The sequence below is a fragment of the Tolypothrix sp. VBCCA 56010 genome, from assembly GCF_050875635.1.
Lineage (GTDB): Bacteria > Cyanobacteriota > Cyanobacteriia > Cyanobacteriales > Nostocaceae > Hassallia.
Genome location: NZ_JBPAOH010000043.1, coordinates 1 through 49,593, shown reverse-complemented (window position 1 = coordinate 49,593; position 49,593 = coordinate 1). Strand labels below are relative to the sequence as shown.

48 protein-coding genes and 1 pseudogene are annotated in these 49,593 nt (G+C 42.8%); 11 read left to right on the top strand and 38 right to left on the bottom strand.

The window, feature by feature from the left end:
* Positions 1–97: 97 nt before the first annotated feature.
* The 20 genes and pseudogenes from AABK37_RS16790 to AABK37_RS16695 form a co-directional block, all read right to left on the bottom strand.
* A complete protein-coding gene (locus tag AABK37_RS16790; RefSeq protein ID WP_432552695.1) occupies positions 98–2,620 on the bottom strand; it encodes a sigma 54-interacting transcriptional regulator in 2,523 nt (840 codons plus the stop codon).
* Positions 2,621–2,789: 169 nt separating this feature from the next.
* Positions 2,790–3,044 (bottom strand): ubiquitin carboxyl-terminal hydrolase 14, encoded by a 255-nt coding sequence (locus tag AABK37_RS16785; RefSeq protein WP_432552694.1) that lies wholly within the window; start codon positions 3,042–3,044, stop codon positions 2,790–2,792.
* Between the two features lie 139 nt (positions 3,045–3,183).
* Positions 3,184–4,581, bottom strand: coding sequence for an ATP-binding protein (locus AABK37_RS16780; RefSeq protein ID WP_432552693.1), 1,398 nt, complete (start codon positions 4,579–4,581; stop codon positions 3,184–3,186).
* Between the two features lie 34 nt (positions 4,582–4,615).
* Complete coding sequence (locus tag AABK37_RS16775) at positions 4,616–5,152, bottom strand: GNAT family N-acetyltransferase (RefSeq protein ID WP_432552692.1); 537 nt, start codon at positions 5,150–5,152, stop codon at positions 4,616–4,618.
* 205 nt (positions 5,153–5,357) lie between these two features.
* The gene (locus tag AABK37_RS16770; RefSeq protein WP_432552691.1) at positions 5,358–6,749 is read right to left on the bottom strand and encodes an ATP-binding protein; all 1,392 of its coding nucleotides are present in this window, start codon (positions 6,747–6,749) and stop codon (positions 5,358–5,360) included.
* A 67-nt stretch (positions 6,750–6,816) separates the two neighbouring features.
* Positions 6,817–7,203 (bottom strand): type II toxin-antitoxin system VapC family toxin, encoded by a 387-nt coding sequence (locus tag AABK37_RS16765; protein ID WP_432552690.1) that lies wholly within the window; start codon positions 7,201–7,203, stop codon positions 6,817–6,819.
* Positions 7,203–7,428: pseudogene (locus tag AABK37_RS16760) on the bottom strand (type II toxin-antitoxin system Phd/YefM family antitoxin). Before AABK37_RS16760 ends, AABK37_RS16765 begins: the two are co-directional and overlap by 1 nt.
* 121 nt (positions 7,429–7,549) lie before the next feature.
* Entirely contained in the window at positions 7,550–7,765 is a 216-nt protein-coding gene (locus AABK37_RS16755; RefSeq protein ID WP_432552689.1) for a type II toxin-antitoxin system Phd/YefM family antitoxin, read from the bottom strand.
* 121 nt (positions 7,766–7,886) lie between these two features.
* Positions 7,887–7,985 (bottom strand): DUF2281 domain-containing protein, encoded by a 99-nt coding sequence (locus AABK37_RS16750; RefSeq protein WP_432552688.1) that lies wholly within the window; start codon positions 7,983–7,985, stop codon positions 7,887–7,889.
* Positions 7,957–8,115, bottom strand: coding sequence for a type II toxin-antitoxin system Phd/YefM family antitoxin (locus tag AABK37_RS16745; RefSeq protein ID WP_432552698.1), 159 nt, complete (start codon positions 8,113–8,115; stop codon positions 7,957–7,959). Before AABK37_RS16745 ends, AABK37_RS16750 begins: the two co-directional genes overlap by 29 nt.
* Positions 8,116–8,260: 145 nt before the next feature.
* A complete protein-coding gene (locus AABK37_RS16740) occupies positions 8,261–9,925 on the bottom strand; it encodes an FAD-dependent oxidoreductase (RefSeq protein WP_432552687.1) in 1,665 nt (554 codons plus the stop codon).
* Positions 9,926–9,931: 6 nt separating this feature from the next.
* Positions 9,932–10,063 (bottom strand): hypothetical protein, encoded by a 132-nt coding sequence (locus AABK37_RS16735; protein ID WP_432552686.1) that lies wholly within the window; start codon positions 10,061–10,063, stop codon positions 9,932–9,934.
* 24 nt (positions 10,064–10,087) lie between these two features.
* A complete protein-coding gene (locus AABK37_RS16730) occupies positions 10,088–10,483 on the bottom strand; it encodes a VOC family protein (protein WP_432552685.1) in 396 nt (131 codons plus the stop codon).
* Positions 10,484–10,834: 351 nt separating this feature from the next.
* The gene (locus AABK37_RS16725; protein ID WP_432552684.1) at positions 10,835–12,025 is read right to left on the bottom strand and encodes an MFS transporter; all 1,191 of its coding nucleotides are present in this window, start codon (positions 12,023–12,025) and stop codon (positions 10,835–10,837) included.
* Between the two features lie 93 nt (positions 12,026–12,118).
* Positions 12,119–12,832, bottom strand: a complete 714-nt coding sequence (gene rd / locus AABK37_RS16720) for a rubredoxin (protein WP_432552683.1) — start codon at positions 12,830–12,832, stop codon at positions 12,119–12,121.
* A gap of 381 nt (positions 12,833–13,213) precedes the next feature.
* Entirely contained in the window at positions 13,214–14,308 is a 1,095-nt protein-coding gene (locus tag AABK37_RS16715; protein WP_432552682.1) for an alkene reductase, read from the bottom strand.
* A 124-nt stretch (positions 14,309–14,432) separates the two neighbouring features.
* Entirely contained in the window at positions 14,433–15,074 is a 642-nt protein-coding gene (locus tag AABK37_RS16710) for a PEP-CTERM sorting domain-containing protein (RefSeq protein ID WP_432552681.1), read from the bottom strand.
* Positions 15,075–15,248: 174 nt separating this feature from the next.
* Positions 15,249–15,731, bottom strand: a complete 483-nt coding sequence (locus AABK37_RS16705) for a hypothetical protein (protein WP_432552680.1) — start codon at positions 15,729–15,731, stop codon at positions 15,249–15,251.
* A gap of 134 nt (positions 15,732–15,865) precedes the next feature.
* On the bottom strand, positions 15,866–18,220 hold the full coding sequence (locus AABK37_RS16700) for a response regulator (protein WP_432552679.1): 2,355 nt from the start codon (positions 18,218–18,220) through the stop codon (positions 15,866–15,868).
* 8 nt (positions 18,221–18,228) lie between these two features.
* Positions 18,229–23,526, bottom strand: coding sequence for an AAA family ATPase (locus AABK37_RS16695; RefSeq protein WP_432552678.1), 5,298 nt, complete (start codon positions 23,524–23,526; stop codon positions 18,229–18,231).
* 45 nt (positions 23,527–23,571) lie between these two features.
* Here AABK37_RS16695 and AABK37_RS16690 point away from each other — a divergent pair, with 45 nt between their 5' ends.
* Positions 23,572–23,775 (top strand): hypothetical protein, encoded by a 204-nt coding sequence (locus tag AABK37_RS16690; RefSeq protein ID WP_432552677.1) that lies wholly within the window; start codon positions 23,572–23,574, stop codon positions 23,773–23,775.
* On the opposite strand, the gene hemJ is transcribed toward AABK37_RS16690, so the two are convergent.
* From hemJ to AABK37_RS16665, 5 genes are all read right to left on the bottom strand, one after another.
* The gene (hemJ, locus tag AABK37_RS16685) at positions 23,749–24,333 is read right to left on the bottom strand and encodes a protoporphyrinogen oxidase HemJ (protein ID WP_432552676.1); all 585 of its coding nucleotides are present in this window, start codon (positions 24,331–24,333) and stop codon (positions 23,749–23,751) included. The genes AABK37_RS16690 and hemJ overlap by 27 nt on opposite strands.
* A gap of 105 nt (positions 24,334–24,438) precedes the next feature.
* Positions 24,439–25,296 (bottom strand): alpha/beta fold hydrolase, encoded by an 858-nt coding sequence (locus AABK37_RS16680; RefSeq protein WP_432552675.1) that lies wholly within the window; start codon positions 25,294–25,296, stop codon positions 24,439–24,441.
* Positions 25,297–25,348: 52 nt separating this feature from the next.
* Complete coding sequence (locus AABK37_RS16675) at positions 25,349–26,452, bottom strand: NAD(P)/FAD-dependent oxidoreductase (RefSeq protein WP_432552697.1); 1,104 nt, start codon at positions 26,450–26,452, stop codon at positions 25,349–25,351.
* Between the two features lie 228 nt (positions 26,453–26,680).
* Positions 26,681–27,145 carry a photosystem II protein PsbQ gene (psbQ, locus tag AABK37_RS16670; protein WP_432552674.1) on the bottom strand — a complete coding sequence of 155 codons (465 nt, stop codon included), beginning with the start codon at positions 27,143–27,145 and terminating at the stop codon, positions 26,681–26,683.
* Between the two features lie 46 nt (positions 27,146–27,191).
* Complete coding sequence (locus tag AABK37_RS16665) at positions 27,192–27,320, bottom strand: hypothetical protein (RefSeq protein ID WP_432552673.1); 129 nt, start codon at positions 27,318–27,320, stop codon at positions 27,192–27,194.
* Positions 27,321–27,627: 307 nt separating this feature from the next.
* Between AABK37_RS16665 and AABK37_RS16660 the strand changes: the two genes are divergently transcribed.
* The 4 genes from AABK37_RS16660 to AABK37_RS16645 all read left to right on the top strand — a co-directional run bounded on the left by AABK37_RS16660 (position 27,628) and on the right by AABK37_RS16645 (position 31,503).
* Entirely contained in the window at positions 27,628–27,759 is a 132-nt protein-coding gene (locus AABK37_RS16660; RefSeq protein ID WP_432552672.1) for a hypothetical protein, read from the top strand.
* A 30-nt stretch (positions 27,760–27,789) separates the two neighbouring features.
* Entirely contained in the window at positions 27,790–30,555 is a 2,766-nt protein-coding gene (locus tag AABK37_RS16655) for a M16 family metallopeptidase (RefSeq protein ID WP_432552671.1), read from the top strand.
* A complete protein-coding gene (locus AABK37_RS16650; RefSeq protein WP_432552670.1) occupies positions 30,555–30,713 on the top strand; it encodes a hypothetical protein in 159 nt (52 codons plus the stop codon). The genes AABK37_RS16655 and AABK37_RS16650 overlap by 1 nt, the downstream gene beginning before the upstream one ends.
* A 274-nt stretch (positions 30,714–30,987) precedes the next feature.
* Positions 30,988–31,503 (top strand): peptidoglycan-binding domain-containing protein, encoded by a 516-nt coding sequence (locus AABK37_RS16645; protein ID WP_432552669.1) that lies wholly within the window; start codon positions 30,988–30,990, stop codon positions 31,501–31,503.
* A 43-nt stretch (positions 31,504–31,546) separates the two neighbouring features.
* On the opposite strand, the gene AABK37_RS16640 is transcribed toward AABK37_RS16645, so the two are convergent.
* On the bottom strand, positions 31,547–32,413 hold the full coding sequence (locus AABK37_RS16640) for a thermonuclease family protein (protein WP_432552668.1): 867 nt from the start codon (positions 32,411–32,413) through the stop codon (positions 31,547–31,549).
* Positions 32,414–32,711: 298 nt separating this feature from the next.
* On the opposite strand from AABK37_RS16640, the gene AABK37_RS16635 reads away from it, so the two are divergent.
* The 5 genes from AABK37_RS16635 (at position 32,712) to AABK37_RS16615 (ending at position 36,451) form a co-directional block, all read left to right on the top strand.
* On the top strand, positions 32,712–32,876 hold the full coding sequence (locus AABK37_RS16635) for a hypothetical protein (RefSeq protein WP_432552667.1): 165 nt from the start codon (positions 32,712–32,714) through the stop codon (positions 32,874–32,876).
* Positions 32,873–34,357: an ABC transporter substrate-binding protein/permease gene (locus tag AABK37_RS16630; RefSeq protein WP_432552666.1), complete on the top strand. Its 1,485-nt coding sequence runs from the start codon at positions 32,873–32,875 to the stop codon at positions 34,355–34,357. The genes AABK37_RS16635 and AABK37_RS16630 overlap by 4 nt, the downstream gene beginning before the upstream one ends.
* Before the next feature lie 12 nt (positions 34,358–34,369).
* Positions 34,370–34,597: a hypothetical protein gene (locus tag AABK37_RS16625; protein ID WP_432552665.1), complete on the top strand. Its 228-nt coding sequence runs from the start codon at positions 34,370–34,372 to the stop codon at positions 34,595–34,597.
* Positions 34,594–35,328: an amino acid ABC transporter ATP-binding protein gene (locus AABK37_RS16620; protein WP_432552696.1), complete on the top strand. Its 735-nt coding sequence runs from the start codon at positions 34,594–34,596 to the stop codon at positions 35,326–35,328. The genes AABK37_RS16625 and AABK37_RS16620 overlap by 4 nt, the downstream gene beginning before the upstream one ends.
* A gap of 187 nt (positions 35,329–35,515) precedes the next feature.
* Positions 35,516–36,451, top strand: a complete 936-nt coding sequence (locus AABK37_RS16615) for a lysophospholipid acyltransferase family protein (protein ID WP_432552664.1) — start codon at positions 35,516–35,518, stop codon at positions 36,449–36,451.
* Here AABK37_RS16615 and AABK37_RS16610 read toward each other — a convergent pair.
* The 11 genes from AABK37_RS16610 to AABK37_RS16560 form a co-directional block, all read right to left on the bottom strand.
* The gene (locus AABK37_RS16610; RefSeq protein WP_432552663.1) at positions 36,419–36,688 is read right to left on the bottom strand and encodes a hypothetical protein; all 270 of its coding nucleotides are present in this window, start codon (positions 36,686–36,688) and stop codon (positions 36,419–36,421) included. The genes AABK37_RS16615 and AABK37_RS16610 overlap by 33 nt on opposite strands.
* Before the next feature lie 18 nt (positions 36,689–36,706).
* Entirely contained in the window at positions 36,707–39,379 is a 2,673-nt protein-coding gene (locus tag AABK37_RS16605) for an MGH1-like glycoside hydrolase domain-containing protein (protein ID WP_432552662.1), read from the bottom strand.
* 3 nt (positions 39,380–39,382) lie between these two features.
* Positions 39,383–39,670 (bottom strand): hypothetical protein, encoded by a 288-nt coding sequence (locus AABK37_RS16600; RefSeq protein ID WP_432552661.1) that lies wholly within the window; start codon positions 39,668–39,670, stop codon positions 39,383–39,385.
* A gap of 6 nt (positions 39,671–39,676) precedes the next feature.
* Complete coding sequence (locus AABK37_RS16595; RefSeq protein ID WP_432552660.1) at positions 39,677–40,468, bottom strand: SDR family NAD(P)-dependent oxidoreductase; 792 nt, start codon at positions 40,466–40,468, stop codon at positions 39,677–39,679.
* A gap of 90 nt (positions 40,469–40,558) precedes the next feature.
* Positions 40,559–40,972, bottom strand: a complete 414-nt coding sequence (locus AABK37_RS16590) for a fasciclin domain-containing protein (protein ID WP_432552659.1) — start codon at positions 40,970–40,972, stop codon at positions 40,559–40,561.
* Positions 40,973–41,103: 131 nt separating this feature from the next.
* Complete coding sequence (locus AABK37_RS16585; RefSeq protein ID WP_432552658.1) at positions 41,104–41,838, bottom strand: SDR family oxidoreductase; 735 nt, start codon at positions 41,836–41,838, stop codon at positions 41,104–41,106.
* Positions 41,839–41,841: 3 nt separating this feature from the next.
* Positions 41,842–42,780 carry an NmrA family NAD(P)-binding protein gene (locus AABK37_RS16580; RefSeq protein WP_432552657.1) on the bottom strand — a complete coding sequence of 313 codons (939 nt, stop codon included), beginning with the start codon at positions 42,778–42,780 and terminating at the stop codon, positions 41,842–41,844.
* Between the two features lie 129 nt (positions 42,781–42,909).
* Complete coding sequence (locus tag AABK37_RS16575) at positions 42,910–43,614, bottom strand: SDR family NAD(P)-dependent oxidoreductase (protein ID WP_432552656.1); 705 nt, start codon at positions 43,612–43,614, stop codon at positions 42,910–42,912.
* 557 nt (positions 43,615–44,171) lie between these two features.
* On the bottom strand, positions 44,172–45,563 hold the full coding sequence (locus AABK37_RS16570; protein ID WP_432552655.1) for a UDP-glucose dehydrogenase family protein: 1,392 nt from the start codon (positions 45,561–45,563) through the stop codon (positions 44,172–44,174).
* Between the two features lie 99 nt (positions 45,564–45,662).
* Positions 45,663–46,619 (bottom strand): UDP-glucuronic acid decarboxylase family protein, encoded by a 957-nt coding sequence (locus tag AABK37_RS16565; RefSeq protein ID WP_432552654.1) that lies wholly within the window; start codon positions 46,617–46,619, stop codon positions 45,663–45,665.
* A gap of 186 nt (positions 46,620–46,805) precedes the next feature.
* The gene (locus tag AABK37_RS16560) at positions 46,806–46,973 is read right to left on the bottom strand and encodes a hypothetical protein (protein WP_432552653.1); all 168 of its coding nucleotides are present in this window, start codon (positions 46,971–46,973) and stop codon (positions 46,806–46,808) included.
* 82 nt (positions 46,974–47,055) lie between these two features.
* Between AABK37_RS16560 and AABK37_RS16555 the strand changes: the two genes are divergently transcribed.
* The gene (locus AABK37_RS16555; protein ID WP_432552652.1) at positions 47,056–47,178 is read left to right on the top strand and encodes a hypothetical protein; all 123 of its coding nucleotides are present in this window, start codon (positions 47,056–47,058) and stop codon (positions 47,176–47,178) included.
* On the opposite strand, the gene AABK37_RS16550 is transcribed toward AABK37_RS16555, so the two are convergent.
* The gene (locus tag AABK37_RS16550) at positions 47,138–49,291 is read right to left on the bottom strand and encodes a cation:proton antiporter domain-containing protein (protein WP_432552651.1); all 2,154 of its coding nucleotides are present in this window, start codon (positions 49,289–49,291) and stop codon (positions 47,138–47,140) included. The two genes, AABK37_RS16555 and AABK37_RS16550, sit on opposite strands and share 41 nt — an antisense overlap.
* Positions 49,292–49,593: the final 302 nt, after the last annotated feature.

Below are 49,593 nucleotides of genomic sequence, written 5' to 3'. Positions count from 1 at the left end.
GGCCCTATCGCATTGGGCATTGGCATTCTTTCCCATGCCCCATGCCCCATTCCCCATGCCCGCTCTCATCCCACTCCGTGGCTGGGGTGGGATGAGCTTAAGACACTATAATCGCCCACATACTAGCGCCTAGTGTAATAGCTGCTAAGTGTTGCCAAAAGAGCGATCGCATCGGTTGACGAGCAATTTTTTGGGTTAACACTATCGTCAACAAAACTGAAAAAATCAAGGTAACACCCTGCAAAAAGTCAACTACCGCTGGGTGAGCAACCAATACAGGCAACTGTTCGCCATTTAGACCAAAAGTGGCAAAAGTTACTGGGATAATGCGTCCGCCTTCTTCTAGGCTCAAACGCAGATAGTGCGCTAAGTTACCGCCCAGAACTAATGGTAAATAGCCATAAGCGAGTTCTATAAATGCTTTCGGCTTACGTCCAAAATTTATTATTTTCGTCAAGCCATATGCCGCAAAGGGAATAGCTACAGGGATAATCAAAGCTAGCAGTGATAATCCTAAATGTTGCCAAAATTGCGTTAAATCGAGATGTAATCCTAACCAAGATTGCAATTCTGGTAAACGATGCAAATACACTCCACCTAATAATAAAAACAACAGTGCTACTTCATAAGTGTGGGCTACATGAGTCGTCCACAATTCAACACCGGGGGGACGCAAATTAAACTCAACGGAACGATGGGGACAAGCTTTCAGACAAGTCATGCACAGCACGCAGTCTTTATTATCTTCTAATTGTGCTGGGTGCGAATACAATGGACACCCGTTAGTTTCCATTCCTTCGCCTTTTTCCGGTCCACCTTTGTAACACTGATAAGTAGTGCAAGTGGCGGAACAAATACCTTGCTGCGCTCGAAGTTCGGTCATTGAAAGTTTAGCAAATAAGCCGTTCATCCCGCCGATGGGACAAAGATATCGACACCAAAAACGCCGTTCAAAAATGGCAGAGAAAATCATCGCGCCGGCGGTAATTAACAGCAGCAAACAAGCAGAAAGGTAAGCTGTATTATCTAAGTCCCAAAGTTCTTCCCACAGAAAAATTAGGGCAAATAGTCCAAAGAGAAACCATCCACCCCACTTTTCTGCTAACTCTCGATTCCAGCGTTTGAGTTTTCGAGGAAACAACCATAAAGAGAGTTTTTGGGTAATTTCTCCGTAAATCATGAAGGGACAAACAGCGCACCACACGCGACCGAGAAAGGGAAAGAGAAATAGGAAAAAAGCCCACCACCAAGCCCAAAATAGATTGAGAGCGAAATTACGATCGCGTGTTTGCGGTCCAATAAATAACACTGCGACAATCAAGGCAAAAGCAGCGGCAGTAAAGCCATAATTAATGCGATCGGGCCACCACGCACTGCGGAGAAATTTCCACAAATCTGGATAAACATTCAACAAATTCACCCGAAATCGCTTTTTCTTCGTGTCCGCTGACCAGAAAATTTCTTCTGTTAATTCCCGCGCTTCCCCAGCTTGGACGATCGCTCTTTCTACCAAATTTTGCAACTCTTTCAAGTTGCCAGGAAAATCATAAGATTGCAAACGGCGCAATGCTTCTGGTGCTAATTTTTGTTTATAATTACCCTTAGCCTGAGTGTAAAGACTGATGTAATAATCCACCTGAGCCTTAATATCAGCCTTCCGCACTCGTAGCGGTGGCACTTTGATGTGATGACCGATACAGCGTTCGATTTGCGGCTGATTTTTTTCGGAAATAATCAAAATCCGAGCGCGAGAAGTGCGGGGTGCGGCTGCTTCTTCAGAACGATTTACGGGATTGTACGTAGATTTTTTGATTAAATCTACTATTTGTGGCATTAACTCTGGCGGAGTTTCTTGGATGTTATTAAGGACAAGAGTACCTTCTCCCAACCATTCCAGCAGTCCGGGTTTGCCGCCAGCACGTCCGAATAAATCTGCACCGCTGGTTTGCAGGATACCACAGTTCACTTTGATAATCGGTTCGCGTCGCTGTTTAGAACTAAAGTGAATTAAAGCAGCGATATTGTCTTTTTCTAAGCCTGGTTCACCGAAAATCAAGACAGATTTGCGATCGCTTGCAGCTTCGCGAATTTCCTCGCGCAAACGCACCGCATAGCGACTTGTACCAACAATTCCGCGTCGCGCTTTGGTGACTAAATACGGACGCAAGGCAATAGTACGTTCTTGTTCGTAGGTAAAGGCTGATGTTAAATTCGCCAATTCCTGCGCCAATTGACGGGAAACAGCTTGAAAAATTTCCGGGTATTCACTGACTAAAGCGCGAAATTTTTCGGCAGGCACAACCCAAACATGGCATTCTGTAACAGTGGTGATGGTGCGTTGCGTCGGCTGGTCTAACAGCAATTCTTGCAGGTGAATCACGGCACCGGGAAGAAAGCCGATCGCTAAAGTTGGGTTGGCTTGATTGCTGCTATCGCTTTCGAGTTGACCTTCGACAAGAATGTAAAGTGCTTCTGGGGTAGTGTTTTCTGTAACTAAGTTGGTTTGAGGTGGGATGATTTGTTCTTCGATTTGTTGGGCGATCGCATTTAACACTTCAGCTTCAAGAGTTCCTAAAGCTGTGCGTTCTTGTAGCCATATTACTGTTTCTGGAGATGTCATTATATTCTTCGTAAGCTGCTATATATAAAAGGAATTATCGCTCTTATGCGGATTAATTTGAAATTATGAGTCTATCAGATATCCCTAATCTTTGGGTTCCTTTCGCGCTTTTGAGTTTAATTGTTCTAGCTGCTGTGTTTTTTAGTCGCAGCAGCTAAGAATTTATTTTCTACACGAAAGTTTTATCGATATAACACCAACGCCATTCTTCACCCGGTTCAAAGGATTTGACAATCGGATGATTGGTGGCGTGGAAGTGTTTGGTGGCGTGTTTGTTTTTTGAAGAGTCGCAGCAACCGATGTGTCCGCAAAGAAGACATTGGCGCAAATGCACCCATGTGTCCCCCATTTTTAAACATTCTTCACAACCGTTAGCGCTAGCTGTAACTTCTTGAATTTGATTGAGATGCGTGCATGTACTCATGAAATTCTCCTGATAGTTAAGTAGTAATTTGTAGTAATTTGTAGGGTGCGTTAACGAAGTAACGCACCTTCTTGATCTAATCTGTTTAAGGAGTCGCGGTGCGTTAGCATTGCATAACGCACCCTACCAAGAGTGCTTACTACGAAGATAAATTCGTTGGCAAGCGAATTTGAAATTTTGTTTTTCCTGGTTGAGAAAATAGGCGGATATCACCTAAATGTTGCCCGACAACGACGCGATAAACGGTGTGCAAACCTAAGCCGGTTCCTTGTCCTACACCTTTGGTGGTGAAAAATGGCTCGAAAATGTGGGATTGAATTTCTGGAGGAATTCCCGGACCATTGTCAGCAATTTCTACTAGTAAGAAATCGTTTTCGCAGACGGTGCGAATTTGAATTTCACCTTGCCCGTTCATCGCATCAATGGCATTATCAATTAAGTTAGTCCACACTTGATTTAATTCGCTGCCATAAGCGCTGATACGCGGGGTATGACAGTCATATTCACGCTTGACTACTACACCTTGTTTTAGCTTGTGATTCAAGATTGTAATCGTACTTTCTAACCCTTCATGAATATCTATTTCTTGTAAGGGTGCTTGATCCATGTACGAGTAATCTTTGACTGCCTGTACTAAAGTAGAAATACGGTCAGTGCTATGCTCGATTTCTTCTAACAAATCTAGTTCTTGCAAAGTTACTTCTATCCAAGTGAGGACATCACCCAGCAACAAATCACCTACTTTTTGTTGAACATTCAAAAGCCAGTCGATGTCAATTCCGGCTGTAACGAGATTGGGAGCGAGTTTCCAAGCATTATTGATGTTACGATCTTCTAGCCATTGTGTGATTTCATCTTCGCGATCGCTTTGAGTCAGCGGATCGAGTTTTGTTGTTGTTTTTGCCCGTTGTATTGCATCTTCTTGCAACTCAGATAAAAAGGCTTTTTGGGCACAGTTCATCTGCTGTTGATTCAGCTTAATTGTCAATGGTTGCAATACCTGCACAGTTTGGCGCAATTGTCCAGCGGCTCTGCGACCGGCTGAGGCAGGATTATTCAACTCGTGTGCTAATCCAGCGGCTAAAGTGCCTAATGATACTAGCTTTTCTCGATGTTGTGATATTGATTGCACTGTTTGCAGACGTTTTGCCATATTTTGCAAAATATCTATCATCACACATGTACAACTCGAAAGCAGTTCCCAAAAGGCTTCGTTTGGCAATTCTAAAATATGGCTGCGAGTTACTGCTTTTCCTGTTACCCAGAAGTTTTTCTCACCCATTAAAACAGGTAATTCACCAAATAACGTTTTGGGTTTGAATGTTACTAATAAAACTTCTTGATTGCCTTCTTTTTGCGTAATTCTAATTTCCCCTTCTAACAGTACAAAAACATGATTTGCTGGATCTCCTTCTTGACGATGAATTTCACCAGGTTCTAACCATAATTCTGTAATTTGTTCAAGCAGCCATTGCAAACGTTGTTCCGGTAACTTTGTGAAAAGTGGTACTTGGCGTAAAGTGTTGATATCAAGCATAAAGCGATTTTAGATTTTATATTTTGGACAGATATTAATCAGGAAGTAATTTAAATAATTTGAGTTCGATACCACCATAATATTTATTGGTGCGACCTATAGGAACCATATTCAGCCTTTGGGTAACACTAATTGAAGCATGATTTTCCGGTTTGGTTACAGCATATATTACTGGCAACTTGAGGATATTAAACCCATAATTAATAGCTGCTTGTCCAGCTTCAGTCGCGTAACCTTTACCCCAAGAAGACTTCCGTAAGTGCCAACCTACCTCATAATCTTCGGTTAAGTTATTTTCAGTATCGGGTAATTGTTTCAGCATGACAGCTCCTACAATCTGTCCAGTTTCTTTTTCAACTATTGCCCAGAAACCAGTGCCCTTACTGAGTTTAGCGTAGCGGTCAATAATTTCTTGTAGGCTCGCCCGTTGCGATTCTACACTTTCCTCAATCATGCCGCCAATAAAGCGGGTTACATCTGGATCGCTGTACATTTCAAAGACTGATTCGGCATCTTTTTCGGGTATCCAGTTGCGGATAATCAAGCGATTAGTTTCAAAAAGGGTAGTCATAGCGAGTTTTAAGTAAGTCGGCAAGAAAAATTCAATCTATGTAAATAAATGTCAAATTACTGTAGGGTGCGTTGTCGCATAGCGCAACGCACCAAGCATAATCGTTGGTGCGTTAGCTAAAAGCATAACGCACCCTACAATTTAAGTGCTATTAAATCTAGTGAATTTAAATTTAAAATTATCAAATTTTTCAACTCCTAATTTATCACTCTTTTTTGCATGAATCACTAACTAATTTGATAGGCAAACTTACTCGAAAACGAGTATTACCAGGTTGGGATTCAAAGTGAATATCACCTTTGTGTCTTTTCACAATAATTCTATAAGCAATTTCTAAACCTAACCCAGTGCCTTTGCCCACGCCTTTTGTAGTAAAAAATGGCTCAAAAATTCGAGTTTGAATCGCTGGCGGTATTCCCATTCCGGTATCGGCAATTTCGACTACAATACAGCTATTTTGTCTGTATGTGCGTATCGTCAAATCGCCTTTTCCATCCATCGCATCAATGGCATTATCAATTAGATTTGTCCACACTTGATTGAGTTCGCTAGCATAAGCACAAATCCGTGGCAGAGTCTTATCATATTCGCGATTAACAATAACTCCTTTTTTTAACCGATGATTGAGAATAAGCAAAGTATTTTCAATTCCATCATGCAAATCTATCTCTTGCAATGCAGCTTGATCCATGTAAGAATAGCCTTTAATTGCTTTCACTAAGTCAGAGATGCGGCTGGTACTTTGTTCAATATCGTTGATAAGTCCATGAGAAGCGAGTGCGGCTTCTAACCAAATCAAAACGTTACTAAGACAGTCTTCAGGTATCTTGTCGGCGAGAGTATCTAACTTTTGGGCATCAATGCCGGCGCTAACTAATGTAGGGGCAAGTTTCCAAGCATTACTAACATCATGGTCTTCTAGCCAGTCTGTAACTTCATCTTCTTTATCGCTTTGGGTAAGTGTGTCGAATTTGGTTGTGTGTTGTGTCGCTTGCAGTTGAAAATTGATAATAAAATTTAGTTGTTCTTTATTGAGTGAATTTAACTGCAAAGCGAGATTTTGCAAGTTTTGAAAATTATCGCGCAGTTGCCCTGCTGCGCGTCTTCCGGCTGCGGCGGGATTATTTAATTCGTGTGCTAGCCCAGCTGACATTTTACCTAGCGCTGCTAGCTTTTCTTGTTGCCTAAGTTGTACTTCTACGTCTTTGGTTCGCCCCGCCATTGCGGTTAGAATGACATCAGCTAAAGGCGAACATTCTGCCATGATATGTCTAAAAGTATCAATATCAACTTGCAAAACGCGACTGGGTGATAACGCTTTCGCATTAGCAATTGATGCGGAACCAGTCAACATCGACAATTCACCCATAAATTCACCTCGACGATGCACTGCTAACAGTCTTGTTTCATCACCAACGTGTTTGGTAATCTCAATTTCGCCTGATAAAACAACATGAAAGTTATAGTTTGATTCGCCTTCATTAAATAGGATATCGCCTTTGTTTAGCTTAATTTCTTTGCCAAATTGCTGCATCTCCTGTAATGCTTCATCAGGCAGTTTCGGAAACAGTGTGTTCTGGTTGGGATCGTGCAGCATAACAACTCCGTATCAATATTGATAAACTGTGTGAGGCGATCGCGCAAAACTTCTTCTTTTTCGCTACTTACCACAACTGCTGAATCGGATAAGCATCAAAAGCAGAATCAGCGCTCAAAATTGGTATTTGCTCAATTATTGCTTGTGCAATTAAAAGTCGGTCAAATGGATCGCGATGATGAAGAGGTAGCTTTGCAACTACAATAAGATAATCTATTTTAATCTTCAGCAAATTGAAGTCGTTAAGACTGAGTTGCTGTGTGATGAATTCCTCAAATGGCAGATGAAAACTCAGCTTACCGATGCTTTGTTTAATCGCCATTTCCCATATGCTGGCTGTACTAATTAGCTTTTTGTTATTTTCATCCTCAATTAACACCCGTATTTGATTACTAAGTTGGGTATTGCCCTTAAAAAACCAAATAAAGGTGTGAGTATCTAGCAGTAATCTCATTACATATAATCCTTAAAGTCTTCTAAAGGCTCATCAAAGTCATCAGATATCGTAATCAAATCTTTAGCGCTTCCAAATAGGGGGCGACGTTTCACTGGCGAGACAGGAGTGAGTTTAACTACTGGCTGTTCGTATGATTGTAATCACGATTTCTTCACCATTAATTGCGGCTTCAATTAATTCGGGCAAATGTTGAGATGCTTCAGCGAGAGTTATTTGTTGCATGGTTTTTACCGCTCTATTTTTAGTGGTGTGAAAATTTAATTGTTTTATGCAGAAACCTAGACACTTCAAGGGCTGTCAATGACGAACCAAATGAATGTATGAGTATCTAGCAGCAATTTCATTACATATAATCCTTAAAGTCTTCTAAAGGCTCATCAAAGTCATCTGACATTGTGACTAAACCTTTAGCACTACCAGCACGGCGACCACGCTTAAAAGGCACGAGTTTGGCAATAGGCTGGTTATCTTTGACAATGACAATTTCTTCACCATTAATTGCGGCTTCAATTAATTCGGACAAATGTTGAGATGCTTCGGCGAGAGTTATTTGTTGCATAAACTTTACCTCTCTATGTTTAGTGGTGTGAAAATTTAATTGTTTGATGCAGAAACCTAGACACTTCGAGGGCTATCAATTACAAACCAAATGAATGTATGAGTATCCAGCAGCAACCTCATTACATATAATCCTTAAAGTCTTCTAAAGGCTCGTCAAAATCATCTGATATTGTGACTAAACCTTTAGCACTACCAGCTTTGGCGGGGCGACGTTTCACTGGCGATACAAAAGTTAGTTTCACAACTGGCTGTTCGTATGATTGTAATCACGATTTCTTCACCATTAATTGCGGCTTCAATTAATTCGGACAAGTTTTCAGATGCTTCAGCGAGAGTTATTTGTTGCATGGATTTTACCTCTCTATTTTTATTTCATTGTGACATCAAAAATTCATTGTTTTATGTAAAAACCTAACCCCCTAACCCCCTTCCCTACAAGGGAAGGGGGAAAATTACTCCCTTCCCCTAGTAGGGGAGGGGCTGGGGAGAGGTTTCACACTACGTTGCTGAGATATTGATGCACAAATTGAACGCAAATTGACCCTTCACCGACGCTGGAAGCAACTCGCTTGACTGAACCTTGACGCACGTCACCGACTGCAAAAACACCGGGGATGTTGGTTTCTAATAGATAAGGATCGCGTTCAAGCGTCCATCCTTTCGGGCGGCGTCCGTTAAGTTGTAAATCGGGACCTGTTAAAATAAAGCCGCGATCGCCTTTTTCCACTACACCATCTAACCATTCGGTGCGCGGTTGGGCACCAATAAAGATAAATAGTGATGTCGCCGGCACTGTTTGCGTTTCCCCTGTCAGCGCATTCACAATTGTCAGCGCTTCTAAAGAAGTCTCACCTTTTGCCTCAATCACGCTAGTATGTGTCTTTACTGTGATGTTCGGTGTTTCTCCGATTTGGTCTATTAGGTATTGAGACATGCTCTTAGTTAAAGAGTCGCCACGTACCAACATCGTTACATGCGAGGCGTATTTAGAAAAGTACATCGCAGCTTGTCCGGCTGAATTTGCCCCTCCAATGATATACACTTCTTCCCCTTGGCAACTCATCGCTTCTGTTTGCGCTGCACCGTAGTACACGCCTGCGCCAGTTAGTTTTTCGAGTCCGGGTACGTTCAACCGCCGCCAAGCCACACCCAGCGCCAATATGAGGGCATGGCAACTGATTTCGCTACCGTCGGATAACTGCACAAAACGATACGGATCTTCTACGCGAATTCCCGTAACTTCTTGCGGTGTGAGAATCTCCACCCCGAAGCGTCTTGCTTGAGTCACGGCACGCCGCGCCAAATCGCCGCCACTCAAACCCACGGGAAAGCCGAGGTAATTTTCAATGCGGGAACTGGTGCCGGCTTGTCCGCCTGGAGCCTCGCGTTCTATCATGACGGTGCGTAGCCCTTCTGATGCACCATATACGGCAGCGGCTAAACCACCGGGACCGCCACCAATGATAATCAAGTCATAAAAGGGTTTTTCTGCTTGGGTTTGCAAGCCAATTTTCTCGGCAATTTGCACGTTGCTTGGCTGCATCAAGTTGGTACCGTCGGCGAAGAGGACAAGGGGTAGGTGTAATGTATCACAATCGGCGTATTCAACGAGCTGCTGCGCTTCTGGTGATAATTCGATGTCCATCCACTGATAGGGGATTTGATTTCGGGCGAGAAAGTCTTTGGCTTGATGGGACTGGGGAGACCAGCGGTTGCCTATGACGCGAATGCCTTCAAATGGTGGGTGGAATGTGGCTTGCCAATCGTCAAGCAAATCGTTCAGCACGGGATACAAGCGTTCTTGTGGGGGATCCCACGGCTTCATTAAGTAGTAATCGATTTTTGTGGTGTTGATGGCACGAATTGCTGCATCGGTGTCTGCATAAGCGGTAAGCAGTGCGCGTTTTGCGTCTGGGAACATGGATAGCGCTTGTTCTAAAAACTCGACACCAGACATTTGCGGCATCCGCTGATCGACGAGGAACAGTGCCACTGGCTGGTTGCGGAGTTTTATTTGTTCTAATGCTTCTAAGGCACTGGCACCAGATTCGGCACGCAAGATGCGGAAGCGATCGCCATATTCCTGACGCAAATCCCGCGCCACAGCTTGCAAAACTTCTGGATCGTCATCAACCGTCAGAATTACAGGTTTAGCCATAGCGTTTCAAGAATGGGGAGTGGGGAGTGGGGAGTGGGGGAGTGGGGGAGTGGGGAGTGGGGAGTGGGGAGTAGATAGTGGATAGTGGTTAGTCGATAACTGTTGACTGTCAACCAACAACCAACAACCAACAACCAACAACTAACTACTAACTACTAACAGTTAGACTAACAATTCAAATAGCCCAATTAAAGTTCCGTCAGGATCTCGTAGATAAGCTGTTTTAATTCCGTAGTAGGGATTGTTCATTGGAGCAGTGGTAAACTTAACACCTTGATGGGTTAATTTCTCATATTCTTCTTCTACATCATGCACTGTAAAAATTAAGGCTACATTATCTTGACATTCGGCATGAGGTGGCTTGGCAGTATTGGCAATCATCTTTGCCATTTCTTGTCGCCGAAATAAACTCAGTTTCATGTCTCCAACTTTAAATTCAGCGTATCCATCTTCTAGATTTTCGTTTTTTACTTCAAATCCCATCACATTTTTGTAGAAATCAAAGGAAGTTTTCAAGTCAGAGACTAAGAGTCTTGTGTATGCAGATCCTACTTTCATCGCTAATTCATTAAATAATATTAAGTTCAGTTGACTTTTTCCTAGCAGTGTAGTCTGGGACTAGGGAATGGGGCATTGGGGAGGCAGTGCGTTGGGCGGGGATGCCGACTTGAAGCACCTGCCGTCATTGGGCATTGGGAATTAAAGATGCTCGATTTTTGATGCGCGTTCTAATTAGGATTCTTTCCATGCCCCATGCCCCATGACGCCAGTTGCTTCAAGCCGGGAAACCCGTCCAACGCACTGGCTCCCCCATGCCCCATTCCCTATTACGCAAAACAGATAAAAACAGTATTTAGGTAAAGTTGATATTACACATCTTGCTTACGGTATAAACCAGGGGGTTGCGTATTACAAGCAAGTGCAATATCTAAACACAATCAGGGTAAGAATTGCAAAACCTACACCTGTAAAAAATACGCTATTAATTCCGCCAATACCAAAAACTATTCCCATCAGCAGCGGTCCTAAGGTTTGTCCTATACCGAAAAATGTACCATTCACCGATAGAATTGTAGCCAGATATTCTCTTGGTGCTAACTCTGCTAAAAGTGTTTGGGTACTGGGCAAACCAATACCCAAACCTACGCCAAAAATTGTGGTTGGGATTAATAATAACCAGATACTGGGTAGGAAGGGAACAATGAATAGAGCTAACGCATACAAAACAAAAGATGCTCTAATTAAAGTTGTTGCGGAATATTTTCGGGATATTTTTCCTAACTGTAAAGCTGTGATAGCAAGCGCCACAGAAACACTTGAGAGTATCAATCCAATTGTCCAAGGCGGTTGTTTGAATATATTTTTAATTAATTGTGGTAAGTAAATTACATAAGCACCGTAGAGGAGAAAGAAGTTAGCGGCACTGGCAATGAAAAGTCCAAAAAGTTGGCGATTTTGGAGAACTTTGCCAGCATTTCTCAAATACTCTTTCAAGTTTCGGTTTCCTTTGGGTTCCGGATTTTTTAATTTCAATAACACCAACAAGCCGATAGGAATCGCTACTATCGGCAGCATAAAGGGATAAAACCAGCCAATTGTTGCTAATGCACCGCCAATTGCAGGATAACTTGCTGTGCCGATACTGCTGACACTAGCGTTGTAACCCATTGCAGTAGTGCGTTTGTCTGCTGCATATAAATCGCCAAGTAAGGTGACGCTTAAAGAAGGCAAAGAAGCAGCACCAATTCCTTGCAAGAAACGCAACAATAATAAAAGGTTAAAGTCACGGGCAAAAGCGCAAGCCGTACCAGCGATTCCAAATAAAAACAGTGAGGGAACGATAATTTTCTTTCTGCCCAATCTATCGGCAAGGACACCAATTACAGGACCTAAAACTACAGCCGGAAGGGTGAATACTGTAACCAATAAACCATTATTTTTCGGATTAACTTTCAAGGCTTCAGCTAAATAGGGAAAAGCTGGACCTACGCTGGCTACTCCGAGAACTGCCATTAGAGAAACTGCACAAATTATCTGAAAATTGGTGTCTTGATAAAGTGGTTTTTGGCGTTCAAATTGTTGATTTTCTTCTGAATTCATGATATTATTTTGTAGGCGAATAGGCAAATTGGCGAGGCATCTCTAGAGATACCACGCCAAGGTGCTTAATAAAATACCTAATTTATTGCTATATCAAGCAGCAATTTTCTCCTCAAGCGGTGTAAAACTTTTTTTGCTAGCACCGCATATGGGACAATGCCAATCATCGGGAATTTCTTCAAAAGGTGTACCCGGTGCAATTCCTGAATCGGGATCGCCAGCAATCGGATCGTAAATCATGCTGCATACTTTGCAAATCCATTTGCGAGTTTTTGCATCGTCACCTGCTGCTTTGGGTGCTGCCTTTCCTCCATTCAATACTTCTAAAGCTTCTGCGTAGCGATCGGCGTGGTAATTTTCTACGAATTTCAGCAAGCCAAAACGATGCGCGGCTTCGCGAAATATATTAGCATGATCGGCTGATTCTTTAGCTTGTTTGAGAAATTCTTCTGTAGCCGGATTGTCTCTATCTTTTTGAGCTGCTGCGGCAAATTCTGGATACATTGTACTGTATTCATAGGTTTCACCTTCAACTGCCAAAGATAAACAGCGAGACATAATTTCTCGCTTTTGTTCTTCAGTTAAAGCTGTTGGATCTTCTACAACTAGTTCTGGATGTAGCAAAACAAAATGTGCGAAAGCGTGTTGTGTTTCTTGTTCTGCTGTTTCTCTAAAAAGTTTCGCTAAGTCTGCAAACCCTAGTTTACGTGCCACGTCAGCAAAAAACAAATATTTGCGATTCGCCATCGATTCACCACCAAAGGCAGCTTCTAAGTTTTGGTGAGTGGTAAAGTTTGACAGATCCATAATTTTGTCACCTTTGAAGGTAATGTTTATAGCGAGTCGCTGTTGGATGAATTACAGATTCCTAGTAAGTGTAAACTGGAGAATCTATGTAGTTTATTCAAACATAGAGCCGCTATAGTTGATGGGAACAGTCTTGAAAACGGCTATACGGGACTTACGTAAAGTAATGAGACGAACCGCACCAGGCGCGGAGGACGCAGAGAAAGAAGGATGAGAGAGGATTTTTGCGTAAGTCTCGATATGTTAAGAAATATTTGGGAAAGTATTTCTTATATTTCAGTCGTGCGTTTTGTTAGCTGTTCTGTGAATAATTATAAGGCGGAAAAGATTTTGCGGTTTGTCAGTTATAATGCTTGACTATTTGGAGAAGTTGTGATTTATTTAAGTATTTTGAAGTTCTAGGAATGGGTAATCAGTGTAGCCTTTGGCATCTGGGGCGTAAAATGTTTTTGGATCTGGTGTGTTTAATTGGGCGTTTAGTTGAAAGCGTTTTGGTAAGTCAGGATTGGCGAGAAATAATTTGCCAAAAGATACTAAATCTGCATCGCCACTAGCTAAGATACGATCGCCTTTTAAGTTATCGTAGTCGCCGTTGGTGATTAATGTACCTTGATATATTTGGCGATAGTAAGGTGTGACGGGGTTCATGATGTCGCGGGTTTTCAAATCGACTTCATTCGGTTCCATGAGGTGAAGGTAAGCGAGTTTGAAGGAGTTTAGCGCATTTATCGCATAAGTAAATGTCTCTTTTGAGTTGGAATCATGCATTCCGTAGAAGGTGTTACTCGGTGAAAGCTTGATGCCGACACGGTTTGCACCCCAGACGCTGACGACGGCTTCAACTACTTCTAACATAAATCGGCATCGCTTCTCGATTGACCCGCCATACTCATCTGTGCGTTGATTGGAACCATCTTGCAAAAATTCATCTATCAAATAACCAAAAGCACCGTGGAGTTCCACTCCATCAAAGCCAGCAGCTTTTGCGTTTTCTGCACCGAGGCGAAATTGTGCGACTATTTCCGGTATTTCATCGGTTTCTAAAGCGCGGGGTGTTTCTAAAGATACTTTGCCAGCAGGGGTGTGAAGTTCGCCAACACCAGCGATCGCACTTGGCGCAACTGGCAATTGTCCATCAAGTAAACTGGGGTGCGAAACTCGCCCACAATGCCAAAGTTGCAAGAATATTCGTCCCCCTTTTTCATGCACTGCATCTGTTACCAACCGCCATCCGGCAACTTGTTCGTCTGTGTAGATACCCGGACAGTTCATGTATCCCAGGCTGAGGGGTGAAACCATCGTACATTCGGTGACAATTAACCCCGCACTTACCCGTTGGGTGTAGTAAGTTGCCATTAAGGAATTGGGGATGCTTTCAATTGCCCGCAAACGTGTCATTGGTGCCATTACCATCCGGTTGGGGAGGGTGTAGTCACCAAGTTGGATGGGTGTGAAAAGTAGGGTTAGTGAATTCATGATGTTTGCTGGTTAAATATCAATTAGAGGAATGAGCGCAAAAACTCTGTCACTCCTCTTATTCCTCTGTGTTCTCTGCGTTCTCTGCGGTTCGTTTCTTAGTCCTAAAAGCGTAAGTCTGAAATTACTGTTTTTCCCACTGCTGACGCCGCAAGAAAGCGAGTGCGATCGCTGCTACGCCAAACAGCGCCATACTAGTTGTCGGTTCGGGAATTTTCTGAGAAACTTGGAAGGAACCTTTTAAGAAAGTTTTACCTCTTAACGGACCAGTTGGATCTGCATTTAATGGTTCGCTTTCTGTAAAGTTTAGTGTGCCGATCGCACCCTGAAATCTTCCCGTTCCACCTGTGATATTTACGACACCAGTACCGTCTAAGGTTCCATTTGGAATGTTAAATGAAGCGATCGCGGTACTGTTACCAAATAGTTTATCATTGCCGCTACCGGAAAACTCTTCACCACCAATGGGAAAGCCTTGTAAACCAAACTGTGTCGCGTCTTGAACAAATACGAGATTACCTGTAGCCGGATCAACTCGACTATAATTATTTATGCTTTGAAAGTTAGTTAGACCATAAGGCGCATTGGCATTATAGCCGTAAATAAACGCTTGTGATACATTTGTTGAAGGAATCGGTATCAGCGTAACTTCAATGTCGTAAAATGTGTCAAATGGATAAATCTGGGCGTTGGCTTTTGCAGTGATTCCCATACTGACTAAAGTGACTGGAACTAGCCAGAAACTGTGTTTAGAAGCACGAAGCATGTTAGTTAGACATTGCATTATTTAGAAGCCTCTTGTATGAAAAGATAAGTAAAATACTCTGGCTTGTACGAGTGCTATCTAAGAGTTTTGAAGGCTTTAGCCTTCACTACATTTAGGAACGTTTATTTATGTACTACTTAGATAACTTTCTTTATTCATAGTACCAGATATTTTTTAGACATTATTTGATAAAAAAGGAATATTTTCTGTTAGAGAATCTTTGACAATTATTTTTTGTTCTTTTGCCCAAAATTGACTCAAAAAGTGAATTTGTCTCAAGCCGACAATTAAATTTAAACCTGGTATAAACAGCCACCAAACTACAAGCGGTTCTTTCATTTGCGCTTGGCTGTATAGTTGGTTTACGGTTTTATATAACTTAAATTGAACTATGTAAATCCAAACAATACCTAAGAGCGAAAACCAACCAAACCAACCGGGGACATCTGGATCGAATATCCGCAATGCTTGGGGAACTGCTATTCCCAATAAAAAAGGGGCTAAAGATAGCGTACCTGACCAACCAAAGCCGTTATAATGGCGGAGTTCTTCTTGAATAATCCACTTGTACCAACCGTAATATAGCATACCGCTGATAACAGATAAGAAAAGTACTTGCGATAAGGGACGGGGTTTACCTAAAGGTTTATCTGACATATTTTGTGAAAATTGACTATTTTCAGAACCCTGACTTCTTGTTTTTGACGATTCCTCCTCGGATTACTATATACCATGTCCGCACCGTCGTAGAGACGTTCCATTGGAACGTCTCTACAGTATCTGTGGTTTAATTACTGTTTGATAAGATATGAATTGGTGTTTCTCTGCATTAATGTGGCGATCGCCTGAACTAATTCACCAACTTCAACCGGTTTAGCTAAATGTTGGTGAAAGCCTGCCTCTTTTGCTTGCTGTCGATCTAATTCTCCCGCATATGCGGTAAGCGCGATCGCTTTTATGTCTTTGGCTTGTTGACTAGTCAGCCTGCGTAGTTGCCGCATCAGCATATATCCATCCATACCGGGCATCCCCACATCACTGACGACAATATCAAAAATTGAGCGCTCAACTACTTGCAATGCATCAAATCCTGATGCTGCGGTTGTGACGATCGCCTTTTCTTGTTTTAAGACAAAGTTAAGAAACTCCCGCGAGTCCGCATCGTCATCGACTACTAAAATTTTAATCCCGTTTAAATCAACTTTGAATTCTGGTGATATCTTTGCAGACGGCATCTCATCATATGTTTGCAATAAAGGAATTTGGACTGTAAATGTAGCCCCCTGTCCGACACCTGGACTATCTGCACTCAACGTCCCTCCGTGCAGTTCGACGATTTGACGAGCGATCGCCAGTCCCAATCCCAATCCGCCAAATTTGCGCGTCGTTGCACTATCTTCTTGGCGGAAATATTCAAACACGTAAGGCAGAAAGCTACTATTAATTCCTTTTCCGGAATCTTTTACTTGAATTTGTGCATATTTTCCGACTTTTGTCAAGCTCACTTGAATAATTCCACCTGATTCTGTGAACTTGATCGCGTTGGATAATAAATTCCATATTACTTGCTGCAAACGCGCTTCATCGCCTTTGACTGCGCCAATAAAAGGGGTAATTGCCGTTTCTATTTGCACTTCTTTGGCTTGAGCGGATAATTGCACGGTTTCCAGGGCAGATGATATAACAGTTCCCAAATTGACGGGCATTACAGTTAAGCTGAGTTTGCCGCGTAGAATTCGGGAAATGTCAAGCAAATCGTTAATTAGTTGAGTCTGTAACTTAGCGTTGCGCTCAATCGTTTCTAAAGCGCGTTCTGTGGTTATTGGGTCAAATTTTTTACTGCGTAAAAGTGTTGTCCAACCAAGAATCGGATTGAGTGGGGTACGCAATTCATGAGATAAAACGGCAAGAAACTCATCTTTGATGCGGTTCGCAGTTTCCGCTTGTTCTTGTGCTGCAAGCGATCGCTTGAGCAATTCTTCTCGTTCAACTTCGGCTTCTTTGCGCTGGGTAATATCCATTGACATGCCTACCATTCGCAAAGGATTTCCTACCGAGTCGTAAATACAGCGACCTCGCACCAATACCCAGTGGATAGTGTTATCTGCCCAGATGTTGCGATACTCGACATCGTAATCTGTATGATTGGCGATCGCCTCTTCGATAGCTTTTTGTACCCAAAGGCGATCGTCAGGATGAATGCGACTCATCAATATTTGATGGGAAAAATCAGCGTCCACCGGCAAACCAAAATTAATTTTGCATTGGTCAGAAGTAGACAAAACATTTGTTTGTAAATTCAATTCCCAAGAACCGAGTTTAGCTGTTTTCAGCGCTAACCTCAGTTGTTGTTCGCTTTGTTGCAAAGCTGCTTGGGCTTGTTTGCGATCGGTGATATCGCGAGAAGATGCATGAAACTCGACAATTTTCTGAGTTTGAGGATGGCGAATTGCTTGCAACTTTACTTCTAACCAGATGTAGTGTCCAGCTTGATGACGCGCTCGATGAGTCAGGGTGTAGACATCGGGTAAATTTGCAGTGTCTGTAGGCATAACCGCAAGATCGTCCGGATGAACTAATTGATCGCTACGACGACCAATTAGTTCTTCCGGTCTATATCCGAGTACAGTGTAAGAAGCTGGCGAAATGTAGAGAATAATTTGATCGATGGAGTGATGCGAAATAATATCAGTCGAGTTCTCAGCCAGCAGTCGAAACCGCGCTTCACTTTCTTGCAGAGCGATTTCGGTTTGGCGTTGTTTTTTTCGGATGCGTGCTTCTTTAATCTCCCGCTCGATTGCCGGAACTAAGCGTACCATCCGCTCTTTCAAGACAAAATCAGCAGCTCCAGCTTTTAAAGCAGTGACGGCAGTTTCTTCGGTGATTGAGCCGGAAACAATAATAAAAGGAATATCTAATTTTTTCTCTTTCAGCAAGGACAAGGCTTTGGGAGCGCCAAATCCAGGAATAACATAATCACAAATAATTACATCCCAAGGTTGGCGATCTAAAGCAGCACTCATATCGGCAGATGTTTCTACCTGCAAATAAATTACGTCGTAGTCATTCTGCTCCAATATATGCAGCAGCACCAGCATGTCATCTTCTGAATCTTCGACAATCAGGACATGTAGTGGTTTGCCCATACCTTTGTTTATCCTTCTAAGGTAAAATAAAAAGTTGCTCCTTCCCCAACCTTGCCCTCTGCCCAGATTCGCCCACCATGACGGTGGATAATTCGGGCAACTGTGGCTAAACCAATGCCATTTCCTTCAAATTCTTTGGCAGAATGCAGCCGTTGAAAAGGTTGAAATAGATTGTCTGAGTCATTCATATCGAAACCGACACCGTTATCGCGAATGAAAAAGACATTATTATCAAGTTTTCCAAAAGCAACTTGCGTATATTCACGGTTGCGCGTGTATTTCCAGGCATTGCCCAGCAAGTTTTCCAGTGCTGCCCGCAATAAATTAGCATCGGCAGAAGTGGTTAAATCTGGGGTAATTTGGAACTTTGCTTGTCTTGGTTGGTCTTTTTCTAGGTCTTGGGCGATCGCCTGTACCATTGTACTCAAGTTTACCTGAGTGCGATGCAATTGAGAGCGGCTGATTTGCGATAATCGCAACAAATCCTCAATCAATTGCCGCATGTGTTGCGTTGAGTTTTGAATGCGATTTAGGTAATTTTGACGAGTTGCAGTTAAGGAATCGTTAAGAGATTCTGTGAGCATTTGGGTGAAATAGTCAATTCGTCGCAGAGGCGATCGCAAGTCATGAGAAACTGAAGAAGAAAAACTTTCCAGTTCTTTGTTAATTAAGGTGAGTTGTGCTGTTGTTTGCTCCAAACGAGTATTTTTCTGTTGTAATTCTAAAGTACGTTCTGCTACAGTTGCTTCTAATGTTTGAGTATACTGTTCTAATTGGCTATTGGCAGCTGCTAATTCCGCATTTGTTTGAGCTAGATTTTCATAGAGTTGGGAATTTTCTAAGGAAACGGCAATTTGAGCAGACAGCAATTTTAAGATTTCTAAACGTTCAACGGTAAAGGCTCCCGTGGTTATATAATTTTCTAAATAAAGTAAATTTTTCAGTTGTCCTTGATGGATAATCGGAGTACACAGAACAGACTTCGGCTGATATTCTCTAATATATGGATCGTTAATAAAAATTCCTTCGTGAGTTGCATGATTGAGAACAATACTTTCTTTGGTGCGAACCACATAATTAAGAATTGCTAAAGGAAGTTGTGTTTGATTTGAAGGTGAGATAATTGAATTTTGGTCAATTGTGCCGACAGCGACAATGGTAAATTCACCGGCTTTTTCGGCAATCAAAAATCCTCGTTGTGCGGCAGCATTTTCGATGACGATCGCAATTAATCGATTTAATAAATTCTTAATTCTTAGTTCGCTAGCGATCGCTTGAGAAGCTTTGACTACGGTGGATAAGTCTAACCAGGCAGCAGTAGTTGATGATGTGGTAGAAGTGCTTGCACGAGTATATTGTGGCAACAAGTCCGGGTAACGAGTTAATAAATTCTCTGCTAATGGTTGCGAACCCCAACTGATATAACCTAAATAGGCATCATTCAAATACGCTGCGGCAATTTTCGGTTTGTTAATTCCTAAATAAAACTTTGCGGCTAATTCGTTCGCTAAAGCTTCATCTTGAGGAAATTCGTGATTTTTTGCCGATTGAATGCTGGCATCGTAGGCATTCATTGCAATCAGCGTTTGTCCTGTGACTCTGGCAATTTCTGCTTCGACTAACTCATATTTATGCTGAAAATTCATCGGTGCGTAATCTGCTTTTTGTTTTAAAATCGCTTGGTTTGCTTGTACTTGTGGAAGTACTTCGCGATCGTCATCGCATTGCAGTAAAGTCAGCGAATCGTAGAAAATGTACTCATACATTATCATCATCCCGACAACAGCTTGTGAATGCGCTGCGGTTGATTTTGCGTGGATTGATGCTTGTTCGTAATCACCAAATCGATACGCTAACATCAATTTGAACAGATAAAAGCAGCACAGTAGCGTTTGCCAATTTCCTGCTGCCACACTTGGTAGCATTGTCGCTTCGTTGAAACTCTCACCTGTCAATACCAGCACATCGTCAGCCAAACCGATGAAATTTAAAACGACTTGTCGGGCAATGCGGATGTAGTAAATGCCTAATTCTTGTTTAGCGCGATCGACAAGTTCGACGTAAGGCAGCGCTTTTTGATTGATAATTTCTAAGTTCTCCCCACTAAAGAAGTAGTGCATCACGTACTCGCTCGTACCATAACCGACAAACTCCAGATTGCCTACTTCCATCGCTCGATCTACAGAGACTTGTAAAAATTTCAATGTCGATCGCAAAGAGTTTTTAATGAAGTGAACGTGAGAACCATACACTTTTAACACATGCGGATAAAGCGTTTTATCGTTGAATTGCTCTAACACCTTTAAAGATAACTGTCCAAATTCATATCCGGTATCGATGTTGTCAAATATTGCCGCGCTCATAAACCCAAACAGACAGTAAGCAAACGATGATGGTATCCAGTTGCCATACTCAACGGAAAGCTGAGTCATAGTTAACATCATCGGTATAAATAATTGCGGTCTGGCAATGTAAACAGGACCCGGCATGGTGTTGAGTATTTCTATTGCTGCTTGTTTGTTAGCATCGCTCATCACAGGTAGATTAGCTAGTGCTGCCACATCATTTGGTTGAAACACAAGTTTCTGTTGAAGTTGGGCAATGTAACTTTCAATTTCTGCGTCAACAGTAGGAATGCGGACATCTAATAGCAATAAAGCTTTTAATGCGGTTTCGATTGAGGCAGCCGAATTGCCTTGAGCAATTTCCAGTTTAATTTGTAGTTTGTAGATACGGATGCGGTCTAAAAGTGTTTTCGTATGGGGCAATGCGGAATTTATCAGAGATTGCGATCGCCCAAAATTAGCGTTAATACACTCAACATCAATCGCACCCTCATACAGTGATAATGTTAAATCATACTGCTGTTCCCAGCAGTCATTTGCTAAAAGCTCTAATCCCAAATTAAAATAACGGGCAGACGGTTCGTAAGCGATCGCTGATGAAGCTTTTTGACCGGCGATTAAATTCAGTGCTGCTAACTGATTTATTTGTTCATCGCTAATTAAATCTTTGCCGTCATTTAAGTGATTAACTAACTCAAAAATGTTTTCTTTTTGTTCTGATGGTGATTGACTTTGTAAAAGTCTTTGACCGATTTTTAGATGAGTTGCTTTACGTTCTACTTCGGGAATCAGCGCTTCTGCGGCTTGTTGAACTCGGTCGTGCAAAAATTGATAGTTAATAATATGCTCATCGAGAGCGATCGCGGCAGTTTCTTCCCCAACAAACAAGGGAATTTTGTAAGCATTATTTAAAGGTATAATTAATCCGGCTTGCATCGCTGACCAAATTTCTTGAGCCGTCTGGGATACGGTTTTTTGCGATATAATCGCAAGCGTTTCTAAATCAAAGCGATAACCAATACAAGCAGCAAACTTTAGGAGTGTTTGTGTAGTTTTTGGTAATTTTTCAATTTTCTTAACCATTAACTCAATCACATTATCTGTCACCCCCACAGTTTTAATTTGAGTTAAATTCCACGTCCACCGAGCGGTTGCAAAATCAAATTTAATTAGATTCCTTTGCGCCAGAGATTGCAATAATTGAGTTAAAAAGAAGGGATTACCGTCTGTTTTGTTGTAGAGTAATGTTGCTAACTTGGTTGAGGTTTCTGTTTCTTGTAAGGTATCCGCGACTAATTGTTTAACGCTCTCAAGTGATAGCGGTTTGAGGACAATTTGATTGACTGTTGCCCCTGTCTCTTGCAATTGGGTTATTGTTTGAATTAGAGGATGTGCCGCACTCACTTCATTATCGCGATACGCACCTAATAGCAATAAATAGCCGATATTGGCATCGTTGATTAAGGCTTGAATGAACTTTAAAGACGCAGAATCTGCCCATTGCAAATCATCTAAAAATAATACCAAGGGATGTTCTTTTTGGGCAAAGACGTTAATAAAAGCTTGAAAGACGCGATTAAATCTCGCTTGAGTTTCTGTGGCTCCTAGTGTTGGTACAGGTGGTTGCGATCCAATTAGTAATTCGACTTCCGGAATTACTTCAATTATCACTTGAGCGTTTGTTCCTAAAGCTGACCGCAGTTTCGTTTTCCAGACTTCGAGACTGGCAGCACTTTCAGCTAACAATTGCTGCATCAACATCCGAAATGCTTGAATCAATGAAGCGTAGGGAATATCTCGTTGAAATTGGTCGAATTTACCGACAATAAAATAACCCCGCTGTTGCAGAATTGGTTTGTAAATTTCGTTTACTAAAGAAGATTTACCAATGCCAGAATAGCCACTGACAAGTAACAGTTCAATTTTGGATTTTAGATTTTGGATTTTGGATTGTTTATTTTGAGATAAATTTGAAGGCTGGTTTTCTTCGTATGTGTTATCTGTATTCTCAACTTTTGCTATGCGAGTAAACGCTTGCATCAGTGTGACAACTTCTGCTTCGCGTCCATACAGCTTTTGGGGAATAAGTAAATGTCCGGAAGTATCATGTTGAGCGATCGCAAATTCTTTAATTTCCCCGATTGTAGTTAACTGTGTTAAAGCTGTTTCTAAATCCTTTTTGACTCCAAAAGCACTTTGATAGCGGTCTTCCGCGTTTTTTGCCAGCAACTTCATGATAATATTTGAAATCACAACCGGAATATCTTGCCGCACTTGATGCGGTAGAATCGGTTGTTTGGCAATGTGAGCGTGAATTAGTTCTAAGGGGTCGTCAGATTGAAACGGCAAACGCAGCGTCAGCAACTCGTAAAATGTTACTCCTAAAGCGTACAAATCGCTGCGGTAATCAATTGCTCGATTCATCCGTCCGGTTTGCTCTGGAGAAAGATAGTTTAAGCTACCTTCTAGTAAACTAGGTGGACTCAAAAGCGGATTTTCTTTAGAAAGACGCGAAGCGATACTAAAGTCAATAATTTTAACTTGGCGATGCGAATTAATCAGAATATTTTTTGGTTTAATATCTTTATGAATAATTTGATGTTGATGAATTTCACCTAATATAGATGCAATTTGAATCGCAATTTCTAGCCAATCAGTTAAAGTGATTTTCAAAGGCACAAATGTCTTGATATCGCTGCCAAAATCTTCTAAAATGAGTGCGAATCGTTTTTGATATTGTTCTAATTTATAAGGTTTAATTACACCTTCTAGCGGCAAATTATTGAGGATTTCATATTCAAGCTTGAGTCGAGCGGTTTCTTCGACGGTTGGAAACTCAGCTTTGAGTGTTTTAATCACGACTGTTTTTTGATCGCACTCGCGAATGCTTCGATAAACAAAAGTGCGATCGCCATTGTGAAGAATTGTGCCGACAGTATAACCAGGAAGCGCAGACATCATATTCTGGTTTTTATAGATTGGTTAGTTGTTAGTGGATAGTGGATAGTGGGCATTGGGCATGGGGCATGGGGCATAGGGCATAGGGCATGGAAAAAATCTCTCATTGCCCATTACCCATTGCCCATTAAACAATTGCCCATTACCCATTACCCATTCCCCATTACCAATTACCCATTCTCAATTCCCAATGCCCCATGCCCCATGCCCACTATCCACTATCCACTAACTCTGCTGTTGTGGAACTTGTGAAATTCCCGCCAATTCCTTTTCTTTATCTTGTCTGCGCTTTTTGGCGTAAAGTTGAATAGTAGCTACCATTGCAATAATCATTGCCACAATTACCCAAACAGTAATATCTGTCGGTAGACTATCTTTAAATATAGCCAGTAATACAATCACGACTAACATCAAGCTGGGTGCTTCATTCAAAGCGCGTAACTGTTTGCTACTCCAGCGACACTCATCAACTGCTAACTGCTTCATTAGCCTTTTGCAATAATGATGATAGCCGAGTAAAAGAGCCACAAATCCTAGTTTGACATGCAACCAAGTTTGTTTTAAAACTTCTGGTTCAGTAGTTAATAAACCGATTGCCATTGCTACGGTTAACAACATTCCTGGAGTAGTGATGATGCTGTAAAGCCGTTTTTCCATTATCTGATACTGATTTTTCAGTATCGTGCGTGCTGGTTCTGGTTCTTCGTTGGCTTCGACGTGATAGATAAAAAGACGTACTAGATAAAATAATCCAGCAAACCAGACTACAATGCCGATAATGTGAAACGCTTTAAACCATGAATAAGCCATGAATTTTATTCTCCATTTAGCTTGACAAATCACTGAAAAAAAATACGTAGTCAGCGATGAGAGCGCTTATTTTGAGCACTAAAGTGCTCACTACGAGACTTTCTTCTATTCTGACTTATCATCTGTACGCCGTACAAAAGGCAAAAGGTCTTCTAAAATCGTCTCATGATAATGTTCTTGCGGATAATGCCCAACGTTATTAAGTTTTATTAATTCGGCATTCGCTACAGAATCGGCAAACTTTTGCGCCATATCCACAGACAGCCAAGGGTCAATCATTCCCCATTGAATTAAAATTGGTTTTTGCCATTCTTTAAAGCCAGATTCGATTTCGGTCATGGCTGGCTGAAGTTGTAAATTGCGGATAGTTGATAAAAGTCCTCGTCCAGAAGAGGAACTTTTCAAATATGGCTTTCGATAAACATCTAAATCTTTCTCTTCGATGACGTAACGACAACCACCTTCTAAAGTTCTATCAACTAATAAAGGGTCTTGGGTCATCATTTCACCTGCTAAAGGTAAACCCATTTGTTGAATTTTCCAAGGTAATTTGGCAGCGCTGGTAATTGGGGTATTGATGATAGCTATGTTGGCAATTTGTTCTGGATGTCGCAAAGCATATTGTAAGCCTACAGAACCTAAAAATCCTTGGACAACTAAAGAAAAACGTTGTAGTTCTAAAGCTTGGATAAATTCTGATAAAGCTGTGATAAATGCATCTGGGGTGTAAGCAAAGTCTCTTTTTTCAGGTTTGGATGAAAAACCATAGCCAATCCAATCTGGTGCGATCGCTCTTGTACCCTGTTTCGCTAAAGCTGGTAAAATGTTACGCCAACTGTAACTTTGTGACGGTAAGCCGTGTAGCAATAATACAGGCAATAAGTCTGTTTGACCAATCGGTTCAGCTTCGCGGTAAAACCATTCAAGGGAATTTACGGTTATTTTATGTTCTTGTATTGACATGAGAAAAAGTCTCACGCAAAGGCGCGAAGACGCAAAGTAGTTTTTATTAAGATTAGGGATCGTTGGAAATAATCATCTCACGAATTGCGTGTGCTGTTGCGGGTGCTAATAAAACGCCGTTGCGATAGTGTCCGGTGGCGAGGAGAATGTTATTAAAGCCTGGTAGTTTGCCTATGATTGGTGCGGGTCGTTTTTCGGGACGGGGACGCAATCCCGACCAGGTGCGGTTAATTGTGGCTGATGTTAATTCGGGACAAAAGGCGATCGCACCAGTTAAAACTTGCTTCAATAGTTCTTCGTCAGGTGGTATTTCATGGGTATCATTGGGAAATTCTACCGTTGCGCCTATCCAATAATCGCCGTTACGTACAGGGACAATGTGAATATCATCGCCTGTAATTACTGGTTGAAAGTCGCGATCGCCTAAAGGATGTTTTAAGCTTACTTGCAAAGCTTGTCCCAACACAGGGCGAATATCAATCATTTGGTTTAATTGTGCTGTCAAAAGTGACGAACCCAATCCAGCGGCAATTACAAACCAATCAGCGGTAATTTTACCTTCTGTCGTCTCAAGTTGATTGCATGAATTCGCGGCGGTTCGCGCGGAAGTTGAAGTTCCGTTGACAGTAACGCCAAATTTAAAAGTAACGCCGTTGCGTTGAGATGCATCAACTAAAGCTAAAGTTAAAGCTGTTGGGTCAAGTTGGCGGTCTTGGGGAGAATAAACAGCACCAGTAATATTATCGTTATTTACCTGCGGACAGACTAACTTTAATTTTGCCACGTCCCAAACTTCTAATTTCCAGTTTTGAGAAGAGCGAATTTCCGCTAGCTTTTGCCAAGCGGCTTTATTATCTTCTTGCAAACAAAGACTGAGAATTCCTTGACGATTAAAAGGGATTTTGCGATTTGTGATCGCTTCTAGTTCCGGAATTAAAGTTTCATAACGTTGAATACTAGAAGAGCGCATTCGCCAAGCATTACCCTTAATTTTATGGCTAATCGCACCCATCAAAACGCCTAATGCTGCCCCTGTCGAGGCTTGGGCGGGTGGTTGTTTGTCGATGACAGTGATTTTGAGGTCTTGAACTTGACTGAGTTCATAGGCGATCGCCGCCCCAACAATACCACAACCGATAATGACTGCATGACTCATTGCTTTTTGGGGAGATGGGGAGTGGGGAGTGGGGAGTGGGGAGTGAGGAGTGGGGGGGATGGGGGGATGGGGAGAGGGGGGGATGGGGGGATGGGGAGACAAGGAAGACAAGGGAGACAAAAAGACAAACTCCCCTGCAAAGTGCCCCCTGCAAAGTGCCCCCTGCACTCCTGCACTCCCCCACTTTCCCACTCCTCCACTCCTGCACTCCCCCACTCCTCCTTAAGCCTAACTTTCTTGTGGCTTGTTGCTTTGCGGTAACAATTGTAAGAAATTGTCAATGTCAGCAAAAGCGGCTTTATTGTTGCTTAAAGCTAGTTGAGAGTTGCGATCGGCTGCGGCTCGATCTATTTTTAGCAGGTGGTTAAATAAATCTCGCGTTATCTGACGTGCTTGGGGTTGGTCTTTAGGTAGCAGGTTGGAAGTAATGTAACTCATGTTCAGCTTCGCGGATGTCATCGGACCGTGGATAAAATTACCCACATCGATCCAATCATTTCTTCGGATCAGCTTTTGCAGTTCAGCTGAGCGATCGCGTACAGAAAGAATATCAGGAACATATTCCTGAATTTTCTCTAACTGAGCCGTAGTATAGGTTGGAGGTGCAGTAGCGACAGTCGGACCGCCACAACTAATCAGGAATGTTGCCAAAATTACCAGAATCAATGACAATATCGAGCGTTGACGCGCCATATACTCAATTTTTTGGTGTGTCTATTAACAGTGTCATTTTAGATCGCTAGGGTAATTTATCGTTCTCGCTAGCGAGAGTTTTTTTGCGATGTTGGGGAATTGGGCATGGGGCATGGGGCATTGGGCATGGGGCATTGGGCATGGGGCATTGGTGTTTAAGTGTAGAACGAGACATTCCCAGTTAAAAGCTTAAAGTTTCGTGTTCCGGACTCGGAGTTTCATGTTCAGAACTCGAAGTTTCATGTTCAGAACTCAAAATTTCATGTTCAGAACTCGAAGTTTCATCTTCAGAAGCTGAAGTTTCATGTTCATAAGCTGAAGTTTCATGTTCAGAACTCGAAGTTTCATGTTCAGAAGCTGAAGTTTCATGTTCAGAACTCGAAGTTTCATGTTTTCCTTCTCGTTTCCTTGCTCTGCCAGTAAATGTAGTTCTTGGAAAACTGCTGCCTCCATTACTAACAGTCGAGGCAGCAGCCCACTAAATGCGTTCCCATTCCCCATTACCCATTACCCATTCCCCATGCCCCATTCCCCATGCCCCATGCCCCATGCCCCATGCCCCATTGCCCCAACATGGCAAAATACTTGCCAAGATGGATTTATACTATGCGTGATTTTTCTGTTTTGAATTTCAATTGCTAACAATGCCAATATTTCCTAAACTGCGTCCATACATTCTTATAGGCTTGTTCCTCAGCCTTTTTCTCAGTCTAGATTTTTTTTCAGACAATTTTACCAAAGCGGCAACGCCAACTACAGCTGCACCTGTATCGGGTTCAGCACTGACCCAAGGGGTGACAAAAACGGTATTAGATAACGGTTTAACCGTGCTAACCAAAGAAATCCATACTGCACCAGTGGTCAGCGTGCAGGTTTGGTATAAAGTTGGTTCACGCAATGAGGGGACGGGGGAAAATGGTATCTCCCACCAGCTAGAACATTTAATGTTTAAAGGCACTTCTACCCGTCCAGTCCAGTTTGGGCGGCTGTTTAGTGCTTTGGGTAGTCAATCTAATGCTTTTACCAGCTATGACGAAACTGCTTACTATGGTACGGTGCAGCGAGACAAACTCGAAGCACTGCTGACCTTAGAAGCCGATCGCATGGAAGGTGCTTTAATTGGAGCTGACCAACTGACGAGCGAAAAGCGCGTAGTAATTTCTGAACTACAAGGATACGAAAATTCACCTAGCTACCGTCTCGGTCGAGCGGTGTTGCGGGCTGCTTTCCCGAATCGAACTTATGGCTTACCTGTAGGAGGCACAAAAGCCGATGTCGAGAAATTCACGCTCTCGCAGGTGCGGAATTATTACCAAACCTTCTACAGTCCAGATAATGCCACATTAGTAGTTACAGGCGATTTTACCACCGCACCAACGCTGAAAGTTGTCAAAGACACTTTCGGCAAGGTTCCCAAACGAGCCAAAACAGTTCCGCCAAAAGGTTCTGTATCTGTACCTTCTAATACTCCTGCGAAAAAAGAGCCAATCGTCCTGAAAGAACCGGGAAGCGCGGCACTGCTGCAAGTTGTCTATCCCTTACCAGATGTCAAGCATCCCGATGTCGCGGCGATTGATTTGATGGATGGTATTCTTACAGGCGGTCGTAGTTCTCGACTTTACCAAGATTTGGTAGAATCCGGATTAGCCAGTTCAGTTAGTGCGAGTGCAGCAGAATTAATTGAACCAGGTTGGTATGAAATTAATGCTACAGCCGCACCCGGTCAAGAATTATCGCGCATTTCTTCGGTGTTGCAACAATCGCTGACGAAATTGCAACAGCAGCCAGTCACCAATGAAGAATTGAATAGAGCAAAGACGCAATTACAAGCTTCTTTTATACTGAATAATCAGGATATCACCAGTCAGGCAAATCAACTGGGGTATAATCAAACCGTCGCCGGAGATTATCGTTTTATTGAGGGGTATCTCGCAGCGATCGCCAAAGTTACACCAGCTGATGTCCAAAAAGCAGCGAAAACTTACCTCGATCCGGCTAAACAAACCATCGGCTTTTTTGAACCTACCCAAGCAGATGGTAAACCAGGAACTTCCAATGCAGGTTCTGGTCGCACTGCCGAGAACTTCAGCCCAGGTAAACCGGTAGACCCAGCAGAACTTGCCAAATATCTTCCTCCTGCCACATCAGCCACCACTGCTAGCAAACAATCGCTACCAGAACAGTTTACTCTGGCGAATGGAATGCGGGTTCTTTTGTTAAGCGATCGCAGTTTTCCCTCGATAAACCTCACCGGACAAATTGACGCTGGTGCTGAATTTGACAACATTCCCAAAGCTGGACTAGCGAGTTTGACTGCTGGTAACTTAATGAATGGCACGAAAAGCAAAAATGCTCTCACGCTGGCGAAATCCTTAGAAGATAAAGGAGCCAGTTTAGGTTTTAGTGCTATCCGTGAAGGTGTCGGTATTGGTGGTCAAGGTTTGTCCGCAAATCTGCCGATATTGATAGAAACTCTGGCAGACGTAGTACAAAATGCTACTTTCCCGGCAGACCAACTCGAACTCAGTCGGCGACGGTCATTAATCGGGTTGAAAGCACAGCTAGATGACCCCCGTGGACTGGGACGAAGAATTTTTCAGCAAGCAATTTACCCCGAAAATCATCCGTTCTACAGCTTTCCCACAGAAGAAAGTTTGAAGAATATTACTCGCGATGATTTGGTTCGCTTTTATCAACAACATTATCGACCGGATACAACAACGTTAGCGATGGTGGGTGACTTTGAACCAGCGAAGGTGAAAGCTTTACTAAATCAAGCTTTTGGTAAATGGCAAGCAAAAGGTAAAGCACCGATTTTGAATCTGACCTCAGTACCGTTGCCGCAAAGTCAGACACGTTTAAATAAAGTAATTCCCGGTAAGGCAGAGGCAGTTACTTATATAGGCTACAACGGCATCTCGCGTAAAGACCCTCGTTTTTATGCTGTTTCGGTACTAAATCAGATTTTAGGTGGTGATACCTTGTCTAGCCGCTTGGGTACGGAAGTACGCGATCGCCAAGGTTTAACTTACGGTATTTATAGTGCTTTTGCTGCTGGAGTTAATCCCGGTCCATTCTTAATTCAGATGCAGACTTCTCCGCAAGATGCGAATAAAGCGATCGCTAGCGCTGTTGCTTTACTCAAACAAGTCCGAGAACAAGGAGTCACAGAAGCTGAATTAAACTCAGCAAAACGCTCAATTACCAACAGCTATCCCGTAGATTTGGCAAATCCCAGCGATGTCGCTACTATCATTTTAGACAATTCCGTTTACGGGCTTTCACCTACAGAAATTCGAGAATTTCCTAACCGCATTCAAGCCGTAACGATGACTCAAGTACAGCAAGTAATCAAAGACCTAATTAATCCTGACAAACTGGTGATTGTCACAGCTGGACCCAATGGGTAATGGGGAATGGGGAATGGGGAATGGGTAATGGGGGAATAGGTAATAGAAAGAAATTGTCCCCATCTGCCCATCTTCCACTCCCCCACTCCCCCACTCCCCCACTCCCCTACGCAGGATTGTCACAAGATTGTCACTCAACTTTCATATCGCCTGATTAAGCTAGTATTAACGAAAACATTGCTTTCGTCCTCACACTATACCGTTGCTCTCTTGTTAAGTAAATAACAAGAGAGTTTTTTTGTGTCCAAAGTAACCATGTTACTGCTATAAAAAGAAGGAAAGATATTTATGGTGATTAATTGCCATAAATATCGCCTAATTTTTCGCTCTTTCCTTATTTTCAAAATAATACTCCTCAGATTCCGTAATCCGTGTTGAATTGTTTGAACTTATTCTGTAGCAAAAAAATATCTAGCATAGAATTCAATCTTGATGTCTACTGCAATTAAATGTCCTACCAATCGACCAACCTTGCAATTAGGTGCAAGTAGTCAATTTGTCAAAGAAATGCAAAAAGCATTAAACCAGCGGCTTGCAGAACTCGATACTTTATCAGATTATCCTCTACAAGTTCTTGTCACAAGTCACTTTGAAGAACAAACTCAAGATGCTGTTAAATATTTTCAGTGTCTTACCTTCCTGAAAACAGATGGTATTGTCGGAAAAAATACCTGGGCATATTTGTGTGAAGGTGCAAATAGTCTGCCAGAGTTAACTCAAGGAAGTAGCGGTTCCCTGGTGAAAGCAGTTCAGCACGCACTGAAAAATGGTAAATATTATTCTGGTGAAGTCGATGGCATCTTTGACGCGAAAACAACTGAAGCAATACAAGCTTTTCAGGCATCACGCTATCAACAACCCAATGGCATCATTGGATATCGGACATGGAATGCTTTAAGTAGATTTGATGCCCATATCTCTCACTGTATTATTGATACTTTTGATTAATTTGAGAAACCGGGTTTCTTAAAGAAACCCGGTTTCTCTATATTTATTTCTCCATAAAAACTAAATCTTCAGGTTGAACAGTTAATTTGATATTTTGACCATCGACTTTCACCACAAAATCAAATCCTGTAACATGACTATCTGGAAGAATTATCACTTTATCTTTCTTAGATTCCAGAAAGCTGATAAATCCGTCTAGAGCTACACTACCATCATTAATAGCGAGATAATCAAGCAGCCGACGAAACAGTTTTGGTAAAATAACAACTTTGTCGGTGATAGTTTCTAACTCTTCCAAGAGAAAACCTTTATTAGTTTTATCTGATGCCCATAAACCCTTTTTATCAGTACGAGCTTTTTCAGTGACAGCAATCAATTGCTTGCGGATATCAGGATATAACTTGGAGTAAAAGGTAGGGTAAACTAATCCTTTAGCTAAAAGATGATAATTTGCGCTTTTTTTTAGTAAAGATTTTTCTAAATAGATGCTGCTGCCATCTTCTTGTTCTGAATCACCTTTAAAAACAAAAGCAACAGCTCTGCCATAGGTGTCTGCAAAACGGGTGAGGATGAAACCAGGTACTTCTTCGGGTTCTGCGGCAGTAATTACTTGATTGGAACCACGGGTAACGTTTTGAAATCCCAAAAATTTTAACAGTTCGCCGGCAGCAGCATCAGCAAATTCCGCAGGCTGGTGCTGTATGCCTATACTACCCATTTTCGGGCGATAATGTGTTTCCAGAGCATCAATGCTATCCAAACGCAGCTGGGCACCTCCTGAGCGGTTGGTGCTGACTGGTGTCTGCAATTTCTTCCACAATTCGGGGTTTTGCGGATAAAAGCGGATAGAATCGCCATCAGGTGCAGTTTTTACGATTCTGAAGTTGCCTTGGATCGGCGTCATTGTCATTTGTTGAGTTCCTTTGATGAAGATGAATTACAACAGTTAGTTTTACAGTAATTTTGCATACTCGTGTAGTAAGCGCTGTACTCGCTTCCACAAAGCGCTGAAGCGCTTACTACGAATTCCTCAAGGATCGCCAAAAATAATTGCTCGCGGATCTCATTCTTTAGTTAAACTTATGTTAAGCAAACGTCCAGTTTGCTCCTCACAGAACACTTCTGCTCTCTTGTCGGGTAACTATCAAGAGGGCTTTTTTTATCTAAAGGAGACAGGGGAACAGGGGGACAGGGAGAATAATTAATTCTTGTTTCCCTCACTCCTCCACTCCCCCACTCCTCCACTCCCCCACTCCTCCACTCCCCCACTCCTCCACTCCCCCACTCCTCCACTCCCCCACTCCTCCACTCCCCATTACCACCAAAAAAGAGTTACCCTAATGGCGGCTAAAATTGCATCTACCAAAAAATGAAGAAACGCATAGCTTTACTATTTACGGTGCTGTTTGCGGCAATGGTGGCAATTAGCATCGTTACGAGTTACAGCAATCCTCTACAAGCTTCGTCTGTGGGGAAAGATACGCTGACGTTGATTACTTCACCTGATTATCCTCCCTATGAGTATTACGACACTCAGGGAGGAGAACGGAAAATCGTTGGCTTTGATGTTGATATTGCTCGGGCGATCGCCAAAGAACTAAAATTTAAACTCAAGGTGATGGAGTCGGATTTCAACGGTTTAATTCCCGCACTGCAAGCAAATCGGGCTGATTTTGTCATGGCTGGGATGACTCCGACTCCAGAACGCAAGAAAAACGCTGATTTCTCGATTATCTATTACGAAGCCAAAGATACGATTGTCGCGCCGAAAAATAGCAACCTGAAGCAACCGCAAGACCTTGCAGGTAAAACAGTCGGCGTGCAATTGGGGACAATTCAGGAAACAAATGCGAAGAAAATTGCCCAAAAAGTTACAGGTATCCAGTTAAAACAACTCAACAAAGTGCCGGAAGCAATTCAAGAGATAAAATCGCGGCGAATTGATGCGGCTATTGTTGAGGATACCGTTGCCAAGGGATTCGCGCAAGCTAATCCAGATTTAGAATTTAATCCGATTCCTTCAGAAGAGGGAAGTGGATCGGCGATCGCTTTCCCGAAAAACTCTGCTTTAGTTGAACCTTTCAACAAAGTTCTTCAGCAAATGAAGGATAAAGGTGAAATACAACAATTAGCAACCAAGTGGTTTTCACAAAACACCGCCGCATCCTCATCAGCACCCGCACCCAAAACCGGACTGAATCTCGACTTTAGCAGAATCCTTCCCGACATTCCCTTTATTCTTCAGGGAATACCATTAACTCTTTTGTTCACTTTATTATCAGTATTTTTAGGTTTAATTTGGGGAACTGTATTATCCTTATTTAAAATTGCCGACATCAAGCCACTGACTTTATTTGCTAATGCTTACACCTCTATATTTCGAGGCACTCCGCTGCTTTTACAATTGGCTTTAGTTTACTACGCAACGCCTCAACTCACGGGTTATGATATTTCCGCATTGCAAGCGGGTGTGCTAACTTTTACCCTCAACTCTGGCGCGTACATGTCAGAAACTATTCGCGGAGGAATTCAAGCAGTAGATAAAGGACAAAGTGAAGCAGCGATGTCAATGGGTGTTTCTTACTGGTTGATGATGTGGGATGTAATTTTACCTCAAGCTTTAAAGAACATTTTACCAGCTTTGGTGAATGAAACTATCGGACTATTAAAAGATTCGGCGTTGGTGTCAACAATTGGTGTGGTGGAAATTTTACGCAGCGCTCAAATTATCGGCGCAAATAAATATATCTACTTTGAGCCGTTGTTGTTTGCAGGTTTAATTTACTATGTTTTAGTCATGGGTTTGACATTTGCTGCTTCTGCTTTAGAAACAAGATTAAGGCGAAGTGAATAATGGTAATTGGGCATGGGGCATTGGGCATGGGGCATGGGGCATGGGGCATTGGGCATGGGGCATCGTCCAAGTGGGCATCGGGTATGGGAAAAAGATTTGACTTTATTCTCACGTTCCGATTGCCCAATGCCCATTGCCCAATGCCAATGCCCAATGCCTAATGCCCATTGCCCAATGCCCAATGCCCATTGCCCAATTACCAATGCCCAATGCCCAATGCCCAATGCCCTAATAATATGAATCAAGTTGTAATTCGCACGGAATTTTTGTGTAAGTCTTTTGGTAAACTCGATGTCCTCAAAGATATTTCCACAGAGATTTATCAAGGTGAAGTAGTCGCTATTCTTGGTCCTTCGGGTTCGGGTAAGTCTACTTTTCTCCGATGTATGAATTTGCTGGAACGTCCGACGAAAGGACGAGTTTACTTTTATGAACAAGAAATCACCAACTCGAAAACAAACATTCTCAAAGTTCGCTCTTCTTTAGTAATGGTGTTTCAACACTTTAATTTGTTTCCTCACATGACGGTGCTGCAAAATGTCACTTATGCACCGATTAAAGTGAAAAAAGTTGATAAGCAACAAGCAAAACAAAAAGGGTTAGAGTTACTTAGTAAAGTCGGTTTGGCAGAAAAAGCCGATGTTTACCCATCTAAATTATCTGGAGGACAAAAACAACGAGTTGCGATCGCTCGCGCATTAGCGATGGAACCGCAGATGATTTTGTTCGATGAACCAACCTCAGCTTTAGATCCAGAAATGGTCAAAGATGTATTGGACGTGATGAAAGGTTTAGCACAATCAGAAATCACGATGGCGATTGTGACTCATGAAATGGGATTCGCTAGAGAAGTAGCCAGTCGAATTATGTTTCTCGACCGAGGAACTCTCGCAGAAGATACCACACCCAGCGAATTTTTCTCAAATCCGCAATGCGATCGCGCAAAGCAATTTCTCGAAAAAATGCTGTAATCTTTTTTGTGGCGCAAACAAAGTAAACTATTAATTATAGGACTTACGCAAAAACTCTCTCGCTCCTCTTATTCCTTCGTGTCCTTCGTGCCTTCGTGGTTCGTTAAATTAATTTAATCGCCAAACATCGATTTTCACCAATCCGCTCTCGACAGCTCACATTAAATTCTAATCTGAGAATAGAGAAATGAAATCCACCTCACCAGATCAATCAATTCCTCATGCAGAACTTATTTTACCACCACTGACAAAAGCAACAATTCAACGAGCAAAAGAGGGTGTTGCTTACGCACGCAACGATCGCGCTAATGGTGCGATCGCCGAAGCGTTACTCTCAGCAGAAGGTGGTGCAGAGGAGAAAATCAGCGGTGAGGTGCGACGAAAACTGTTGCGAACTATAATTCACGCTCTTTTTCAAATTAAAGTTGAATTTCCCGAACGCATTCCTCAAACACCCGCGCTGATTGCCGCTAATCATCTCAACCACATCGATCCATTTCTCCTACTATCAGAGTTGCCTGCAAACCCCTATTACCATATTTTGGGCGATGCCCGCACACTTTACAACAACTGGTGGAAACGTTTAATTATGCGTTTAGCTAAAGGAGTTATTCCCCTAGAACGCATTTGGAAAGAAGAAGTTGCAGTGATTTCAGGTGCAAAAGCAGGACGTTCAGATTTAGCTCAATTGGCAGATGATATTCAACAATATGTCCCTCAAGGCAATTCTATAGAGACACTGCGACGCCTAGATCGCATCGTCCAAGGCATTTTTGCTTGTGGAGATGGAATTATTCTGTTTCCAGAGGGGAGACTTGGCAGCGTTGAAGGTGAATTGCAACTACCCCTCAAGCGTGGTGCGGCAATTTATGCTTTGCGTTCTGGCGTGCCGATTTTACCTGTAGCGCTCATCGGTAGTCAAGATTTGTATTTGAGAAAAGAATTAACTCTGCGTTTTGGTGAAGCGTTAATTTTTCCCCAATCTCATCGACCAAAGTCGAAAGAAATACAAGCTGTCTTGGATGAATTGCAAGCAGCGCTGCTTGCTTTGTTGCCAAAAGATTATCATGAACCAGAAGAACCAAAGTTATTACGTCACTTTTTGAATCGAATGTTTTGGTGATAAGGGGGAATGGGCATTGGGCATTGGGCATTGGGCATTGGGCATTGGGCATTGGGCATTGGGCAATGGGCATTGGGCATTGGGCAATGGGCAATGGGCAATGGGCAATGGGCATTGGGCAATGGGCATTGGGCAATCGGAACGTGAGAATAAAGTCAAATCTTTTTCCCATACCCGATGCCCACTTGGACGATGCCCACTTGGACGATGCCCCATGCCCAATGCCCCATGCCCCATGCCCCATGCCCAAATGTTTTATCTTTTACAGCCAATATCTTCTAGTAATCGGGCAATTAATGCTGTCCAGCCGGTTTGGTGATTTGCTCCTAAACCGTGCCCAGAATCGCCACAGAAGTACTCGTGATAGAGAATTAAGTCGCGCCAATGAGGATCGTTAGCAAAGTATTGATTATTACCCTGCCAAGGGCAGCGTCCTTGCCCGTCAGGAATAAATATCTGGGTTAATCGCTTTTGTAGTTCGTCCGCTACTTGTGAGAGGTTCATCATTTGTCCGGAATTTGTGGGACATTCAACTTTTAAGGAGTCGCCGTAAAAGTGGTAATAACGTTCTAAAGCTTCAATAAGCAGGTAATTTAAGGGAAACCAAATTGGTCCGCGCCAATTGGAATTGCCCCCGAAAAAGTTGCTGTTAGATTCTCCCGGAAGGTACTTGACACAATACTCTTGATGGTCAATTTTCAAGAAATAAGGATGATCTAAATGATAGCGAGACAGTGAGCGAATGCCATATTTAGAGAGAAATTCGGTTTCATCTAGCAAGTAGCGCAGCACTCTTTCTAAACGTTCTTGAGATGGAATGGCTAACAACATGCGTCCATGATCCCGCGCTTTTTTCATGCAGGAAATGTGCTGAGTTACGTCCTTGCGATTTTTGAGAAACCACTGCATTCGTTTAGAAAATCCTAGCAGACGTTCGATTAAGTGAAAATCGATAGTTTCTACAGCAAAAAATAGCACAAGTCCGACAAGCGATCGCACTTTCAATGGTATACATTTATCATCCATCTCAAGCTGATCGTAATAAAATCCGTCTTCTTCGTCCCACAATCCAGTTCCACCGAGTCGATTCATTGCATCAGATATGGCGATAAAATGTTCAAAAAACTTCGATGCAATATCTTCATAAGCGGGGTCTTCATCAGCTAATTCCAGCGCCATTGCCAGCATGGTTAAGCAGTAAAATGCCATCCAAGCGGTGCCGTCTGCTTGTTGAAGATTTCCTCCAGTGGGTAGCGGTTTGGATCGATCGAAAACTCCGATATTATCCATCCCCAAAAAGCCGCCGGAAAAGATATTTTTCCCGGTAGAATCTTTGCGGTTCACCCACCAAGTAAAGTTTACCAACAATTTTTGGAAGACACGCGCTAAAAAAACGCGATCGCGTTCTCCCTTACAAGCAGTAATTTTATAAACACGCCAACAAGCCCAAGGCAATACTGGCGGATTTGTCGCCGAAAAGTCAAATTCGTAAGCTGGTATTTGTCCGTTGGGATGCATATACCATTCCCGCAGAAACAAAATTAGCTGCTGTTTGGCAAACTCTGGATCGATTTTGGCAAAAGCGACAATCTGAAAGGCTGAATCCCAACTTGCATACCAAGGATACTCCCATTTGTCGGGCATGGAAATAACATCGCGGTTGTAAAGTTCAGTCCAATCGACATTACGCCGATTTTTTGGCTTTGGTGGTGGAGGTTGTGCCGGATCGCCTTCTAACCACTGCTTCACACCATAATGATAAAATTGTTTTGACCACAGCAACCCTGCATAAGCTTGTCTGACTACTCGGTTTTCGTGTTCGCTAAGGTTGCAAGAAACGCGCTTTTGATAAAATTCTTCTGCCTCGTCGATGCGCTGTTGAAATATCCGCTCAAAGTCTTCATCAAATGGCTGTTGTGGTGCTTCGTCTTGGGCAAATAGCCGCAACCTGATTGTAACTTCTTCCTTTGCTGGTATTTCTAGGTGGTAGTGTGCGGCTGCTTTCGTGCCCACCATTTCCGGATTTACAGCATCTTTGATACCGCTGACAATATAATCGTGAAAAGCATCTTTAACGTAAGCGCTAGAATTTTCAGCCGCGTTAAACAACTTGACTGCGTTTGTCTCGTTGTCGGTAAACAAAAATTTGGGCGGTTCGCTACCTAAAAACGGTTCAACTGCAAGATGAAATTTGCCCAAAGTTTCCTGATCGAGCAAAAGTTCCCCATCTTTTTTATACTCGATGCAGGGTTTTGACCAATAACTCTCGCCCGTGCGACCCCAAGACCAAGTATTTTTAAACCAGATTGTGGGTAAAATGTCAAGTGTAGCCGCTTGGGATGCGCGATTGGCAACGGTGATTTTAATTAAGATATCGTTAGGACTGGCTTTAGCGTATTCCGCAAAAACGTCAAAGTAGCGATTTTCAGCAAAAATGCCTGTATCGATAAGTTCAAATTCTGATTCTGATTCGCTGCGATCGCGATTTTCGGCAATTAAGCGCGTGTAGGGAAACTCGCTTTGAGGATACTTATAATTAGCTTTGAAATAAGAATGAGTGGGTGTTGAGTCGAGGTAAAAATAATATTCTTTGACATCTTCCCCGTGATTTCCCTGACTGTTAGTCAACCCGAAAATGCGTTCTTTGAGAATTGGGTCGCATCCATTCCACAAAGCCAGGGCAAAACAAAGACGACCTTCGCGATCGCATATTCCCAAAAGTCCATCTTCCCCCCAACGATAAGCGCGACTGCGTGCTTGTTCGTGGGGAAAGTAATCCCAGTTAGAACCATCTTCCGAATAGTCTTCGCGCACAGTTCCCCACTGTCTTTCTGCTAAATACGGTCCCCAGCGCTTCCAATTTTTCTCTCGTCGTGCATCTTCCCCAAGGCGTATTTCTTCAGGATCAAGATTGTCGTTGGAGTTCATCGATTAAGTGGCAAATAATTGCTCTTGTTTCTCCAAGTTTGCTTCATCGTTGAGTGTTTTTGTATCTTGCGCGAGTATTAGAACTCGAAGTTTCAGGTTCTGAACACGAAGTTTCATGTTCTGAACTCGAAGTTTGAGCTTCTGAACTCGAAGTTTGAGCTTCTGAACTCGAAGTTTCATGTTCTGAACTCGAAGTTTCATGTTCAAAACGCGAAGTTTCAGGTTCAAAACGCGATCGGCGAGTCTTACTGCCAATAAAATGCGATCGCTATGCTTGAGCGTAAGTTTCAAGCTGTTTCAAATCATCTGAAGACCACCGTTAACCAGCAAGTAAGTACCTGTAATAAATCTTGCTTGTTCAGAAGCCATTAAAAGAATCGCACCTGCAACGTCTTCAGGCTGTCCATTTCTTCGCAACGGAACCATTTGAGCCATGTTGTCTTTCCACTCTTGGGGCATGAGCGCGCTGGTGTCTGTTTCGATTAGTCCAGGTGCGATAGCGTTAACTCGAATATTGTGGGGACCAAGTTCTAAAGCAAGACTTTTCACAAAGCCATCTAATCCCGACTTAGCTGTAGAGTGGGAAATAAAGCCTTCACTTGCATAACGTGCGGCGACAGAACTAACAGCAATGATACAGCCGCGTTTGTGTTCAATCATCGAGGGAACCACCGCTTTACAGGGATAAAAAGCGCCTTTAAGTTCCCCCAACAGTTTCGCTTCAAAGTCTTCCCATTTATGGTCAACAAAAGGAGCGATCGCAAAGGAAGCATTCGCATTTAAAATTAGAGTATCAATCGCCCCAAAAGCTTCTGTGACTTGCTTTACCAGCGATTCAACTTCCGACATTTGTGTAACATCGCCTTTAATGGCGATCGCTTTTCCGCCATTTGTGGTAATCTCGTCTACAACCTCTTGCGCTGCTGCTTCGCTGCTATAATAATTCACACCCACAGCCGCGCCATGACTTGCCAAAAGTTTCGCTGTAGCTGCACCAATGCCCCGACCTGCACCAGTAACAAGCACTACTCGGTCTTGCAGCAACTTAGTATCAGAAGATTGCTTTTGTGTTTGAGTATTTGCAGTCATGATGATTAATTTCTTTAAAAAAGAACGTAGTAAGCGCTGAAGCGCTTAAATAAAGCACGCTTCGTGCTTACTACAAATCTCACAAAAACTCTACAAACTGACTGATGCAGGCAAGAGTACGCTGTCAATTACATGGATAACTCCATTTTCAGTTTCGATATCAGGCTGAACGACTGTGGCATCATTCACCTTGACACCATTCGAGGCATCAATTTTGACATCTGAACCTTCAACCGTCGTCGCTTGACTGAGTTTAACGACATCAGCCGCCGTGACTTTGCCAGAAACCACATGATATTCTAGAATTTTTCTCAGGGTGAGGATATCTTGAAGTAGCGCTTCGACTGTTCCCGATGGCAACTTAGAAAAGGCATCATCATTTGGCGCGAAAACAGTGAATGGACCAGGACTCTTGAGAGTGTCTGCAAGACCAGCAGCCGTAACTGCCGTGACTAAGGTGGAGAAAGTCCCCGCACTCATAGCAGTATCAACAATATCAGGCATAATTTTGATGCTATTTGTGATAAATTGACAAAAAAAGTCAAACATCCTCTAGCCTATGTCTTAGGTAGATTTACACTCTCTACCGCTGGGAGGAAATAGCAAGGTTTTTTGTAATTGCTGCTACTGTTGGTCTAGACAATTCCGCCTGTAGCGCGGATATTTTGACCAGTCACCCACCCGGCATCATCAGATACCAGCAGAGAAACAACATTCGCAATATCATCAGGACGACCGAGGCGACCAAGTGGCGTTTGAGCAATCATTTGATTGACTTGCTCTTGTTCCAATACCAACCCATCAGTGTCAGTAACACCAGGGGCAACTGTATTAACTGTAATCTTGCGTGTCCCTAATTCTTTTGCCAGCCCCATACTAAATTGCTCAATCGCTGCTTTGCAACCAGCATAAGCACCGCCTGTGGCAATACTTTGTGATGTACCAGCGGAAGAAATGTTGACAATTCTCCCGTTATCTGCGATGTGATGTGCTGCTTGTTGCAGGGAAAAGTAAACTCCTCTGCTGATGTCGAACATCGAGTTATACTCGTCTTCGGTCATTTCTGCCGTGGGTTTAAAAATGTTCTTGCCGGCGGCGTTGTTAACGAGAATATCCAGCTTACCAAAGTAGTCAAGTGTCTTTTGGAAGAGATTGCGGACATCTTCAATTTTTCGCATGTCAACTTGGATAGCGATCGCATCCGTTCCATTAACTTTAATTGCGGAAACCACTTCTTCTGCTTTGTCTTTATTGCTGGCGTAAGTGACAACGACATTTGCACCATCACGTCCCAAGCGTTCCGCAATGGCTCGTCCAATACCGCGTGATGAACCTGTAACAATTGCGACTTTACCAGATAGAGAAGTCATATTCTAAAAATTTCCCTGACTAACAAATTGCTTGACTGTAGTCGGTTGGATGTGCGGATAACGAGCGTTATCAAGTTCGTCAAGTTTGCCTTTGCCCGATACCATCGTGTAGTGATACTGTTCGGGAATGTATTCAAGTGGGCAGAAGGCTTTCTGTTTTGTTTTAGCAATCCAGGCTTTTAAATCGTCCACACTTCCTAAGCGTTTTTCTACCAGTTTTTTACCTTTTACTTCTTCAAAGGTGGCGAGTAATTGTTTCATGGTGAGGACATCACCCGCAACTTTCAGCGCCTCATTGACCATTTGCGGATCGGCGATCGCCTCGGCAATATATTTCGCCGTATCATCGTATGTGGTAAAATCACACGGTTGCTCACCATCACCCCAATAGCTAAACGTACCCACCTCAAAATCAAATAACTTGGCAAAGGGTGATAATTGAACTTCGGTAAAAGCACCATTGAGAATAAAAGTATATTCAAGTCCTGACTGTTTCAAAAGCTCGGCAAACTTGATGCGAAAGTCGAGATTGTAGTTATCGCCCAAATCCAGTTTGAAGTAATCCACTGAATAATCGGAAGGGACAAATTTTTTCACATTATTATTTATCGCAGCTTCTAACAAATTTAACTGCCCGGAAAGCACGATATCTTCACGGTACAAGTTTGTTTGATGGCTGCTACTGCCTTTGATTGCGGAGACAATTATTTCAACTTCCCGGCAAGCTTCAGTCAGACTTTTTTGGTCAAATAAATCACCTTCAACAAAAACAACTCCTTTCGCCTTTAAGTCGTCCAATTGCTGTTGCTTCTTGTGGTTGATGTTATTCGAGCGAACCAGTCCTTTAACGTTCATTACGCCTTTTTCTAGTATCGTTAAAGCGATTTTGCTACCAAGGATACCCGTGATACCAGCAATGAGTACAGTTGGTTTTGAGTTCATAAGTTTTTATTATTATTTTGATGAAAGAAATTGGGAATTGGGAATTGGGCACGCTCGCATTCGGCTTAGTAATAATTCTTCCCCTTTCCCCTACTCCAAGCGTCCCTACTTCCTACTCCCTACTCCCCATCACGGATGCTCGTACAAGCGAATAATACTGCCTGTCACCATGCTTGCTTCATCAGAAGCTAGCCATGCGGTGTATCTGCCTACTTCATCAGCACTCAGCCATTCTGGATGTCCGTCCGCTGGTCGATCGCGTGTTGCAATCAAACTGTGGAGAATAACTTCGTTAATGCGAACACCGCTATTTTTGTTTTCTTCTATCAGTATTTGCGTCAGCATAATTTCTGCGGCTGCTGGTATACAAACCAAACCGTAGTTAGGGATAGCTTGGTCAGCGGCACCACCACCAATCAATGTATAGGTGCTGCCACGTTTCAGTACTGGTAAGAATGTCCGGGCAGTGACAAAATGTGAGGTAAGATTGCTGTCGAGCATTCGTTTCCAATCTTCTAAGGAAGTCTTTAGCAGCGGGATGTCTTCGTTCCAGCGACCGTTGAGGGAAGCGACTACAGCATCTAAATGTCCGACTTGATTAAGAATGCGATCGAGGCAATTTTCTGAGCGATCGCTATCACTCATATCCCCGACAATCGGGATAAAGCGCTCTGTCGTTGCCAAATATCCGCGCAATTCTTCAAGTTTCTCTTGTGTGCGCGATGGCACAACTACAGTAGCCCCCTCTTGAAGAAAAGCCCGGACAATACCTTCGCCAACACCCCCTGTACCTCCAGCTATCAAAGCAATCTTTCCCTCTAACTTAGCCATCATCTCCTCCGATGCTTCTAAACCAATTTTTCAGAAGTTAGTTGTTAAAAGTTTGTTGTAGCTAATTCTTGGACTTGCAGCTGTTAATAAACACCACTGCATTTTAAAGAAAGAAGATTTTCGCCTTTAATTGCAACTTGCCGGATGATTTTCGCTCCCAGCCTTTGCCATGCAAATAAAGACTCGATCCCATGATTTGCTGTGGGGGTATTCTTTGTCTCTGTAACGAGCAGCATTATTATTTTGATTTGTTAAAGACATTTAGTAACCTAAGTTACTAAAGTTTTTCACATATTCATCAATCTGAAGATATATGTAAATAGGAGTAGATATTCTGATATTTGTATTAAATATTTCCCAACTTCAAAACGCTGCAACCGTCACGCATAGACGTACCGCCAAAACGTCTCTACAATATGTATGATTTGCCGGACTTAAGATAAAAAGTATTAAAAATGACCAATAATACAAAATCCCCCGTTTTTTAAGCGGGGGATTAACTTCACAATAGATTCAGTCTAGGGAGAAATGGATGAATGCCGAATTTAGCTAAAATCGATTTAGCGTCCAACGCCTATATATTGGAACCCAGCCCGTACCATTTTTTCCGGATCGAGGAAGTTACGACCGTCAATCATTACCGCGTGGCACATCAACTTAGCCATTTTCGCGTAGTCGAGATTGCTGAACTGTTCCCATTCAGTCACCAATACTAAAGCATCACAACCATCAGCAAGCCGTTCGGCATCGGTTTCAACCAACACGCCAGAAAGACCATGACGCATTCCGGTTTGAGAAATAATCGGATCGTATGCTTTAACTTTGGCTCCGAGTCTATTCAACTGCTCAATCAAGTTGAGTGCCGGTGCGTCGCGCAAATCGTCGGTATCGGGCTTAAAGGTTAAACCGAGTAATCCGACGGTTTTGCCTTTGAGGATTTTCAGGGCTTGTTGCAGTTTTTCTAAAGCAATCAAGCGCTGACGTTCGTTGACGCTGACGGCAGCTTTCAGCAGGTGAGCTTCATAGCCGTAGTCATCAGCAGTATGAACCAGGGCAGAGACATCTTTCGGGAAGCAGGAACCACCCCAGCCGATACCAGCTTGCAAGAATTTGTTACCAATCCGAGAATCTAAACCGATACCTTTTGCTACTTGGGTAATATCAGCACCAACGCGATCGCAAATATTCGCAACTTCGTTAATGAAACTAATCTTGGTTGCCAGAAAAGCGTTAGCAGCATATTTAATCATTTCTGCCGAGCTTAAATCTGTTGCCAATACTGGCACTTGAGGTAAAGATTTATCCTCAGCAAAGTTGCGCTCGATAATTGGGGCATACAATTCTTTCATCATGCCGATCGCTCTTGGAGAGTTACCACCCAAGACAATGCGATCGGGGTTAAAGGTGTCGTACACTGCCGAACCTTCGCGCAAAAACTCTGGATTGCTGACTACATCAAATTTAGATGCATACTCAGGCAATTTCTCTTCACTTGCAACCGCACCGGCGGGAACTAATGTTTTTTGGCGTTCAACGATGCCATCTATAACAAGCATCCGCACCCAGTCACCTGAGCCAATAGGCACTGTAGACTTGTTGACGATGACCTTATAACCACCGTCAAGATTTGCGCCAATACCACGGGCTACAGCCTCAACGTAACGGGTATCACTTTCACCAGTGGGTAAGGGTGGTGTTCCCACAGCAATAAACAAAATTTCCCCGTGAGAAACGCCTGCACTGATGTCAGTTGTGAACTCAATATTACCCGATTGAATGGCAGACTGCATTATTTCCGAGAGTCCCGGCTCGAAAATTGGCGATTGCCCAGACTTCATTAACTTGACTTTTTCTTCGTTGTTGTCTACGCAAATTACACTATGTCCAATATGAGCCAAGCAAGCGCCTGTCACCAAACCAACGTAGCCAGTACCAATTACACAAACACGCATTTTGTTAGTTCCTTACTTTTTTGGGGTTAGTCGTCAAAGAGAAGTTTTCACTTCTTCACGCATTCCGTAGTCCAGAGTCCATAATTAATAGTTTTTTGACTATTGACTGTTGACTGTTGACTGTTGGTTACCTTTGATGCGATCGCGGAAATCTTCTACAGTCAGTTTTAACCCTTCTTGCAGAGGAACGGTAGGTTCCCAATTTAACAAAGTTTTTGCTTTGGTAATATCGGGACGGCGGCGACGCGGATCGTCAGAAGGCAAAGGCTCAAATTTTATTTCTGCATCCGGATTTATCAGGGTTTGCACGGCTTGAGCTAATTCTAAAATAGTATATTCACCAGGATTGCCTATATTTACTGGACCTACGTAGTCACTCTTCATCAAGCGTAAAAATCCTTCGATCAAGTCGGAAACGTAGCAGAAACTACGGGTTTGCGAACCATCCCCGTATATTGTCAAAGGTTCGCCCCGTAAAGCCTGAACGATAAAGTTACTTACTACCCGACCATCATTTTCTAACATCCGAGGACCATAGGTGTTGAAAATACGGACAACCCGAATATCAACTTTATTTTGTCTGTAGTAGTCAAATGCCAAAGTTTCCGCAATTCGTTTGCCTTCGTCGTAACATGAACGCAGCCCGATGGGATTGACGCTACCTCTATACTCTTCAGTTTGCGGATGAACTTCTGGATCTCCGTACACTTCGCTTGTTGAAGCTAAGAAAAATCGTGCTTTCACACGTTTAGCCAACCCCAGCATATTCAACGTCCCCATAACGTTGGTTTTTACTGTTTTGACTGGATTGTACTGGTAATGTACTGGGGAAGCAGGACAAGCCAGATGATAAATTTGATCCACTTCTAACCGAATTGGTTCGGTGATGTCGTGGCGGATGAGTTCAAAGTATGGATGATTCATCCATTTGAGGATGTTTTGTTTATTACCTGTGTAGAAGTTATCCAAACAGATAACTTCATGCCCATCAGCCATTAGTCTGTCGATTAGATGGGAACCAAGGAACCCAGCACCGCCTGTCACCAAAATTCTCATAATTTACCAGTTACTTACATATTTTTGCAAAGTGCAATCGCGCTTGTTTTTAGAGTACCCAGCCTGATAACAAAAATTGAGCACTACCACGGGTAATTAAAAAGGTATTTTTAGGATTGCGATTTACTTCTAGATGCAATCAAGCAGTTGATTACTTCACAATTCACTTAGCAAAATAACAAACATTCATAGCCTAATCTGGGCTTTTCCGCAAGACTTTACAAAATCTTTAAAAATATAAAGTTTTGAAAATCGGGCATTGGGCAATTGTTTAATGGGCATTGGGCAATGGGCATTGGGCATTGGGCAATTGTTTAATGGGCATGGGGCAATGGGCAATTGTTTAATGGGCATGGGGCAATGGGCAATTGTTTAATGGGCAATGGGAATAAAAAGAAGCTAGACGTATTTCACAAAGGACTATGCCCGATGCCCCATGCCCCATGCCCCATGCCCCATGCCCCATGCCCCATGCCCTATGCCCCATGCCCCATGCCCCATGCCCGATGCCCCATTCATTACCCATTACCAATTACCGCGTTACCAATTACCGCTGTAGTATTGGGAACTGCTGTAGGCAAAGCTGCTGTGGGATTGCGTTCTGGTTCGCCAAGCATGACGATAGAGCAGGTGAGTTGTCTGGCTAACTGGGTAGTGACATCACTAATCGCTAATCCACCGGGACTTGTGCGATTGCGTATAAAAGGTAACACTACTAAATCATATAATCGCGCTGCCTGCAAAATTGCTTGGGCAACGTTTTCATGGGCAATAATTTGAACTTCTGGGGGATTGGGCAAAGCTAATTTAGATACTAATAAGCCAAGTTGCGATCGCCTAGAAGCGATTTTACTGGAACTAGTGCGGCGATCGCATACATTCAACACGGTAACTTGCGCTTGATTTGCTTCTGCTAACGCGATCGCAAATTGAACGGGGTGCAATGACGGTGCCATCAGGTTTTCTACGGGCACTAAAATTCGCTGAATTTTTCGAGGTGATTCTACTAAACGTGTCACCGCTACCGGACAATGAGACGCCCAGAGAACGCTGTCAATCACATTACCAAATAAACGCGCTCTCAGCCCAGTCCGTTTGCCCCAACCCATAACAATTAAATTAGCTTTTTGTTCGCGAGCAGCTCTGCTGATACCTTGAGCAAAAGCATCATCAATTCGCAGCAATGGTTCTGCTTCTACGCTCAATACTTGACTTTGAGCGGTAGCTTTGGAAAGTAAGCGTTCACTGCGTTGCAGAGAAATTTCTAACTGCGGTGCATCCATGTGAGCCGCCGCAGTAGCGATCGCTAATGGTATAATTTTGCCATTTTTTTGACGTGCTAATAATGCCGCCATTTCAATCAAATATTGCTGAGTTTGCGGATTGTAAATAGGTACGACTATAGTAAAATTACTAGGTTTCTTTTCTATATTTTGATACGACTGTGTTGTAGTTGCCTGCTGCTCAACAGATGATGAAGCCAAACCAGCAGCAAGACGACTGGTAATCAACGGTCCTACGGTTGATGTCACCAGCATTAAGCTAACAACACTATTTAATACCCATATCGGTAACAACTCCGCCCGATATCCCACTAATGTTGCCGCTAATGTCGCACCCACTTGGGGTAGACTCAGCGACCACATCATTAACATTTCTTGCCAGTTATAGCGGTAAACTAGTTTCGCTAAAAAAGCGGCGAGAAATTTACTCAGCAATAAACCAATTACAATAAATAAAGTTAGCTTCAGCGTGCTAAAGTTGTTGGCAGCTGGCAAATTAATTAATGAGCCAAGGTGAACAAAGAAAATAGGAATGAACAGCACGCTACCAACGAACATTACCTTTTCTTTGACAGGTCCAGAAGCGAGGACACCATTTACCGCCAAACCTGCTAAAAAGGCTCCAACGATTTTTTCTACTCCGATTAATTGAGCACCGACAGCGGCAAGAAATATGCAAAGCAATACAAATAAAAATTGGTTTCCCTCATCGTCTCCAGATCGTCGAAAAAATTCTTTACCCGCCCAATCAAAGCCGACTAATACAACGATTAAGTAAATAATTAAGGAATTAAATAAAGTTATCAATCCCCAATAGCTGAATTGTCTAATATGAACGGCTATACACAGAGATAACACCAGCAGTGCGCCAATGTTAGTAAAAATTGTGGCTCCAATGGTGACGCTGACAGCTTGATTTTTGACTATTCCCAGGCGATTGATAAGCGGATATGCCAACAAAGTGTAGGAAGCAAACATTGAGCCAATTAATATCGAAGCATTGCCGCTAAAACCAAAAATCTGTCCGATTAAGGTTCCTAAGGCTAGGGGGATAAAAAAGGTGAAGCTAGCAAATCCAAAAGAACGACTTTTCTGACGGCGGAATTGTTCTAAGTCAACTTCTAACCCCGCTATAAACATCAAGTAGACTAACCCGATATCTGATAGCAAATTGATAGTTGGCGAATCAGGCTGGAATACATTCCAACCTGATGGACCAAGTACTACCCCCGAAAAAACCAAACCTACTAATCCGGGTAGTCTTAGCCGCTCAAATAGAATCGGCACGACTAAGATAACCACTAATAAAATGGCAAAGGGAACAATTGGTTCATTGCCGAGAACTTGGTTTGTCGGTTCTAAAGCAAGAACTAGGGACTGGAGTTCCATAGGTAGGACTTGTATGTTCGCAAGCTTGGTGAAGCGACAATTGCCCCAAGGCAATTGTTCGCTGTGAAAATAAATCAATCATCCACCCTGGAGAAAATGAAAAAGTGAGAAAATTTGACCAAAAGAAGCTTTCTTGCAGGGGGCAGGGGGCAGGGGGTAGGGGGCAGGGGTAGGGGGCACTTTGCAGGGGAGTTTGTCTCCTCGTCTTCCTTGTCTCCACGCCAGTCGCTACAACGGAGGGAACCTCACGCGGCTATTGCTCAAGTCAACGAGTTCCACCTCTTAAGCCTTGCGTCGTTCGC

What these genes read in the sequence shown, in the direction of transcription:
- AABK37_RS16790 (WP_432552695.1), bottom strand. Translation starts at nt 2,620, where the DNA reads ATGACATCTCCAGAAACAGTAATATGGCTACAAGAACGCACAGCTTTA.
- AABK37_RS16785 (WP_432552694.1), bottom strand. Translation starts at nt 3,044, where the DNA reads ATGAGTACATGCACGCATCTCAATCAAATTCAAGAAGTTACAGCTAGC.
- AABK37_RS16780 (WP_432552693.1), bottom strand. Translation starts at nt 4,581, where the DNA reads ATGCTTGATATCAACACTTTACGCCAAGTACCACTTTTCACAAAGTTA.
- AABK37_RS16775 (WP_432552692.1), bottom strand. Translation starts at nt 5,152, where the DNA reads ATGACTACCCTTTTTGAAACTAATCGCTTGATTATCCGCAACTGGATA.
- AABK37_RS16770 (WP_432552691.1), bottom strand. Translation starts at nt 6,749, where the DNA reads ATGCTGCACGATCCCAACCAGAACACACTGTTTCCGAAACTGCCTGAT.
- AABK37_RS16765 (WP_432552690.1), bottom strand. Translation starts at nt 7,203, where the DNA reads ATGAGATTACTGCTAGATACTCACACCTTTATTTGGTTTTTTAAGGGC.
- AABK37_RS16755 (WP_432552689.1), bottom strand. Translation starts at nt 7,765, where the DNA reads ATGCAACAAATAACTCTCGCCGAAGCATCTCAACATTTGTCCGAATTA.
- AABK37_RS16745 (WP_432552698.1), bottom strand. Translation starts at nt 8,115, where the DNA reads ATGCAACAAATAACTCTCGCTGAAGCATCTGAAAACTTGTCCGAATTA.
- AABK37_RS16740 (WP_432552687.1), bottom strand. Translation starts at nt 9,925, where the DNA reads ATGGCTAAACCTGTAATTCTGACGGTTGATGACGATCCAGAAGTTTTG.
- AABK37_RS16730 (WP_432552685.1), bottom strand. Translation starts at nt 10,483, where the DNA reads ATGAAAGTAGGATCTGCATACACAAGACTCTTAGTCTCTGACTTGAAA.
- AABK37_RS16725 (WP_432552684.1), bottom strand. Translation starts at nt 12,025, where the DNA reads ATGAATTCAGAAGAAAATCAACAATTTGAACGCCAAAAACCACTTTAT.
- rd (WP_432552683.1), bottom strand. Translation starts at nt 12,832, where the DNA reads ATGGATCTGTCAAACTTTACCACTCACCAAAACTTAGAAGCTGCCTTT.
- AABK37_RS16715 (WP_432552682.1), bottom strand. Translation starts at nt 14,308, where the DNA reads ATGAATTCACTAACCCTACTTTTCACACCCATCCAACTTGGTGACTAC.
- AABK37_RS16710 (WP_432552681.1), bottom strand. Translation starts at nt 15,074, where the DNA reads ATGCTTCGTGCTTCTAAACACAGTTTCTGGCTAGTTCCAGTCACTTTA.
- AABK37_RS16705 (WP_432552680.1), bottom strand. Translation starts at nt 15,731, where the DNA reads ATGTCAGATAAACCTTTAGGTAAACCCCGTCCCTTATCGCAAGTACTT.
- AABK37_RS16700 (WP_432552679.1), bottom strand. Translation starts at nt 18,220, where the DNA reads ATGGGCAAACCACTACATGTCCTGATTGTCGAAGATTCAGAAGATGAC.
- AABK37_RS16695 (WP_432552678.1), bottom strand. Translation starts at nt 23,526, where the DNA reads ATGATGTCTGCGCTTCCTGGTTATACTGTCGGCACAATTCTTCACAAT.
- hemJ (WP_432552676.1), bottom strand. Translation starts at nt 24,333, where the DNA reads ATGGCTTATTCATGGTTTAAAGCGTTTCACATTATCGGCATTGTAGTC.
- AABK37_RS16680 (WP_432552675.1), bottom strand. Translation starts at nt 25,296, where the DNA reads ATGTCAATACAAGAACATAAAATAACCGTAAATTCCCTTGAATGGTTT.
- AABK37_RS16675 (WP_432552697.1), bottom strand. Translation starts at nt 26,452, where the DNA reads ATGAGTCATGCAGTCATTATCGGTTGTGGTATTGTTGGGGCGGCGATC.
- psbQ (WP_432552674.1), bottom strand. Translation starts at nt 27,145, where the DNA reads ATGGCGCGTCAACGCTCGATATTGTCATTGATTCTGGTAATTTTGGCA.
- AABK37_RS16665 (WP_432552673.1), bottom strand. Translation starts at nt 27,320, where the DNA reads ATGTCTCGTTCTACACTTAAACACCAATGCCCCATGCCCAATGCCCCA.
- AABK37_RS16660 (WP_432552672.1), top strand. Translation starts at nt 27,628, where the DNA reads ATGCGTTCCCATTCCCCATTACCCATTACCCATTCCCCATGCCCCATT.
- AABK37_RS16655 (WP_432552671.1), top strand. Translation starts at nt 27,790, where the DNA reads ATGCCAATATTTCCTAAACTGCGTCCATACATTCTTATAGGCTTGTTC.
- AABK37_RS16650 (WP_432552670.1), top strand. Translation starts at nt 30,555, where the DNA reads ATGGGGAATGGGGAATGGGGAATGGGTAATGGGGGAATAGGTAATAGA.
- AABK37_RS16645 (WP_432552669.1), top strand. Translation starts at nt 30,988, where the DNA reads ATGTCTACTGCAATTAAATGTCCTACCAATCGACCAACCTTGCAATTA.
- AABK37_RS16640 (WP_432552668.1), bottom strand. Translation starts at nt 32,413, where the DNA reads ATGACAATGACGCCGATCCAAGGCAACTTCAGAATCGTAAAAACTGCA.
- AABK37_RS16630 (WP_432552666.1), top strand. Translation starts at nt 32,873, where the DNA reads ATGAAGAAACGCATAGCTTTACTATTTACGGTGCTGTTTGCGGCAATG.
- AABK37_RS16625 (WP_432552665.1), top strand. Translation starts at nt 34,370, where the DNA reads ATGGGGCATTGGGCATGGGGCATGGGGCATGGGGCATTGGGCATGGGG.
- AABK37_RS16620 (WP_432552696.1), top strand. Translation starts at nt 34,594, where the DNA reads ATGAATCAAGTTGTAATTCGCACGGAATTTTTGTGTAAGTCTTTTGGT.
- AABK37_RS16615 (WP_432552664.1), top strand. Translation starts at nt 35,516, where the DNA reads ATGAAATCCACCTCACCAGATCAATCAATTCCTCATGCAGAACTTATT.
- AABK37_RS16610 (WP_432552663.1), bottom strand. Translation starts at nt 36,688, where the DNA reads ATGGGGCATGGGGCATTGGGCATGGGGCATCGTCCAAGTGGGCATCGT.
- AABK37_RS16605 (WP_432552662.1), bottom strand. Translation starts at nt 39,379, where the DNA reads ATGAACTCCAACGACAATCTTGATCCTGAAGAAATACGCCTTGGGGAA.
- AABK37_RS16595 (WP_432552660.1), bottom strand. Translation starts at nt 40,468, where the DNA reads ATGACTGCAAATACTCAAACACAAAAGCAATCTTCTGATACTAAGTTG.
- AABK37_RS16590 (WP_432552659.1), bottom strand. Translation starts at nt 40,972, where the DNA reads ATGCCTGATATTGTTGATACTGCTATGAGTGCGGGGACTTTCTCCACC.
- AABK37_RS16585 (WP_432552658.1), bottom strand. Translation starts at nt 41,838, where the DNA reads ATGACTTCTCTATCTGGTAAAGTCGCAATTGTTACAGGTTCATCACGC.
- AABK37_RS16580 (WP_432552657.1), bottom strand. Translation starts at nt 42,780, where the DNA reads ATGAACTCAAAACCAACTGTACTCATTGCTGGTATCACGGGTATCCTT.
- AABK37_RS16575 (WP_432552656.1), bottom strand. Translation starts at nt 43,614, where the DNA reads ATGATGGCTAAGTTAGAGGGAAAGATTGCTTTGATAGCTGGAGGTACA.
- AABK37_RS16570 (WP_432552655.1), bottom strand. Translation starts at nt 45,563, where the DNA reads ATGCGTGTTTGTGTAATTGGTACTGGCTACGTTGGTTTGGTGACAGGC.
- AABK37_RS16565 (WP_432552654.1), bottom strand. Translation starts at nt 46,619, where the DNA reads ATGAGAATTTTGGTGACAGGCGGTGCTGGGTTCCTTGGTTCCCATCTA.
- AABK37_RS16560 (WP_432552653.1), bottom strand. Translation starts at nt 46,973, where the DNA reads ATGCCCATTAAACAATTGCCCATTGCCCCATGCCCATTAAACAATTGC.
- AABK37_RS16555 (WP_432552652.1), top strand. Translation starts at nt 47,056, where the DNA reads ATGCCCCATGCCCCATGCCCCATGCCCCATGCCCCATGCCCTATGCCC.
- AABK37_RS16550 (WP_432552651.1), bottom strand. Translation starts at nt 49,291, where the DNA reads ATGGAACTCCAGTCCCTAGTTCTTGCTTTAGAACCGACAAACCAAGTT.